Origin of the sequence: Sagittula salina, from assembly GCF_017813235.1 — a bacterium.
Classification (GTDB): Bacteria; Pseudomonadota; Alphaproteobacteria; order Rhodobacterales; family Rhodobacteraceae; genus Sagittula; species Sagittula salina.
In genome coordinates this window covers 226028-282786 of sequence record NZ_JAGISH010000007.1, presented here as the reverse complement: position 1 = coordinate 282786, position 56759 = coordinate 226028, and the positions used below count along the sequence as shown (strand labels likewise).

General features: G+C 64.5%; 54 protein-coding genes, 2 tRNA genes, 3 pseudogenes and 1 riboswitch (2 of these 60 running past the window's edge). Of the genes and pseudogenes, 26 read left to right on the top strand and 33 right to left on the bottom strand.

Translation table 11 applies throughout. The annotated features are described in order from the left end of the window. Positions 1 to 316 (bottom strand): IS3 family transposase gene (locus tag J5474_RS14275; protein WP_209361570.1). Its coding sequence is split into 2 segments (ribosomal slippage): positions 1 to 55 and positions 55 to 316, totalling 1089 coding nucleotides (it extends 772 nt beyond the left edge of the window); the frame shifts between segments, so codons are not numbered across the junction. A 182-nt stretch (positions 317 to 498) separates the two neighbouring features. Then, positions 499 to 1686 (bottom strand): Shedu immune nuclease family protein, encoded by a 1188-nt coding sequence (locus J5474_RS14270; RefSeq protein ID WP_209361569.1) that lies wholly within the window; start codon positions 1684 to 1686, stop codon positions 499 to 501. A 763-nt stretch (positions 1687 to 2449) separates the two neighbouring features. Here J5474_RS14270 and J5474_RS14265 point away from each other — a divergent pair. The 15 genes and pseudogenes from J5474_RS14265 to J5474_RS14190 form a co-directional block, all read left to right on the top strand. Further along, complete coding sequence (locus J5474_RS14265) at positions 2450 to 2785, top strand: polyketide synthase (protein ID WP_245216464.1); 336 nt, start codon at positions 2450 to 2452, stop codon at positions 2783 to 2785. Between the two features lie 187 nt (positions 2786 to 2972). Beyond that, a complete protein-coding gene (locus tag J5474_RS14260; protein WP_209361568.1) occupies positions 2973 to 3470 on the top strand; it encodes a copper chaperone PCu(A)C in 498 nt (165 codons plus the stop codon). Between the two features lies 1 nt (position 3471). Continuing rightward, positions 3472 to 3843 carry a hypothetical protein gene (locus J5474_RS14255; RefSeq protein ID WP_209361567.1) on the top strand — a complete coding sequence of 124 codons (372 nt, stop codon included), beginning with the start codon at positions 3472 to 3474 and terminating at the stop codon, positions 3841 to 3843. A gap of 53 nt (positions 3844 to 3896) precedes the next feature. Then, positions 3897 to 4625, top strand: a complete 729-nt coding sequence (locus J5474_RS14250) for a Crp/Fnr family transcriptional regulator (RefSeq protein WP_245216463.1) — start codon at positions 3897 to 3899, stop codon at positions 4623 to 4625. A gap of 14 nt (positions 4626 to 4639) precedes the next feature. Continuing rightward, positions 4640 to 5731: an ABC transporter substrate-binding protein gene (locus J5474_RS14245; protein WP_209361566.1), complete on the top strand. Its 1092-nt coding sequence runs from the start codon at positions 4640 to 4642 to the stop codon at positions 5729 to 5731. Further along, on the top strand, positions 5728 to 6771 hold the full coding sequence (locus J5474_RS14240) for a FecCD family ABC transporter permease (RefSeq protein WP_245216462.1): 1044 nt from the start codon (positions 5728 to 5730) through the stop codon (positions 6769 to 6771). Before J5474_RS14245 ends, J5474_RS14240 begins: the two co-directional genes overlap by 4 nt. Further along, positions 6768 to 7535: an ABC transporter ATP-binding protein gene (locus J5474_RS14235; RefSeq protein WP_209361565.1), complete on the top strand. Its 768-nt coding sequence runs from the start codon at positions 6768 to 6770 to the stop codon at positions 7533 to 7535. Before J5474_RS14240 ends, J5474_RS14235 begins: the two co-directional genes overlap by 4 nt. A 256-nt stretch (positions 7536 to 7791) precedes the next feature. Continuing rightward, on the top strand, positions 7792 to 8643 hold the full coding sequence (locus J5474_RS14230; protein ID WP_209361564.1) for a hypothetical protein: 852 nt from the start codon (positions 7792 to 7794) through the stop codon (positions 8641 to 8643). A gap of 290 nt (positions 8644 to 8933) precedes the next feature. Beyond that, positions 8934 to 9566: a tyrosine-type recombinase/integrase gene (locus tag J5474_RS14225; protein ID WP_209361563.1), complete on the top strand. Its 633-nt coding sequence runs from the start codon at positions 8934 to 8936 to the stop codon at positions 9564 to 9566. A 656-nt stretch (positions 9567 to 10222) separates the two neighbouring features. Then, positions 10223 to 10360: pseudogene (locus tag J5474_RS14220) on the top strand (IS5/IS1182 family transposase); the annotation flags it as partial. Positions 10361 to 10704: 344 nt separating this feature from the next. Beyond that, positions 10705 to 11694, top strand: coding sequence for an IS1595 family transposase (locus J5474_RS14215; RefSeq protein WP_209361562.1), 990 nt, complete (start codon positions 10705 to 10707; stop codon positions 11692 to 11694). Positions 11695 to 11786: 92 nt separating this feature from the next. After that, complete coding sequence (locus tag J5474_RS14210) at positions 11787 to 12377, top strand: hypothetical protein (RefSeq protein ID WP_209361561.1); 591 nt, start codon at positions 11787 to 11789, stop codon at positions 12375 to 12377. Positions 12378 to 12584: 207 nt separating this feature from the next. Beyond that, positions 12585 to 12896: an H-NS histone family protein gene (locus J5474_RS14205; protein ID WP_209361560.1), complete on the top strand. Its 312-nt coding sequence runs from the start codon at positions 12585 to 12587 to the stop codon at positions 12894 to 12896. 372 nt (positions 12897 to 13268) lie between these two features. Further along, positions 13269 to 14036, top strand: coding sequence for an SDR family oxidoreductase (locus tag J5474_RS14195; protein ID WP_209361559.1), 768 nt, complete (start codon positions 13269 to 13271; stop codon positions 14034 to 14036). Between the two features lie 150 nt (positions 14037 to 14186). Then, positions 14187 to 14968 (top strand): annotated as a pseudogene (locus tag J5474_RS14190) (IS5 family transposase); the annotation flags it as partial. Between the two features lie 167 nt (positions 14969 to 15135). Here J5474_RS14190 and J5474_RS14185 read toward each other — a convergent pair. Then, a complete protein-coding gene (locus J5474_RS14185; RefSeq protein WP_209361557.1) occupies positions 15136 to 15381 on the bottom strand; it encodes a hypothetical protein in 246 nt (81 codons plus the stop codon). 397 nt (positions 15382 to 15778) lie between these two features. Between J5474_RS14185 and J5474_RS14180 the strand changes: the two genes are divergently transcribed. From J5474_RS14180 to J5474_RS14165, 4 genes are all read left to right on the top strand, one after another. Next, entirely contained in the window at positions 15779 to 16414 is a 636-nt protein-coding gene (locus J5474_RS14180) for an acyl-homoserine-lactone synthase (RefSeq protein ID WP_209361556.1), read from the top strand. Positions 16415 to 16517: 103 nt separating this feature from the next. Then, a complete protein-coding gene (locus J5474_RS14175) occupies positions 16518 to 16727 on the top strand; it encodes a hypothetical protein (RefSeq protein ID WP_209361555.1) in 210 nt (69 codons plus the stop codon). Between the two features lie 80 nt (positions 16728 to 16807). Then, positions 16808 to 17362, top strand: a complete 555-nt coding sequence (locus tag J5474_RS14170; protein ID WP_209361554.1) for a HipA N-terminal domain-containing protein — start codon at positions 16808 to 16810, stop codon at positions 17360 to 17362. 17 nt (positions 17363 to 17379) lie between these two features. Further along, on the top strand, positions 17380 to 18105 hold the full coding sequence (locus J5474_RS14165) for a type II toxin-antitoxin system HipA family toxin (RefSeq protein ID WP_245216461.1): 726 nt from the start codon (positions 17380 to 17382) through the stop codon (positions 18103 to 18105). Positions 18106 to 18159: 54 nt separating this feature from the next. On the opposite strand, the pseudogene J5474_RS14160 reads toward J5474_RS14165, so the two are convergent. The 5 genes and pseudogenes from J5474_RS14160 to J5474_RS14140 form a co-directional block, all read right to left on the bottom strand. Beyond that, positions 18160 to 18375, bottom strand: a pseudogene (locus J5474_RS14160) (transposase); the annotation flags it as partial. Between the two features lie 166 nt (positions 18376 to 18541). Next, positions 18542 to 18964 (bottom strand): hypothetical protein, encoded by a 423-nt coding sequence (locus J5474_RS14155; protein WP_209361553.1) that lies wholly within the window; start codon positions 18962 to 18964, stop codon positions 18542 to 18544. Positions 18965 to 19310: 346 nt separating this feature from the next. After that, positions 19311 to 19673, bottom strand: a complete 363-nt coding sequence (locus J5474_RS14150; protein WP_209361552.1) for a hypothetical protein — start codon at positions 19671 to 19673, stop codon at positions 19311 to 19313. Positions 19674 to 19784: 111 nt separating this feature from the next. Next, entirely contained in the window at positions 19785 to 20570 is a 786-nt protein-coding gene (locus J5474_RS14145; RefSeq protein WP_209361551.1) for an ATP-dependent metallopeptidase FtsH/Yme1/Tma family protein, read from the bottom strand. Next, complete coding sequence (locus J5474_RS14140) at positions 20567 to 21454, bottom strand: restriction endonuclease (protein WP_245216460.1); 888 nt, start codon at positions 21452 to 21454, stop codon at positions 20567 to 20569. The genes J5474_RS14145 and J5474_RS14140 overlap by 4 nt, the downstream gene beginning before the upstream one ends. Before the next feature lie 362 nt (positions 21455 to 21816). Between J5474_RS14140 and J5474_RS14135 the strand changes: the two genes are divergently transcribed. Next, positions 21817 to 22362 carry a YaeQ family protein gene (locus J5474_RS14135; RefSeq protein ID WP_209361550.1) on the top strand — a complete coding sequence of 182 codons (546 nt, stop codon included), beginning with the start codon at positions 21817 to 21819 and terminating at the stop codon, positions 22360 to 22362. 223 nt (positions 22363 to 22585) lie between these two features. Beyond that, positions 22586 to 24433 carry a TniQ family protein gene (locus tag J5474_RS14130; protein WP_209361549.1) on the top strand — a complete coding sequence of 616 codons (1848 nt, stop codon included), beginning with the start codon at positions 22586 to 22588 and terminating at the stop codon, positions 24431 to 24433. Positions 24434 to 24558: 125 nt separating this feature from the next. Here the strand turns inward: J5474_RS14130 and J5474_RS14125 are convergent. Next, positions 24559 to 24635, bottom strand: a tRNA-Arg gene (locus tag J5474_RS14125). A gap of 272 nt (positions 24636 to 24907) precedes the next feature. On the opposite strand from J5474_RS14125, the gene J5474_RS14120 reads away from it, so the two are divergent. Beyond that, positions 24908 to 25933: a LacI family DNA-binding transcriptional regulator gene (locus J5474_RS14120; protein WP_209361548.1), complete on the top strand. Its 1026-nt coding sequence runs from the start codon at positions 24908 to 24910 to the stop codon at positions 25931 to 25933. On the opposite strand, the gene J5474_RS14115 is transcribed toward J5474_RS14120, so the two are convergent. The 13 genes from J5474_RS14115 to miaB form a co-directional block, all read right to left on the bottom strand. Then, the gene (locus tag J5474_RS14115) at positions 25930 to 27912 is read right to left on the bottom strand and encodes a phosphatase PAP2 family protein (RefSeq protein WP_209361547.1); all 1983 of its coding nucleotides are present in this window, start codon (positions 27910 to 27912) and stop codon (positions 25930 to 25932) included. The two genes, J5474_RS14120 and J5474_RS14115, sit on opposite strands and share 4 nt — an antisense overlap. A gap of 76 nt (positions 27913 to 27988) precedes the next feature. Continuing rightward, positions 27989 to 28603, bottom strand: coding sequence for a (d)CMP kinase (locus J5474_RS14110; RefSeq protein ID WP_209361546.1), 615 nt, complete (start codon positions 28601 to 28603; stop codon positions 27989 to 27991). A gap of 64 nt (positions 28604 to 28667) precedes the next feature. Then, a complete protein-coding gene (locus J5474_RS14105; protein ID WP_209361545.1) occupies positions 28668 to 29120 on the bottom strand; it encodes a hypothetical protein in 453 nt (150 codons plus the stop codon). A gap of 2 nt (positions 29121 to 29122) precedes the next feature. After that, complete coding sequence (aroA, locus tag J5474_RS14100) at positions 29123 to 30466, bottom strand: 3-phosphoshikimate 1-carboxyvinyltransferase (RefSeq protein WP_209361544.1); 1344 nt, start codon at positions 30464 to 30466, stop codon at positions 29123 to 29125. Between the two features lie 109 nt (positions 30467 to 30575). Continuing rightward, on the bottom strand, positions 30576 to 31280 hold the full coding sequence (trmB, locus tag J5474_RS14095; RefSeq protein WP_209361543.1) for a tRNA (guanine(46)-N(7))-methyltransferase TrmB: 705 nt from the start codon (positions 31278 to 31280) through the stop codon (positions 30576 to 30578). 198 nt (positions 31281 to 31478) lie between these two features. Then, positions 31479 to 32657, bottom strand: coding sequence for a methionine adenosyltransferase (gene metK / locus J5474_RS14090; RefSeq protein ID WP_209361542.1), 1179 nt, complete (start codon positions 32655 to 32657; stop codon positions 31479 to 31481). Positions 32658 to 32661: 4 nt separating this feature from the next. Next, positions 32662 to 32710, bottom strand: a riboswitch (SAM-SAH riboswitch). 48 nt (positions 32711 to 32758) lie between these two features. After that, positions 32759 to 34327 (bottom strand): apolipoprotein N-acyltransferase, encoded by a 1569-nt coding sequence (lnt, locus tag J5474_RS14085; protein WP_209361541.1) that lies wholly within the window; start codon positions 34325 to 34327, stop codon positions 32759 to 32761. Positions 34328 to 34375: 48 nt separating this feature from the next. Beyond that, positions 34376 to 35419 carry a hemolysin family protein gene (locus J5474_RS14080; RefSeq protein WP_209361604.1) on the bottom strand — a complete coding sequence of 348 codons (1044 nt, stop codon included), beginning with the start codon at positions 35417 to 35419 and terminating at the stop codon, positions 34376 to 34378. Between the two features lie 13 nt (positions 35420 to 35432). Beyond that, complete coding sequence (gene ybeY, locus J5474_RS14075) at positions 35433 to 35975, bottom strand: rRNA maturation RNase YbeY (RefSeq protein WP_209361540.1); 543 nt, start codon at positions 35973 to 35975, stop codon at positions 35433 to 35435. A gap of 220 nt (positions 35976 to 36195) precedes the next feature. Next, a complete protein-coding gene (locus tag J5474_RS14070) occupies positions 36196 to 37164 on the bottom strand; it encodes a PhoH family protein (RefSeq protein WP_209361539.1) in 969 nt (322 codons plus the stop codon). 247 nt (positions 37165 to 37411) lie between these two features. Then, complete coding sequence (locus tag J5474_RS14065; protein ID WP_209361538.1) at positions 37412 to 37726, bottom strand: hypothetical protein; 315 nt, start codon at positions 37724 to 37726, stop codon at positions 37412 to 37414. Between the two features lie 14 nt (positions 37727 to 37740). Then, positions 37741 to 38322, bottom strand: a complete 582-nt coding sequence (locus J5474_RS14060) for an OmpA family protein (protein ID WP_209361537.1) — start codon at positions 38320 to 38322, stop codon at positions 37741 to 37743. Between the two features lie 235 nt (positions 38323 to 38557). Continuing rightward, a complete protein-coding gene (miaB, locus tag J5474_RS14055; protein ID WP_209361536.1) occupies positions 38558 to 39880 on the bottom strand; it encodes a tRNA (N6-isopentenyl adenosine(37)-C2)-methylthiotransferase MiaB in 1323 nt (440 codons plus the stop codon). A gap of 153 nt (positions 39881 to 40033) precedes the next feature. On the opposite strand from miaB, the gene J5474_RS14050 reads away from it, so the two are divergent. After that, entirely contained in the window at positions 40034 to 40903 is an 870-nt protein-coding gene (locus J5474_RS14050) for a hypothetical protein (RefSeq protein WP_209361535.1), read from the top strand. A gap of 328 nt (positions 40904 to 41231) precedes the next feature. Here J5474_RS14050 and J5474_RS14045 read toward each other — a convergent pair whose 3' ends face one another. From J5474_RS14045 to fabA, 7 genes are all read right to left on the bottom strand, one after another. After that, the gene (locus J5474_RS14045) at positions 41232 to 41906 is read right to left on the bottom strand and encodes an FAD-binding oxidoreductase (protein ID WP_209361534.1); all 675 of its coding nucleotides are present in this window, start codon (positions 41904 to 41906) and stop codon (positions 41232 to 41234) included. Between the two features lie 87 nt (positions 41907 to 41993). Further along, a complete protein-coding gene (locus tag J5474_RS14040) occupies positions 41994 to 42365 on the bottom strand; it encodes a hypothetical protein (RefSeq protein WP_209361533.1) in 372 nt (123 codons plus the stop codon). A 730-nt stretch (positions 42366 to 43095) separates the two neighbouring features. After that, entirely contained in the window at positions 43096 to 43881 is a 786-nt protein-coding gene (locus tag J5474_RS14035) for an enoyl-ACP reductase FabI (protein ID WP_425342888.1), read from the bottom strand. A gap of 5 nt (positions 43882 to 43886) precedes the next feature. Further along, a complete protein-coding gene (gene fabB / locus J5474_RS14030) occupies positions 43887 to 45116 on the bottom strand; it encodes a beta-ketoacyl-ACP synthase I (protein WP_209361532.1) in 1230 nt (409 codons plus the stop codon). 146 nt (positions 45117 to 45262) lie between these two features. Beyond that, positions 45263 to 47146 (bottom strand): PhoX family protein, encoded by a 1884-nt coding sequence (locus J5474_RS14025; RefSeq protein WP_209361531.1) that lies wholly within the window; start codon positions 47144 to 47146, stop codon positions 45263 to 45265. Between the two features lie 234 nt (positions 47147 to 47380). Next, positions 47381 to 47749, bottom strand: a complete 369-nt coding sequence (locus tag J5474_RS14020; protein WP_209361530.1) for a hypothetical protein — start codon at positions 47747 to 47749, stop codon at positions 47381 to 47383. A 629-nt stretch (positions 47750 to 48378) separates the two neighbouring features. Then, complete coding sequence (fabA, locus tag J5474_RS14015) at positions 48379 to 48888, bottom strand: bifunctional 3-hydroxydecanoyl-ACP dehydratase/trans-2-decenoyl-ACP isomerase (protein WP_209361529.1); 510 nt, start codon at positions 48886 to 48888, stop codon at positions 48379 to 48381. Between the two features lie 173 nt (positions 48889 to 49061). On the opposite strand from fabA, the gene irr reads away from it, so the two are divergent. Continuing rightward, entirely contained in the window at positions 49062 to 49478 is a 417-nt protein-coding gene (gene irr, locus J5474_RS14010; RefSeq protein WP_209361528.1) for a Fur family transcriptional regulator Irr, read from the top strand. A gap of 145 nt (positions 49479 to 49623) precedes the next feature. On the opposite strand, the gene J5474_RS14005 is transcribed toward irr, so the two are convergent. The 4 genes from J5474_RS14005 to J5474_RS13990 form a co-directional block, all read right to left on the bottom strand. Further along, positions 49624 to 49708: transfer RNA gene (locus J5474_RS14005), tRNA-Leu, on the bottom strand. Between the two features lie 83 nt (positions 49709 to 49791). Continuing rightward, complete coding sequence (locus J5474_RS14000) at positions 49792 to 51615, bottom strand: calcium-binding protein (protein ID WP_209361527.1); 1824 nt, start codon at positions 51613 to 51615, stop codon at positions 49792 to 49794. A gap of 114 nt (positions 51616 to 51729) precedes the next feature. Then, a complete protein-coding gene (locus tag J5474_RS13995; protein WP_209361526.1) occupies positions 51730 to 52269 on the bottom strand; it encodes a tetratricopeptide repeat protein in 540 nt (179 codons plus the stop codon). A gap of 54 nt (positions 52270 to 52323) precedes the next feature. Further along, complete coding sequence (locus tag J5474_RS13990) at positions 52324 to 52800, bottom strand: Lrp/AsnC family transcriptional regulator (protein ID WP_209361525.1); 477 nt, start codon at positions 52798 to 52800, stop codon at positions 52324 to 52326. Positions 52801 to 52908: 108 nt separating this feature from the next. Between J5474_RS13990 and putA the strand changes: the two genes are divergently transcribed. Both putA and J5474_RS13980 read left to right on the top strand, forming a co-directional pair. Then, a complete protein-coding gene (putA, locus tag J5474_RS13985) occupies positions 52909 to 56364 on the top strand; it encodes a bifunctional proline dehydrogenase/L-glutamate gamma-semialdehyde dehydrogenase PutA (protein ID WP_209361524.1) in 3456 nt (1151 codons plus the stop codon). Between the two features lie 88 nt (positions 56365 to 56452). Then, positions 56453 to 56759 carry the 5' end (the start) of a rhomboid family intramembrane serine protease gene (locus tag J5474_RS13980; RefSeq protein WP_209361523.1) on the top strand. The gene runs 434 nt beyond the window's last position, so the window shows 307 of its 741 coding nt (coding positions 1–307); the start codon lies at positions 56453 to 56455; the stop codon falls past the right edge of the window.

Genomic DNA, 56759 nt, shown 5'->3' with positions numbered 1-56759 from the left:
CCTTTCATCGCCACCGCTTTCATGGCCAACTCTCGGCGCTGAGCTGGCCGGATCATTTTTTTCCGAGGGCCTCCTTGAGCAGATCATTCTGCATGCTGACGTCCGCAAACATGCGCTTCAGCCGCCGGTTCTCCTCGGCCATCGCCTTCATCTCGCTGATGAGGCTGGCGTCCATGCCGCCATACTTCGCCCGCCACTTGTACAGTGTGGCGCTGCTCATCCCGTGCTCGCGGCACAGCTCGGCGGCAGGCACACCGCCCTCCATCTGCCGCAGCACGCCCATGATCTGGGCCTCGGTGAATCGTGTCTTCTTCATCGGAATCTCCTCGTTCATCCTGCCGAGAAAATTCTACTTCCGCATCCCCTTAAGATCGGGGGGGATTACCTCGTCTACGGTGGAGACATTCCTCGATTCTGATCTGGCGACGCCGCGCAGGCTCGCTCCGGCGGACGTCACGAGTTCAGTAAACTTGCAATGTAGGCTCACGGGCGAGGCACTCAGAACGGAATTTCGTCCTCATCATCGGCACTTTGGATGCTGGACGATGCCGCATGATCGACGATAAATCGAGCACGCTCATAGAGCTCATCAAAGGTGAGGATCTCTGGTTGCCGAAGATTGCGGCGGAAGTCCTCAAAGGCCGTGTAGCGAGCAGAATTCACACCGTATTCCGTTTCGAACTGCCTTAGGCTGCCAATGACGAGAAACGATCTCGGCTGGACTGACATGAGCTCTTCGCCGGTTGGGTTGCCCTGCTTATCGGTAAGACGGTGATGCGTGTCGAGAACTTCGCTCGCGGCACGCAGAGTCTCCTGACATTGCGCCACTGATCCGCCAAGCTCGACCGAGGGGGCCCACGTCCCAGGGCGGTATTCGCTTTTTCTTAGAAGTCCAGTAGAGCTCTTCTTGATCTCGACGAGGCACAACGCGTTGATAGCGGCACGTGTCTTCATTATACCATCTGGGATTTTCCCGGGCGTGACGAGACTCGACCCCCTAATCGTTTGTTGCAACCTCCGGCCGTCAAGGCCGGTCGTGAAAATGTAGCTGAGTCCATAACCGAAAATCCACTGATTCCGTTCAAAGAACGCCTGCCAGTCGTTCTCGGAGATTTCGCCGTCATCGTCGAGCATGTCAGAGAATATGTTCAACTGCTCACGACGGAAGGCGAGCGCTACCACGTCTTCGGTAGTGATCTCGCTGCGTGCAAATTCGGCCACGATATCGGGCCGATCTTCAAGGAGCTTCCTGGCCGCATCATCTGGCATATGAACAAGACGCAGGTCGGCTTCGTCGACGGTAAACTTATCCGGGCCAGGAATTTCGACGCGCCGAATATTATCCAGAAACGTCATTAGTCTCTCGATCTGCTCACCATATAGCACGACTTGATCGCCGATCGGGTTCCCGGTCTTTGTGCTCCATCTCTGAATGTGGAGATGCGTGATGCCCCGCCCGTCCTCGACGAAGCGCGCCTTTACTTGCTGAATACCGGTCTGCGTCTCATGAAGGACGTATTCGTCTCCTTCCTTTACGAGCTCTTTCAAGGGACCCACCTCAAAACGTTTCCAACCGAAGCGGTAGACGGTATCACGCCCTGGGAAACCGAAGCGCTTCGAGATGTAGAACCTATGCGGGCGACGGTTGTGCGCATGCTCGAGTTCCTTAGGGTCGATTTCCTGCATCAGATGTTCCGCAGTCGGGGTATATGCCGATGCTATCCGCCGATACCGTTGGACCGCAACATCGCCGTATAAATGGCGGGCTCAACCCGGCAACTCGTTGACCCGCGCCGACTTTTAAGACGCGCGTATGCAGAGAATGTCGGGTTCGGTGGGCTGCACCGCAGCATAGCAATAGTTCGGGAACGGCCGCTCTGGGCCGGGGAGTAACGTCGCCCGCAGGTCATCAGGGCACCTGCTGCATTTCTACAGATCCGGTCCCAGCCCGTTCTGCCTGCACCTCACTAAGGTTTTTGCGCATCTGCGGTCGGCCCCCTGGCTCTTCGTCCTCGCTTCGACCTGAGCGGGGCGGCACAGATTCGCTACTTTCGCACTCGCCCGGCCGTTCCTGCGAATCCGGGAGGGGCTGTCGACAACCGGTCAATCCCACCAGCGACTTGCACTTTCGGCCCCCGTCTGGATGGCATCCGCGAAGCGACCGTCGTGGTAGCGGCAAGGAAGGCGGGGCTTACCCCGCCGCCACTGTCGGCCTGCTATCAGGGAAATGGCGCGGTCCCGGACGTCATCCTCGGTCTTGCAGGGTTCGTCGCGCGGCGCTAGAGACCGGGGTCCGCCAGGTGAGGCGCATCCTCGAAGCCTTGTCCACAACGCCAGGACGTGCTGGCCGTCACCGGCGCGTGCGGCCCCACATGCGACGCGAGCGCACCTTGCGCATTTCGCGATGCCTGCTATCGCTTCTCCGATGCGAGTCCTGAAGCGGATATCCTTGCTGCGCACGCTGGTCGTGCTTCTGGCCGTTGCCTTGGCAACGTCCGGGTTTGCGCATCGCATTGCCACTCCGTCCGAAACGGCCCTCGCGGCCTATGTTCAGTCCTTTGGCCTGGATGCATCGGATATCTGTGGCGACGCTGAGGGCAAGACGGCAGGCCAGGGCTGCGTGGCCTGTCGCCTGCAGGCCGCCATGGCGCTGCCCGAGCCTGCCGTGGCGACGGTTCTCGCGGAACTCGCGCTTGATCCCGCTGACTGGACACCTGCGCCAGCGGTCCTGCATGCGCTGACGAGCGTGTCCACGCACCCGGCACGGGCACCTCCGGCCGCCTGACAGCACCCCGTCTGACCGGTACGCCGGTTCAGTCCGCCTGTTCCCGCGCAAGCGCGATCCAGCGCCATCACCGATACCTGTTCAGCGCATGTGGCGCATGTCCGTCAGCCCGGCTGTATCCGACACCGGATGCCTGCGTCTGGCAGGTCGCAGGCCCATTCCCTGACTTGTCCAGAAAGGCCCCCCGATGAAACACGCCCTCCTTGCCCTGATGCTGCTGGCATCCCCCGCGCTTGCCCATGACAAGATGGCGGGCGACCTGCAGATCATCCATCCCATGATCCCGCAGCCCGCATCCAGCGCCAAGTCGGCGGCGGGTTATGTCACGATCTCGAACGAGGGTGAGACCCCCGAGGCGCTCATCGGCATACGGACGCCCTTCGCCCAATCCTCGACCCTGCACACCACGATCCACGAGGATGGCATCGCCAAGATGCGCCCGCTGGCCGAACTGGTGATCGAACCCGGTGACACGGTGAACCTCGAACCGAACGGGATGCACCTGATGTTCATGGGGCTGACCGGCGCGGCGCAGGAAGGTGACATGATCTCCGCGACGCTGATCTTCCGCAACGCGGGAGAAGTCGCGGTCGAGTTCATGGTCGACCCGGCGGCGGGTGCCGATCACTCGACCATGGATCACGGGTCGTTGGACCGTTCTACGATGGACCATTCGGGCCACTGACGTGACCCTCGTGGGCCTGATATCACGCGCGCTGCTTCTTGTGGCGCTGCTCGGGACGGCCACCGTCCCGAGTGGTTTCATGCGCGCGTCAGGCCCGGGGGGGATGCGTCTCGTGCTCTGCACGCCCGACGGCCCGCAGGAAGTCTGGCTGACCGAGGCGGGCGAGGTGGTCCCGGTCGATGACCGCCAGGACCACGACCCGCCGCAGTGCATCCAGGTCAGCGTCGCGGGCACCGACATGCCGCCGCGCTTCGGCGCGCTGATCCGCCTGCCGCCCTGGCCCACCGCGCCGCCGCTGGCCTTTGACCAGCGCGCCACGGCGCAAGCCAATCCGAACCATCATCGCGCCCGCGCGCCTCCGTTTCCGGCCTGATCCGCCGGGGCCGATGCGCCCCTTGTCCAATTCCCAGACAAGGACCGTTCACCATGAACGCGATGACCCATATCCGGGCCGGGCTTTCGCCCTGTCCCCTTGCATGTCCGTCCCGCCCTGCACTGTTCCGCGGCCTGACCTCCGCCGATATGCGGCGCGTGGAAGCGACCTTCCTCGAAGACATCTATGGCGACGGCGATGCCGTGCCACGCGACCCCTCGGACGCCCCTTTCGTTGCCCTGCTGCTGGAGGGCACCCTGCGCGAGGACGTGCCCGGGCCGCAGGGCGGCGCGCAGCTGTTTGCCCTGACCTTTGCGGGCGAGACGCTCTCGCCGCTTAGTCCGCGCCGTAGTGGCGGCACGCTGACGGCCATCGACCAGTCGCGCCTGCTGACCTGTGACCGGATCGGGTTCGACCGACTGGCGGGGGCCATCCCGCGCCTGCGCGTGAACCTGCTGGGCCTGCTTCAGGACCAGTTGGCCGAGGCGCACTGCTGGCAGACCCTGCTGGGTCGCAAGACCGCGATGGAACGGGTTGCCTCGATGCTGGCATGGTTCCACGCCCGGCAGGGGCGACCGGAGGAGATGTACCTTCCCGTCGGTCGCGCAGAGCTCGGCCAGATGACCGGCCTGACGCTGGAGACGGTGTCTCGCCAGATGCGGGCGCTGGAGCGGCAGGGCGTGATCGCGCTGTCGCTGCCGACCCGTGTCCGCGTCCTGGACGAGACCGGGCTGAAACACCTGACCGGCGACGCGCCCCTGCGTCGCCCCCTTCATTCATGACCAGAGGAGAGACCATGAAGACCCTGACCCTTGCTGCCCTGAGCTGCAGCCTGATTGTCCTGACCTCCGCCGCTTGGGCCGAGATCACCCTCACCGACCTGAAGGGCCGCACCGTCACGCTTGATGCGCCTGCCCAACGTGTGATGCTGGGCTTCTACTACGAGGATTTCCTCGCCGTGGCCGGTGACGGCGCGGTCGACAAGATCGTCGGCCTGTCGAGCGGTCCCTGGGCCGAGTGGCGGCCCAAGCAGTGGGAAGCCTACACGCAGAAGTTCCCGCAACTGGCCGATCTGCCCGACGTGGGCGACACCGAAAGCAGCACGTTTTCCATCGAGGCGGCGCTGGCCACCGATCCGGATCTCGTGATCCTTGCCGGCTGGCAATACGACGCCTTGGGGGAATCCGCGCAGCAGTTCGACACGGCGGGCGTGCCGGTGCTGGTGCTCGACTACAACGCCCAGACGCTGGAGGCGCACCTCGCCTCGACCCGCGCGCTGGGGCAGGCCATGGGCACCGAAGATCGCGCCGAGGCGCTGGCGACGCTCTACCAGACCATGACCAAGGACACAGCGGCCCGTGTGGCCGACTCGACCGAGGAGCCGAAGGTCTATGTCGAACTCGCCCAGAAGGGCCCCGACGAGGTCGGCAATTCCTACGCGGGCGGCATGTGGGGCGGCGTCATCGACCGGCTGAAGGGGCGCAACATCGCCAATGGCCAGATCGAGAACTGGGGGCCGCTCTCGCCAGAATACGTGCTGGCGGAGGCGCCCGACGTAATCCTGCTGGCAGGCTCGGAATGGCTGAACCGCCCGGCCTCGGTGCCACTGGGGTTCGGCGCGGAACCGAAGCTCGCCAATGAGAGGATGCACGCCTACATGGGCCGAACCGGGTGGGCCGACCTGCCGGCGGTGGCGCAGGGCAAGGTCTATGGCATCTACCACGGCGGCTCGCGCACCCTGTCGGATTTCGCCTACTTCCGCTTCCTCGGCAAGGCACTGCACCCGACGGCCTTTGCCGATGTGGACCCGCAGGCCGAGCTGGCGCAGTTCTACACCGATTGGCTGCCAATCACGCCCGAAGGCACTTTCGTGATGCAGGTCGAATGACCCTCGCGGTGGATCAGGTGCCCGGGCTCGACCGGGCCGACCTGACGCGGATGGGGGCGGTCTGTGCCGCCCTCCTCCTGCTGGCCGCGTTGATGGTGGCGGACCTCGTGACCGGCCCCGCCGGGCTGCCGCTGTCACAGGTGGTGGACGGGCTGCGCGAGGGGCCCTCCGGCGCGGACCGCCGCCTTGCCACGATCCTGTGGTACCTGAGGATGCCGCAGACGCTGATGGCGGCGCTGGTCGGTTTCGCGCTCGGGGTCTGCGGGTTGATGATGCAGACGATCCTGAACAACCCGCTGGCCAGCCCCTTCACGCTGGGGTTTTCCGCCGCCGCAGGTTTCGGTGCGGCGCTGGTGATCCTGTTCGGCACGGCGCTGCCGGTGGCGCTCTGGATCGGCGTGCCGCTGGCCGCCTTCCTGTCCACCCTGACCGCCGCGGCGCTGGTCTATCTCGTGGCGCATTACCGCGGTGCCTCGCACGAGATGCTGGTGCTGGCGGGCATCGCCGTGCTGTTTCTGTTCCAGTCGCTGCAATCTTTGTTGCAATTCATGGCCGCGCCGGAGGTGCTGCAACAGATCGTCTTCTGGCTGTTCGGCAGCCTGCTGAAGGCCACGTGGACCTCGGTCCAAGTGCTGGCGGCGTTGCTGGTCCTGACCCTGCCGCTGATCCTGCGCGAGGTCTGGAACCTGACCGCCTTGCGCCTTGGCGACGGCAATGCTGCGAGCCTCGGCCTGAACGTCGAGGCGATGCGGCGGCGCGTGCTGGTGCTGGTGGCGCTGCTGACCGCCGGGGCCGTCAGTTTCACCGGCACCATCGGTTTCGTAGGGCTGATCGCGCCCCATGTCGCCCGCGCGCTGGTGGGCGAGGATCACCGCTTTGGCCTGCCCATGGCGGGGATCATGGGGGCGGTGGTGCTGGTCGCGGCCTCGGTCACGGGCAAGCTGATCTCGCCCGGCGCGGTCATCCCAGTGGGCATCATCACCGCGCTGGCGGGCATCCCGATGCTGCTGGGAGTCATCCTGATGAAAGGACGGACATGAGTCTTCTCTTGAGCGAGTTCACCGTGAATGCCGGTCGGCTTCGCCTGCTGGACATTCCTTCCTTGTCCTTGCCGTCCACCGGCCTCGTCGGCGTGATCGGCCCCAACGGCGCGGGCAAATCGACCCTGCTGAAGGCGCTGGCCGGGATCATCCCGCACGCAGGGCGCAAGACGCTCGACTGCACCTGGCCCGACCCGACGCGCATCGCCTACCTGCCGCAGGACTTCGCCGTTTCCGCCGCCATGTCCGTCGCCGAATGCGTCCTCCTGGGGCGGCGCGAGCGGCTGGGCTGGCGGATCACCGCCCATGACCGCGCCGAGGTCGGGCGCGTCCTATCCTTGCTCGACCTCACGCACCTGGCCGAAGCCCGTATGGACCGCTTGTCGGGGGGCCAGCAACAGCGCGTCCTTTTGGCGCAACGACTGCTGCGCGACCCGCGCCTGATGATCCTCGACGAACCCACCAGCGCGCTGGACCTGCACCACCAACTCGAAGTCCTGTCCCGTCTGAAGGCGCTTTCAACCGACATCCTCGTCATAGCCGCGCTGCACGACCTGACTCTGGCCGGGCGCTTCGCCGACCACTTGGTGCTGATCGAGCACGGCATGCTCAAAGCCGCGGACAATCCCGAGGCGGTCCTAAACGGCGACATGCTCGACCCGGTCTATGCCATCCGCTGCGAAGTCTTTCGCGACCGCGCCCGCAACCCCGTGGTCGTCGCACATTCACCCTGTGATCCGTGTCCTAAGTCACCAATCCGGTAAGTCAGCGTTTGCGCACTGCCGACCTCGGCCTCTCCAAAATGCTGCGCGATGCCTCGAAGGGCTGGTTCAGGGAAGCCGCGCCGTAGCAAACCGCACGCTCGTCAAAGGCAGCTCAGGGCCGGAGACGTACTGATCGCAAAAGTGGGCTGAGCAACCCAGGATTCCGCTCCGGCGGCGACCAGAGTAGACGCCGGTGATGTTGCGCCGCTACCTCCTCTTGATAGGATCGCCCGGAGGAGCATCGGAGCGCTGAAGTATGGACGTTCAAAACCCAATACCGCGCGCAGATCTTCTGGCGATGATTTCTGACCAGATTCCGGAGGTCTATCCGGAATACAGCATCAAGAAGACCGACGCTCTCGCCGCACGGGTGTTGGAGGATCTCTATATCTTGGCGAGATGTGCGATCAGCAGGTGCCGTGTGACTTACACCGACGCGATCAGCCTTCGGGGCTATGGGAATAGGCAGAACGGCAGATGGCTGGATGACGTCTACGGCTTTGCAATTTCTCCTTTGGGTTTCCCTGATCTCACTATGCTGGTGGTGAACGCAGCCACCGGTCAGCCCAGTGAGGACGCCTTCGAGGCACGCCGAAGCAAGCTCAGTGAGATCCAGATCTCAGAAGTCCCCCGGGAGCAGAACCGGTGTATTTGGTTCGATGCCTATGAGGCAGTGCTCGGACCGCTGGAGCCTATTCCAACGGAATATCACTACGCACGATCCGTGATGCCAGAGCCGCCACTCGAGGCGGAGATACGTCGGGCAGTCTCGAACGCGATCCAACGTGTGAATGGCGTCGGCAAGATGACCGTGAAGGTCGGCAAGGAATACGTAGGCTCTGGGAACTACTCGGAGCTTTGTCTTTTGACGAGCCAGCTTCTGAATAAGCAGAATAGTCGCTGCGCCTTGACCGGCCAGCCTTTCGAAACGCGCTCGGCCGCGGAGGGAGGCATCCAAGATGATCGAATGTCACTCGACCGGATCGACAACTCCCTCGGCTACTACGATGGGAATGTTCAGCTCGTGACGCAGTTCGCAAACCGCGCGCGTGGGCAAATGTCAATCCAGGAAGCCCAGAGTCGACTCGTTCAGTATGTGGAGCCTTGAACGCTCACATTTCTGAACCGTCACCAGCGGCAGGTTTGGAGAAGCTGCAACGCAGCAAAGCCGGTTCCCGCGAATGGCCGGTCTGGGCCGAAATGGACGGTCATGCTGGTGGCGGCACTCCTAGGCGAACCGAAACTACCTGCGCCTTCTGGGCCTTCGCTTCCTGTATGGGGCCGCGTCCGCCGCCCCGAAGCCGCCATCGAGACCCGGACGCAGCATGGCTGTGGTATACTTGACCGCCAGCAGGACGTTGGTGATGTGGCTGGGTGCGGCGGATTGGAGGAACCGCCATGCCTACTGCAAACCTACCCGCCATCCGCGCATGCCGCTCTGCCTGGAACAAGGGGCGCATCGTCGGTCAGAAACGGCCACTGTTGCCGAAACATGTCTGGGCCATCCGGGTCCGGCTCGAACTGGCGGAACGACACCGGGATCTTGCGCTGTTCAACTTGGCCATCGATAGCAAGCTGAGGGGCTGCGACCTGGTCAAGCTGCGGGTCCCGGATGTCTTCGCGGCGAACCAGGTCAAGGAACGCGCCTCGATCATTCAGAGCAAGACGGGTCGACCCGTCCGGTTCGAGATCACCGAGGGTACGCGCAGATCACTGGCTCGGTGGATGGCCGAACCCTTGATGATCGGTTCCGAGTATCTCTGGCCGGGGCGTTTCCATGAACGCCTCCACATCTCGACGCGGCAGTACGCCAGGCTGGTCAGAGATTGGGTTTCGTCCATCGGGCTGGAACCATCTTCATACGGCACGCACTCGATGCGGCGGACCAAGGTGGCGCAGATCTACCGAAAGACAGGAAACCTGCGGGCAGTGCAGCTGCTTCTCGGTCACACGAAGATGGACAGTACCGTTCGATACCTTGGTGTCGACCTGGAAGATGCGCTGGCAATCTCGGAGGGCGTTGATATCTGACAACATGGGTCGGCGGCAGCGCCGACCCGATCCGGACATTCATGGAAACGGCGCCCACGGCCGGTGTCAGCGCAGGTTAACGCATTCTGTACGATGCACGAATTTCAGCGTTCCGGGCGCGGCATGGTGTGTTACGTTTGCTCAACACAGTCTTTCCGGGGTTCTGAATTCCTCTCCTTTCTTTGATGTTCATGTGAAAAGCTCCCCCTTTTGATGCTCGGAACCAAGGAGGAATTATCTCGGTGAAAATTTGGATCAGCATTGCGTCCGCAGCGCTCTGCGCCGGAGGTTCCGCATTCATCTACGAAGCAAACGTCAACCCGGGTGACGGACCAATGAGCCCTTGGCAGATGGCAGGACTCGCTGGCCTCGCCGCGAGCGTTTGGGCAGCATTTGCATTCCCGAGGATGGGTAGGAGTTGGATCAGGGATTTTCTGTGGATTGCGGCTGCATATCCGTCCGTTGGCGCTATGACAGGATGCTTGATCGCGTGCGGGCAACCCATTGGTATCTTTTTCGGCGCCTACGTTGCGATCAATCTCCCTTTGACATTTCCGATGTTGATTTTGCCGATATACATTTCTGGCGCAGCTCTGGCTTTTCATTTGCCCCGCATGCGCCCGGTTGCCTAAGTCGGTTTGCAAGGCATGGGAGCAAGGCGAAACCGATCAGTTGGCGAAAGCTGCCTGAATAGGCTCAAGGACTGGCGGCGCGTCGCGACCCGATACGACCGCTGCCCAAAGGTCCTCCTCTCAGCGATCGCCCTCGAGGCAACCGTGATCTATTGGCTATGAGTCCTTACCCGAAGGCGCAACCGCAGCAGCGCCCCGCCTGGGTAACTGAACAGCCCCTGGCGACCGCCTGAAAACACCAAGGCGCCGCTTTCCCTTTCAATCTAGGGGCGGATGGCAACAACGAACATGAGAAGAAGATAAACTTATTGATCCCATCAAGACTTCAACCTTTCCCGCATGCGCATATCATCCACTCTCTAAAGACAACCATGTCAGCCCCTGAACTCGTTTGAAAACTTTGCCGCCCAATGAATATTGATGGGGGTGTCCGCAAACTGTGTTGGTGCGCTTCGTGATTTCGCAGAAGGGCCTATATCACTCGGCTTTTGACGCGGAGGATACCCATGCTGCACCACGACTTTCGCCGGTTTCTCGATGCCCTCTACCGCCTGAACCCGGCCCAGATCGAGGATGCCCAGTCGAAGATCATGGATCTCCGACGAAAGACCGAGGCGATCTCGGAGATCGAAGCACGGACAATCCAAGATCACAAGTGCCCCTACTGTGGCCACGAGCGCCGACAGAAGTGGGGCCGCACCCGGACCAAGGTCCAGCGCTACCGCTGCACTGGCTGCCAGAAGACCTATTCGGGCAGGACGGGCAGCGCCATCGGCCGGCTCCATCGTCCGGAACTGTTCTTGGTCGCGCTGCGGGATATGCTGGGCGTTGCCGCACCTCAGTCGGTCCGCAAGCTCGCTCGGCAGTTGGGACTCAACAAATACACGGTCTGGCGTTGGCGGATGCTGGTGTTCTCCATCATCGGCAGCAGCTCAATCGTGAGCTTCTCCGGGATCGTGGAGGCGGATGAGACCTTCCAGCGGGAATCGCGCAAAGGTTCTCGCGAATGGGTCCGGCACTTCGCAGATCCGAAGAAGGTTGCACCGCCGCCCCGCCCCAGGTGGGAGGACTTCACGACGCAGGGGCTGAAGATGATGCGAGGCCTCTCGAAGTGGCAGCTCCCCATACTCACCGTCGCTGACCGCGGCGGCGCGCGCCTCTTCCGACGCCTGCCGAACCGCAAGAGTGTGACGCTCGAGCGCGCCATGAAGCCGCTGGTTCCGAGCGATGCCGTGCTCTGTTCCGACGGCGCCAATGGCTACAAGAACGTCGCAGCAGCAGGCGGTCTCGAGCACTTCGTGTTGGGCAGCAAGCCCGGCACGCGAGTGGCCTCAGGCTGCTATCACATCCAGAACGTGAACTCGCTCCACGCCCGCTACAAAAGGTTCATCAAGCCCTTCTGCGGACCGGCCACGAAGAACCTCAGCGGCTACATCCGCTGGCTGGAGGTGCGGCTGGCGGGTATGCGCCCGGCGGAGATTGTCCGTGCATCGTAGACGAGGTGTCGCGCAGAGGTCTGCTTCGAGCCCAACTTGACCGATGCTGGTTTGTAGATGAAGGTCTGCTTTCAAGAATTCGGACTGAAGGTATGAGCAACGACATTCTCGGGCCAAAGCGCTTTGCCGCGTTTTTGATAGCGGTTTTCTGTTGGGGCAGCCCAGGCAACGCACAGAGCTTGTTGCACGACTTCGAAAACCTTCTTGAACGCTGTCGAGTGTCCATCGAAATGAACGAGGCGTTTGACAGCGCGGGTCTGGAACAGAAGAGCGTCGAAGAGCGCCATGCGCGTGATTGGGGAACGCATTCCGACAACGTTGCGTGGATGCGCCCGGGTTCAGAGCTGTATGTTGTGCTGACCGAATGGACGTCTCACGAGGGCACCACCCGGCATTTGTGCAACGTTGGATTGGCCGATGAAGGGCGTGCCTTGGATGCGGTTGAGCAAGCGCTGCTGTTGCGTCACTTTCTGATTGAACAAGTCGAATTGATCGGTGCAGGAACTCATGAAATCGCCGGGAACCTGTCCCCGATCCCGCCTGCTGTGAATGCAGGGTTTCTGCTTTCAGCAAAAAACCCAAATGGGTGCCGAGTAATCAGCGTCCTCACCTTCTCACCCGATGGAACATTCTTTCAAGCTGGGACCGGCGAGCAGGCAATTAGTCCGTGCAAAACCGAATAGGGTCCGGGATGCCGGAAAAATCTGCGCGAAGGATCATAAGCAATCATTCGACCTGATATCTCGAACGTCCGCTTCGTCCCGCATAGCGGACCAACACGGTTTGCGGACACCCCCATATTGATTGCGCCCACCATAAAAGCTAGCTAGTTGTGTCTTTAACTAGCGGACCAGTCGAAGCAAATTTACACAATGGGAAGAGGGCTGATCATGTCGATCGATCTTGCAGGAATGTCCAAGGAAGAACTGGAGCGCCTTATTAGCGACGCTTCAAAAGCGCTGAAGACAGTTGATGCGCGCAAAAAGGCGCAAGCGCGCCGCGCCGCCGAAGAAGTCGCGAAAGAGCATGGGTTTTCGTTGTCGGAGATATTAGATGGTGGCACCGACGGTGGACCAAAGGGAGTGCCGAAGTACGCCAACCCTAGCAACCCCGACCAAACGTGGACCGGCCGTGGAAGAAAGCCGAATTGGCTTATCGAAGCACTGGAGGCAGGCAAGTCCATGGAGGAACTTTCCATATGAGCGCGGTTTCCAAGTGACGGCTTTAGCAGCCTGCTGAAAAATTCCGACCACCGCCATTTCGACGCGAAAATACGTCACTTCTCGGGTTCTCTCGTCGATCTGATAAAAACTCAGAGCATCGGGGCCTGACAAGCGCGGCGAGAGGTGCGTTCTGCCAACCTTTTTCCTTGGCCTGCTAGCGCGCCCGAGACGCCAAGCGCGTTCGCGCACTAACCACTCCTGCGCGCATCACCAGATGTTGTGTCAGGCGCTGCGCGCCCGCGACGGCGACACTGCCGCCCGGGCGATATCGGAAGACATCCGCGTGGCCTCAGAACTCATAACCGCGCATGGCGCGCTGGACACGGATAACACCCGGAGGAGGATCATCACGTGAAACTGGAACTTGAGGGCGCGCGGGTCATCGTGACGGCCGGGGCGCAGGGCATCGGCCGAGCCATCGTCGAGGCCTATCTCTCCGAGGGCGCCCGCGTCGCGACCTGTGACATTGACGAGACGGCGCTGGAAACCCTCCCCGCCGAGGTGTTCCGGCAAAGGGCCGACATGGGCGACGCCAGCCAGATCGCCTCTTTCATGTCTGCGGCCCTGGAACACCTCGGCGGACTGGATATCCTGGTGAACAACGCCGGCATCGCCGGACCGACCGGACCCGTCGAGGAGCTCGACCCGGCGGACTGGGACGCGACGCTGTCCATCTGCCTGACTGCGCAGTTTCATTGCGTGCGCCACGCCGTCCAGGCGCTGCGCCAAAGCGGCAATGCCTCGATCATCAACCTGTCATCCCTGGCCGGGCGGCTGGGCTTTGCCATGCGCACACCCTATGCGGCAGCGAAATGGGGGGTGATCGGCTTCACCAAGTCGCTTTCCATCGAGTTGGGCCCCGACGGTATTCGCTGCAATGCCATCCTGCCGGGGATCGTCGCGGGCGACCGGCAGCGCCGGGTCCTCGAAGCCAAGGCGCAGCGCCGAGGGATCAGCTTTGCCGAGGTGGAGGCCGAGGCGTTTTCCTACACGTCGATCAAGGACTACGTACAGCCCGAGCAGATCGCAGACCAGATCCTGTTCCTGACCAGCCCCCGCGGCAGGACGATATCCGGCCAAGCGGTATCAATCTGCGGCGATGGCCGGATGCTGGCCTGACCTTCCCCGGGTCAGACTTGAGGCGAACGCTGAACTTGGCGCCTGCATGGGTGACCCGAGCATCCGTAACCAGTAGGTCAGGATGGCATCGTTGCAGAAATCTGGCCGTCGGCAGTTCGCATAGTGAACCCACGCGTTTGGACGGGGCACATGAGCAAGCCGATGCCCGCTCGCCACCGTACGACGAACTGGTCCAGCTACACTGCCTCGTTACGCAAGCGTGGTTAGCTGTTGTTCTGGCTGGAGATGGACATGAAATGGTTTGCGCAGCATGACTGTCGCCCCGGTCGCCCTGCGGCCTTCTCGGACGCGGGGATCCAACTCCGCCTGACCTTCAAGGTCTGGTTCAAGCTGCCGTTCAAGCAGACTTCCGGGATGGCCCCCAGCATTTTTGAGCTACCGGGGCAGAACTGGGCCGTTCCGGATCACTCGACCCTGTCTCGCAGGCAGAAGACGCTGAAAGTACAGATCCCCAACCACCGTTCTGGCGGGCCGCTGAAAGCTGCTGGTGCTCAATGGGGACATTTATTTCTTCGAAATGCCCTGCCGGGTGACAGACAGCACCGGCATCAAGTTCCGCGGCGACGGGGCATGGCAGGCGCGCCAGCATGGCGTTCAGGGAAGTCGCTAAGGCGCAAGTTTCATCTTGCCATGGACACCGCTACCTCTGACACCCGCGCCGTGGGGTTTCCCCCAGCGGGGACGGCGACATCTCAGTCTTGCGGGATCTGTTGGAACAGATCCCGCAAGACGAAGACGTGACCGCCGAAATCGCCAACGGCGCCTATGACATCCGCCGCTGGCACAGCGAAACCATCGCCCGAGGCGGCACGGCGTTCATCCCGTTCCGCAAGAGCCGCCGACCGTGGAAAGAGGACAGCCCGGGATCGCGTCCACGCCCCGGAGCTAGCAGGCTCCCGCGTGGGAGGGGCGTGCCCCGCGCAGGCCGGGTGCGTTGATCGGTCGTTAACCAATATTGACCTAGGGTCACCGGCAAACAGGCAATCTCGGCTTAACCCCATGACGTCACGCCATGAAAAGGACGTTCTCGCTGCAGCTCGCGCGCTTGAACTCCTTGGCTGTACGCACACCGCACGCGTCATGCGGCAATTCTCGGGCGACCTCGCTGCGATTGCGTCTCGAGCTGATGATCCCCCTGACGAGCCACCATTTCGTACACGACCCCCGGCAGCGTCAGATTCTCCTGAGTAGGATCGCTCTGTGCGGCAAACATCCTAGCATACATCATGGTCTCCATGATGCAGCTGTGCGCGCAGGTGGCCGGGCACGACTGAAAGCTGACCTTGCTGCAAATCTGCGGACACTCGAATTCTGCGTGGGTCATCGGCCGGTCTCCTCTCCCGTCGACTGCGTTACCGCAAACAAGGTTGATAAGTCATCCTTGTGTATTAATAGAAAACGCTACCAAAAGATGAATGCGAATATGTATGACGCTGCGTCACGCACCTGTCGGTCGGGAACGCTGATACACCGTGAACAGCCGGGTCGCCCGAGGTCAAAGGTGTAGCCTCTGCACCAGGGTGTATCCCTCCTAAGCTGGCGTCGATTTTTCATGCCCAGTCGGGCAGCCCACGTGCCCGAATGCCCCGCGACCCGACCCGAACGCGGGTTAAAGCATTATGAATACGTACATTTTTACTCAAATCGCAGGCACTCCGGAAAGGCGGCGTTAACCGCGTTCGGACGACCCCTTGGGTGTCACAACCACTTGGGGAATAACCATGATCCGTTTTGCACGTGCCAACGAACTTCCGTCCGACAGCCCCCTCCTGCGCTCGATGTACCGCGACAGGGCCACCCAGTTTCGGGACCGCCTGAAGTGGGATGTGACCGTCGACGACCGCGGCGAGGAACACGACCAGTACGACGCGCTCGATCCTCTTTACGTCATCTGGGAACGCGAGGACGGCCTGCATGGCGGGTCCATGCGCTTCCTTCCCACTCTCGGCCGCTGCATGGTGAACGAGCACTTCCTGCATGTCACCGGCGGCCGGACGATCAGGAACCCCGGCATCTGGGAATGCACGCGGTTCTGCCTGGCCCCGGACAGCAAGGGGAACGTCGCCGCAGCCCTGATGCTGGCCGGCGGTGAACTCATGCGCCAGCTCGAGATCGAGAAGTTCGTGGGCGTGTTCGATGCGCGCATGGTGCGCATCTACAGCCGCATCGGCGCCTCCCCGGAGGTCATCGGTTCCGTGGGCGAAGGGCGGGACCAGGTCAGCGTCGGCCTCTGGGCTTTCTCCGAGCCACTCAGGGAACGCGTGGCGCAGACCGCCGGCATATCGCCCGCACAGTCCCAGGCCTGGTCCGAGGCATCACCCCTGGCACAAGGCCTGCGCGCACCGATCGCCGCCTGACATGGCAGTCCGGCTGATCCGGCAAGCCGGATCAGCCCCGCCTACATGATTTGTTAACTGTTTTTTGACACTCCTTCACGAGAACTTGCCCGGAGGAGCGCAGATGCAGAGCCATGACTGGATCATCCGCGTACTCAACGACCTCGAGGATTACTCCGAGATCAACGACCTGCCCCAGACACGCGACGCGGTGCCGCTGCTTCGCATGATCGTCGAGCAGGAGATCAAGACCAGCAGGCTGCCCGCGCAGCCCACCGAACCCATGGTCCATAAATACCCATTCCTTGTCATTCCCGGTCGCGCCGCGGACTAACGAGCGCTATAAACCAGCAGCCTCGCGGCATTTCGTGCGACATGGTTCATCACCACCATTAAAGGGAAGCAGGGTTCATCATGCCTCCTACGGTCTTCGCGCCCGCCACCGCCAACGAAGCTTTCGTCTGGACGTGGCTCCCTGAGGCAACCGAGCCGGTTGTAGCCGGGCGCATCGCATTCGCGGATGGGCTCTACCGCTTCGCCTATGATCGCGATTACCTTGAGCGCCAAGATGCGATCCCGTTCTATACCCGTGATACTCCGCAAAACTTGGTCGCGCACGCTCCGGAAGAGTCTGAGAAGATTTTCGGCTTCCTGCGCGACGGCCTTCCGGACAACTGGGGACGCCGCGTAGTTCTGGCTCAAACCACCGGTCGAGGCGACCGAGGCATGGATACAGAGGACATAGACGAACTCGGTTACATGCTCCTTTCCGGATCCGATCGAACAGGGGCGTTGGATTTCCAGGGTTCGGGCACAATCTATGCACCGCGCATGTCCCCGGACGCGTCGCTCGCCGAGATCATGGAGGCCGCCCGCCTTGTCGAGGAAGGCATAACGCTGCCCGCTGACCTCAAGGCGGCTATTGCCATGGCACTTCGATTGGTGGCGCGCGCCCGAAAGCGCACCTGACCGAAGGTGCTCGCAAGATGATCGCGAAGTTTCCCTCCAGCCGGGACCCGTACAAGATCGTCGGCGCTGAATTCCTGGCCCTGCGACTGGCCAAACGTGTCGGTATCTCGGTCGCTGACGCCGATCTCGCGCAAGTCGGGAACAGGGATGTGCTGTTGGTCGAACGCTTCGACCGCCTCCCCCGAAAAGACGGATGGCAGAGGCGTCATGTGGTATCGGCCCTGACGATCCTCGGCCTCGACGAACACCAAAGCTACTACGGAAGCTATGAAAACCTGGCGCAGGTATTGCAGCGCACCTCGGCCGATCCGGCACAATCTTCGGTGGAAATTTTCAGGCGCATGGTTTTCAACATCCTGATCGGAAACACGGATGATCACGCTCGCAACCATGCCGCTTTCTGGGATGGAAACGAACTGGCCCTGACGCCCGCCTATGACATCGAACCCCGTCCACGTATCGGACGAGAGGCCAATCAAGCCATCCGGATCTGCGGGACATCAAGGCAAAGCCGGATCGCATTGGCTATCGAAGCCGCTCCGACTTTCGGACTCAGCACTGAGGAGGCGGTGGATATCATCGCATTTCAGATCGAGACGATTCACGCTTATTTCCACGCGACAGCCGATGAAGCCCGCCTACCCGAAGCCGACCGAGATATTTTGGCGAACCGCGCCATCCTGAATCCATACATTTATGAAGGCGCCCCGACAGCTATCGCCGATCTCGAACGCAGCCTTTGAGGGCCAAGACAGGCATGGTGGACCTGTTGCGCGGGACACGCGTTACCGCGTGACCTGTCCGAGAGGAAGCTTAAAAAGCACCTTGATCGACAGGCAGAACTGGATTGCCGCCTCCGAGAAGACCGGCGGCCGTCCCGGACGGCCCTCATGCGGCGCATGCCACGACATCTGCTTTTTCAGCCAAACCTTCAGAGACCCGCGCTTGCGGAGCGCAGGATTGCAGGCGGATCAGTTTGTCGTGCAGTAGCGTGCGGGCTTGGTCTTGCCCATGCCATCCGTCTTACCGGATGGATCCGTGGTGTGAATCCGTCACTGCGAAAGTTCTGCAACACCTTTAAGTTATAAAGAGACCCCGCCAAGCGGTAGGGTCCCTTGGAATTTTGCCTTTCGTTTTCACATATGCTCTGCCAAGCCGTCCGAGCTTCAGAGAAAAAGTTTATTCCTTTTTTGAAAAAATTACCCTTCCAGACGAATCTGAAGCCACACACGAGCCTTGTCCCACAGAGATCTTTTCATGTGCGTTCAGAGGGCCTACGCCATTAGCTTTTGCCTTCTGCGCATTCGGACACATCGGCAGCTCAACGCGCTGATACCCCTTCTTTATCATGCAGGCTTCATAGTTCCTGCGGCGAGCATCTGCATTCGCGTCTTGTGTTTGGTAGACACCGGTAAGTATGGCTACCGCAATTTCAGCGCCTGGACTGCGGTTGACTGCAACGTCTTGAGCGGCCTTAGTCTCACACTCGGCCCTGTCCAATTCATACTCGGAATATCTAATATTATTCTTAACGAATGTCTCCTGGTTGACGCACCCTGAAACCGCTCCAATAGTAAGCGCTACAGCTACAAGCTTTCTCATGATTATCCCTGCCTTGAACTTTCGAGCATTACTTGAAAACCTGAAATTGAGAAAGGTGCAACCCTACCTCCACCTCTTTATTCCAAGGTGTGCTTCCTCTACTATACGCCGAAAAAATTTTGCCGGTCAAAAACCGGCAGCCGCCCTCGCAGCCTGTGCGCAATAGGACACCCTCTGAAGGGCATTGCAGCAGAAAGCCGGCTTGAGGCGTGACTTCCCCTTTTCCATTCTGGTTCAGGCCATGCGGACGATTTCGGCAATACGACATCGCGCATCGCCACATCAGCCCTGCATCCCCAGCAGATTGGAGTGATCGCCATCTGCTCCCCCGACACCATGCACCTCGTCACCCGCCTGTATCAGGGGGCTGACGCTGGCAGCGACGGCATCCGGTTGGTGCTTTCTCAGGCCGACAGCCGATCTCGACACTGATCGAGCCGAACAACCGGAATACCAACCTGCGGGAGCCGCGGGTATCTTGACCCCGATCATCCGAAACTTCTCCGGCGCTTTCACCTTGGGGCAATTCGGGCTCACCCCCTCCGACCGGTTTCAGGCGATCCATCGGTGCGCTCTCGATGAAGCGGCGCAGGCGCTCGGGATCCGGCTCCACGCGCCAGTCGGATCGCAGATACCCCCACAGCGAAACCCCGATGGCACAAGCGCTGATTGCGGTCCCCACGACCAAAAATCCCATGTCCGCGTTCATGTGGCCTTTCCTCCCCGGTGATGAATTCCAGATCGCATCCCATGCGGGGTGCATGCCGGCCCGAAGCCGACGGTTTCGGGGCTGCACGCTCAGCACAGCCCCAAGGAGGCATCACTCCGCGGCATCCGGCGTTTGATCCCGAGACAGGAGATCAAGAAGCCGGCCCCCGGTCAGGACACCCGTTTCCAGGACGGCCCGCGCCATCTCCGCCATCTTGAACAACCGCGGCTGCAAGCGGTACCGTGCTTCCGCCTCTGCCGCCGTGAGCAACTCCGTAACTTCCGGCAGGTTGCCGTTCATGATCTCCCGCATGAGAGCTTCCGAATTGCTCGAGCCCAGCCACAGCGCACCGTTCTGACCCAGCCCGTAGGCGCCGACCTCGTTCGCAGCCAACATTACCGCCTTCGCCAGGTCGGAGTCGCTGTCGCCACCCGCGCCACTGGACGGCGCACCCAGCACGAGGATCTCGGCCATCCGCCCCGCCAGCAGGACCGTGCGGTCCCGATGCAGCGTGGCAGAGGTGTGGACCATGGTCTGACCGTTGATCCGGCACTCGCCACCGTCTTCCGCCAGGCGCAGATACTCGACCGCAAGCTCGGGGTACGAATGCCCGACGAGCGCGTGACCACACTCATGGATAGCCATGCGCAAAAGGACGTCGGTCGGCATGGCATGTAATCGCCCGGCGAGTTCATCGAGGATGTCCTGGGTGATCAGCCTGCGCCTCTTGCGCCGCGCCGTCGCGCGCCCTTTCCGGATTATCGCCGCGCAGTCGGCCCCTGTCCGCCCCATGGCCCGGACGGCACACGCTTCGACATCGATCTCGCTCTCGCCCGGTTGCAGATGCTGCCTGAATATCACGGCAAGGTCGGTACGGCTGGGCAGCGGGATGGTCACGATCGTGTCGAAACGACCCGATCTCCGAACCGCCGGAGGGATCTTGCCGAGTTCGTTCGCTGCGCCGACGACAATGACGCCCTCGCGCCCGCGGATAGGGGCGTGTCGGTGTCGTTTGTCCATTCCCGGACGGTCTGGGACATCAGCGCCAGAGACGGCACCATGAAGAGGACACGGCCGCCCTTGCCGATGAGATCCTCGGCAATCTTTAGGGAGGTGAATGTCTTGCCGGTTCCGCAGGCCATGATAAGCTTGCCGCGGTCGGCTTCCGCCAGGCCAGCGCGGACGGCGTCAAGCGCCTCGATCTGGTGGGGACGAAGAGTCTTCTTGGCCGTCAGGACCGCCTCACCCTTGATCCCGAAGAGCGTCCAGTCGATCGGGCTTTCTCGCAGATGGGTCAGTGAGAGCCGAACCACCGGGATGCTTTGCCCCGCAATGGTTGCTTCCGCGTTGTCGCCCCAGTCGACCTCGGTGGTGTCGATAACCACCCGGCGTACGAAGGGATTCTTTCCTGATGCGGCCAGGAAACTGTTGATGTCCGCCTTCTGTATCCGGTGCTTCGCGGCGTAGAACTTGCACTGGATGGCCGCGAAGCCCTCCTCGTTCCGCAGCTTGGCCACCAGGTCGATGCCGATGTCCTTGGCGTTTCGCCCGGTCTCGGTGGACCAGTCAGACCAGGTCCAGACCTGGGAATACTCCTCCACCTGAACAGGATCGGCGGTCAGAAAGGCGCAGGCGAGGCGTTCGAGGTAGGTACCTTTTTCACGTTCGGTGACCGCAGCGTTTCGGTAGGACTGGAGGAGGTCGTCAAGTGCGGTCATGGTCGGTAACTCTGCGAAAAAATGGATAAACTCGGCTTGCTTGAGGCGCCGATGTCTGGGCAATCTACACGTCAAAATTCCAGCGGCTCAACCGCAAACTGTGTCTGCGCCTTTCATGAAACGGCAACCGTGAGGTCCAGAATGACCTTCGTGCGTAGAGGCAGGCCGGATACCGACCGTCGCGAGGGCCATGGAGGAATTCATGGACGCCGCCTTGCGGTCGTATCTTTCCAGCATGTCACTAAAAAAGCCAACGGCGCCGGCGCCGTACATGGCGCATTGACCAAGACGCGTGCAGTTCAGGACCCGGAAGACGAGGCCCATTGGAAAGGGTTGGCGCATCAGTTCACCAAGGCCCGATGGCTTTCCATTCTGTCCTCCGCGGGGTAGGCATCGCCATCGTCCGCGGACCAAAGGCAATGATCATGGCGCTGAATGCCACCATCTACAAAGTCGAACTCTCTGTCTCGGACATGGATCGCCACTACTACGAGACGCACAAGCTGACCATCGCCAAGCACCCGTCGGAGACGGATGAACGCTTGATGGTCCGCCTCGTGGCCTTTGCGCTGAACGCCCACGAGCAACTCGAAATGACCAAGGGTCTGTCGACAGACGATGAACCTGACATCTGGCAGAAAAGCCTGAGTGGCGAGATCGACCTGTGGGTGGCGCTGGGTCTACCCAGCGAAAAGGTCGTCCGCCAGTCCTGCAGCAAGTCCGGCAAGGTGATCGTCTACCCCTACGGCGGTCGGGTCGCGGAAATCTGGTGGGACAAGATCAAGGGCGCCACCACGCGTTTCGACAACCTCGAGGTCACTGCGTTCTCCGATGCCGACACCAGCGCCTTGGCGAAGCTGGCCAGCCGCGCGATGAAGATCCAGGTCAACATCCAGGATGGCGACATGATGGTCAGCGTCGACGAAAATATCGTTTACATCACGCCCGTACAGTGGAAAGGCGCGGCGTAGGGGGGGGGGACGGAACCTGAGTGCGGGACACATTAACGACAGGAGCTGCTGGCACGACTGGTCTCCGAGCGGCTGCCGCATCTGAATGTACGGCTCCCGTAACTGGACGTCCTAAAGCTGCGCGTCTCTACCTCCGTGCAGATCCGCACCCCGCGATCCGGTTGCAGAGGGCTCCTTAGACAGGCAGAGGGGCCGCAAACCAGAACTGCCCATCCGCCGGGACATGCCACAGAGACTTCCACTAACCGTCACGCCTCGCTCCCGCGAGACACTGCCTTCTTTCTTCGCGCGCCTGGCCGCCGTGAACGGGACGGAGCCGATGAGCTTCGCCATGGATATGGGGTTCAGCCTGAAGCGGGTGATTGTGCAGGATGCAGATTCCTTGGCGCATGTTCGAGAGCTGTCCGGGATGTCTTTGGCGGATCTGGCAGAGTTGCTGTCCTGGACAGGGGAACGCCTCGGCGACGTCCGTATGAAGTTCAGGGGTGATACATTCGTGTCTCGTGCGCTCCGGAGCCCGACGATGCGCGGCTGCCCAGCGTGCCTGGCCAAAGACGCGGAAGCTCCGGGTGAGCCGCTCGGCAACATCGTCATGCGTGGAGACTGGCTCTGCCGGGGTGTCGACGTTTGCGTCAATCATCGTCTTGAACTCGTGCCGCTGTGGACGGAGGCCAATCCGACCAAGCGTGAGAACCTGGGCGCGCGCCTGTCTGCGCTGCTGCCAAGGCTTTCGGCGCTGCGCTCGACCGCCAAAGAGGTCGAAGTGTCAGGTTACGACCGTTGGTTGGACGGACGGCTGGCGGGGCATGAGGACGATAGCTGGTTGCGAGACCATTCCGTCTTTGCCGCCATGACTTTGTGCGATGCACTTGGGGAAGACCTTCGGCGCCATCAAGGTTTGGAGCCCGACAAACGCGCGGCGCGGGCTGCGGGCTTCGAGGTCGCAAGCCGTGGACCCGAATCTATTCGATCCGCGCTTGATGCCCTTCATCGGGAGAAAGACGGGGGGCTGGTCATCACGAAGAGCCGGTTGAAGTCCATTTTCGACGCGCTCGACATCAAGTACGGTGACGACCCGGAGTTCGACAGGCTCCGCGCGGTGGTCAGGACGTATCTCCTGGAATTTTGGCCGACCGCTGCGAACGAGATTGTTCTTGGCAGTGAAACCGGCGCTCGGTTGCGGCACACCATCGCAAGCGCCGCCGAAGAGACTGGCATCTGGACCGAAGTCCTCGACGACATTTTCACGGCTGAAGGCGCGTTCGATAGCGAGACCGAGCAGCAGACGCACCCGAAGACGATCGCGCTCGAGCGTTGGGGTGCTTTGCTGAGTGAACTGCCGCAGCTCGTTCGGACGCATGATTTCCGCACCGCGTTAGGTGCGACGGACACCGAGTTCGCGATCCTGCAAGAAGAGGGCGTGATCGCGCCGCATATCAAAGCGACCAAGGTCCGGCGTCGGTGGCGACTTGCAGACGCGCTTGACCTGCGTGACCGGCTCCTCGATGGCGCAGCGCCGCAGCTTGGACCCCTGGAGAACTGGGAAACGCCGCTGGCGGCGAAGAACCTCTACGGTCTGTCGCTCCGCACCTTGATCGATGCGATCAGTGACGGGCTACTGCCGCGGTCACTCCACCCGGACCGATCTGGCGTCCATGCACTGCTCCTGCATCGCGCGGACATCAAGGCATTTCTCGCCTCAATGCCGCAAGAGATGCAGCCACGGCCCCCGCAAGACGAGACGGTCAGCGCAAGTGTGTACGGCAAGGAAATCGGCCTCAGGCGCCCGACATTTCTGGTCAAGCTGGTGGAAGCCGGACTGACCCCCGGCACCGAAATCGTGAACTCAGTGACGCGGCGCAAGCAGTGGTGCCTGAAACCCGAAGATATCACGGCTTTTCATGAGCGTTACACCACACCACAGCTGCTCGGCCGCGACGCAGGTGTCCACAAGCGGGCCGTACTCAGCAGACTGCGGGAGGCGGGTGTCGAGCCATTCGCCGTGAAGAACTTGGTGTTCGAGGACATCTATCTCCGCGATGATGCCGAGAATATCCTGAAATCTGTTTGACCACAGAGGGTTAGTAGCAGGCGCTCGCGAATGAAAGCGGATGTCGCATAACCCCTTGACAGGCTTTGCGCACGCTTTCGATGTCGTTTGCGCAAACTAATGCTTTTTTTGACTTCATGAGTGTTTGGCGACCCTGGCAGGATTCGAACCTGCAACCTGTCCCTTAGGAGGGGACTGCTCTATCCAGTTGAGCCACAGGGCCGGACAACACTGTTCGCATGAACAGTTCGCGTTCACTCGTAGTCGGCGTGACCCCAATAAATCAAGGCCGGATTAAGCATTGACTTCCTCAATAGGAGGGGGCTGCTCTATCCAGTTGAGCCACGGGACCACTCGGGCCCGGTCCTAGCGCATGATTTAGCGGTTGTCACCCACCTGCGACAGCAGCGCGCGGTGGCCCACACGGGCGCGCTTGCGCAATCGGTCCCCTGCAGCCTATCGTGGCGCTATCATGAACAGAAGGACGCCGCTCACGTGACCTCAGACGATACCCGCCCGCTGACCCTGCGCGACGTTTCCGAAGCTTCGGGCGTGTCCGAGATGACCGTCAGCAGGGTACTGCGCAACCGCGGCGATGTGAGCCAGGCCACGCGGGAGAAGGTGCTCGAGGCCGCCAAGGCACTGGGATACGTGCCCAACAAGATCGCCGGCGCGCTGGCCTCGCAGCGGGTGAACCTCGTCGCCGTCATCATCCCCAGCCTGCGCAACATGGTCTTTCCGGAGGTCATGTCCGGCATCTCCAAGGTGCTGGAGGATACCGAACTGCAGCCCGTCGTCGGCGTCACCGACTACATGCCGGAAAAAGAGGAGCGCGTGCTCTACGAGATGCTGTCGTGGCGCCCCTCCGGGCTGATCGTTGCGGGTCTGGAACACACCGATGCCGCGCGCGCCATGATGAAGGCCTCCGGCATCCCGGTGGTCGAGATCATGGACACCGATGGCACGCCCATCGACTGCGCCGTGGGTATTTCGCACCGCCGCGCGGGCCGCGAGATGGCGAAGGCGATCCTGAAGCAGGGCTACCAAAAGATCGGCTTCATGGGTACGAAGATGCCGCTGGATCACCGCGCACGGAAGCGGTTCGAAGGCTTCACCGAGGCGCTCGCCAAGGAGGGCGTGGAAATCGCGGAGCATGAATTCTACTCCGGCGGGTCCGCGCTGGCCAAGGGCCGCGAAATGACCAAAGCCATGCTGGAGCGTGAGCCGGAACTGGATTTCCTGTACTACTCCAACGACATGATCGCGGCGGGCGGGTTGCTGCACTGCCTTGATGCGGGCATCGACGTGCCCGGGCGGGTCGGGCTTGCGGGCTTCAACGGGGTCGAATTGCTGGACGGGCTGCCGCGCCAGTTGGCAACGATGGACGCCTGCCGCACGGAGATCGGCACCAAGGCGGCCGAGATCATCGCCGCGCGGGTGGAAAACCCGGAGGCGGAGATCGACTGCATCATCGAACTGACGCCCACGATTTCCTACGGCGACACGCTGAAACGCCGCTAGACGCCGCCGCCGACCTCCAGCCGCAGGATCTGCCCGTCGAAGGACCAGCGCCGCCCCTTCGCGGCCGGGCCGGGGATGGTCTGAGCCGTGCCGCCAATGGCCGACATGACGGCGCGACGCGCCTCTGTCAGGGACCAGCCGCGCGCGCCGTCCTCCGACGCAATCGCCAGCGCCATCATCGGCTGGCCGATGTCGTCCACGCCCGCAGGCCAGACCCGCAGCACGCCTTCGGGCGCGCGCAGGGCCACAGCCGCAGGCACCGCCGCGCGGAAGGCGGGCGGGACGGCAGCACCGGGCTGCGCGGTCTGGGTCAGTTCCGCGCGCAGGGCGGCGGCCACGGACCAGAAGTCCGGCCGGGGCACCCGGACCCAGCCCACCGCCTCAAGCCGTTTGACCAGCGCCTCCTGCCGGAGGCCCACCGTGACCAGCGATACCGGCGGCAGCGCTTCGCCGTCGAGCCGCACGACTTCCACCGGGAACTGCCCGCTCGCGACCCTGGCCCGCAGGTCGCGGATCACCGTCTCGGCCACCGCACCGCGGGCCACCGGGTCCTTGACGTCGCGCAAGGCGAAGCCGCCAGCGGCGATCAGGCAGGCCGCCATCGCCGCCAGCCCCGCCCGCCGCCAGAGCGGACCATGCAGCGCCCAGCGATGCCGGAACCCCTCGGCCAGCGCGAAGCCGATCACCATCCAGATCGCCCCCACCACCCAGCCGTTCAGCACGTCCGACAGGAAATGTTCCACCAGATAGACGCGGGTGAAGCCCAACCCCGACGCCATGCCCACGCCTGCGACGACCGCGGTGGTCGGGCCGATCACGCGTTCGCGCCAAAGCATCAGCGCCAGCGTGCCATACAGCGCGACAGAGATCGCCGCATGGCCCGAGGGGAAGCTGTGCGAGGTTTCGAGGAAGTAGGACAGTTCGGGCCTTGCGCGGCCAAAGACCAGCTTCAGCAGGGTGACGGTGACAGCGTTGCCCACCACCGCCACGGCCATGCCCGCTGCTGCCGCGCGGCGCCCGGCAGCGGCAAAGCCCAGTACGCAGGCCAGAGCCACCAGCGTCGCCACCGGTACGTGGCCCGCCTGCGTGAACCACCCCGCAAATCCCAGCGCGCCGGGTGACCAGTAGGCATGTGCCAGCTGCGCCACCCGCTGGTCCAGCGCCACCGTGTCCGGCACCATGGCAAGGTCAAAGGCCCCGTCGATGAAAAGCGCCACGAGGTAGACCACGAGGACGGTGATCGCCGTGGCAAGCAAACCGCGCCCGCGTGCAGGGTCGAGCCGCGCCACGAGGAAACGCGCCACGCGGGGATGCCGCTCGCCCAGCCGCGCGACCCAGTGCCAGCCCGCCGCCTTGTGCAGCGCGGCGCCCACTCCCCGCCGGATCACCGGCACGCCGCGCCGCAGGCTGCGGGTCGCGATCCACGTCAACGCTACCAACGCCGCCAGCAGCGCCAGTGGCAACACGGGGCGCGGCAGATAGGGGCCGATGCGTGCCAGCACATCGCCTGCCAGATAGCCCAGCGACACATGCGTCAGCGCAAAGAGCACACCGCCAAGGACGTTCCACAGCACAAAGCGCCGCCGCTCCATCCCCGCCAGCGCCGCTGCCAGCGGCACGAATCCCGCCACGGGCCCGAGGAACCGCCCCAGAACCAGCGCCACCCCACCGTAGCGCGTGAACAACGTCTGCGCGCGCGCCAGCCCCCGCCCCGGTGGCACGCCGCGCCGACCCAGCCATTTCCCGCTGGCCCAGCCGATCTCGCCGCCAAGGATGGCACCAAGCGTCACGAACCAGATGAGGTCGATGAAATCGAGATGCCCCAGCCGCACCAGTGCGCCGCCCGCATCCACCGCGAGCGTGCCGGGCACCAGCGGTCCGGTCAGCCACCAGCCCTCCAGCAGGCTCGCCAGCCCGATGATCCAGTAGGACCAGATGCCAAGGGCGTCGAGGGCGGGCAGAATGTCAGAGACTGTCACGGCGGGCCTTTCCGGGTGGATTCTGCCTACAGTTAGGGCCGCGCCGCCGCCGCGTCACCCCCGGATGATCAGAGCCTCACGCCTTTGCGCGAAGCCGGTCGATCAGGTTGATGGCCTGCGCCACCGCGTCCTCGATGCTCATGTCGGTGGTGTCCAGCGTGACCGCGTCCCGCGCCGCCTTCAGCGGTGCGTCGGGGCGGGTCATGTCGCGTTCGTCGCGGACCCGCAGATCCTCCAGCACCTCCGCCTCGGACACCTCGGCGCCCTTGCCGCGCAGTTCCGCGCAGCGCCGCTGGGCGCGGATTTCGGGCGCCGCGATGACGAACAGCTTGGCCTCCGCATCGGGGCAGATCACCGTGCCGATGTCGCGCCCGTCCAGCACCGCGCCGCCCTCGCGGCGGGCAAAGGCGCGCTGGAAATCCACCAGCGCCGCGCGCACCGCCGGGATCGCCGCGGCCTTCGATGCGGCCTGCGCCACCTCGGCGCTGCGCAGGGATGGATCGTTCAGCCGGTCGGGCGTCAGCGCCTCGGCGGCCTCCAACGCGGGCACGCCGTCCAGCATCTGCCGCCCCACCGCGCGGTACAGCAACCCGGTATCAAGGTGGAGAAAGCCGAAATGCGCCGCCACGGCGCGCGCGATGGTGCCCTTGCCGCTGGCTGCCGGTCCGTCGATGGCCACTGCAAAGCTCATGTCGCCCTCCGCTCCACACCTCTGGGGCCTCCCGCATAGCAACGCAGGCAGCGAAGGGGAAGCCTCAGCCGCGTCTCTGGTGGAGATAGGCCCGCACGCCTGTCCCGGCCAGCACCAGCCCCGCCACCGCGTAGAACGCGAACTTGGCCGTGGACACCATCGGGTCAGGGGCCAACCCGCCATCCAGGAACGCCAACAGCCCGAGGTTTTCCCACGCATCCACCGCCACCACGAACGCCGCCAGACCCCAGCCCCAAAGCCGTCCCAGCGCCAGCCCCACGCCCAGCCCGAAAAACGCCATGAAGGCGAAATCCAGCCGCAGCATCAACCGGTAGTGTCCGGTCAACCCGGTCTCGGTCAGCGCCTCGCGAAAGGCTGCCATCTGCGCCCCTGTCCGCCCCGGCGCCGACTGCGGCAGCAACCCCGCCGCCTCGCCCACGCCCCGGAGTTGTAGGACCATCACGGCAAACAGCACTCCCGCCACGATCAGCGTGCCAAGTGCAAGTTTGCCGCGCACGCTCACGCCCGTTCGATCCGGGCGCCGAGGTCGGCCATCAACCGCTCGAAGATCGGAAAGGAGGTGGCGATGGGCTGGCCGTCATCCACCGACATCGGCGCATTGGTCGCCAGACCCATCACGAGGAACGACATGGCGATGCGGTGGTCCAGATGCGTTTCCGCCGTCACCCCGCCCGGCACGTCGCCAAAGCCGCGCCCGTGCACCGTCCACCAGTCCTCGCCCTCGTCCACCGTGATACCCGCCGCGCGCAGGCCCTTCGCCATGGCGTCGATGCGATCGCTTTCCTTCACGCGCAACTCCTTCACGCCGGGCATATGCGTGTTGCCCGCCGCAAAGGCAGCCACAACAGACAGCACGGGATACTCGTCGATCATGCTCGCGGCCCGCTCGGCGGGGACCTCGATCCCCTTCATGTCAGGCGAGAACTTCGCCCGCAGGTCCGCAACCGGCTCGCCGCCCTCCTCGCGCAGATTTTCGAACGTCAGGTCAGCGCCCATTTCCTGCAGGGTAAAGAACAGGCCCGCCCGCGTCGGATTCAGGCCGATGTTCGGCACCAGCACGTCCGACCCCTCGGACAGCAGCGCGGCACAGACCGGAAAGGCGGCGGAGGACGGATCGCGCGGTACCACGATGGTCTGCGGCACGAACTCCGGGCGGCCCTTCAGGGTGATGACGCGGCCCTCCGGCGAGTCCTCGGTGGTGATCGTGGCGCCGAACCCCGCCAGCATGCGTTCGGAATGGTCGCGCGTGGCCTCACGTTCGATCACCACGGTGTCCCCCGGGGCGTTCAGCCCGGCCAGCAGCACGGCGGATTTCACCTGCGCCGAGGGCACCGGCGTAGCGTAGCGCACGGGCATCGGATCGCGTGCGCCCACGATGGTCATCGGCAGCCGTCCGCCCGAACGCCCGTAGGCCCGCGCGCCGAACAACGCCAGCGGATCGGTCACCCGCGCCATGGGCCTCTTGTTCAGCGACGCATCACCGGTGAAGGTCGCGGTGATCGGACAGGTCGCCATCGCGCCCATGATCAGCCGCACGCCGGTTCCGGAATTGCCGCAGTCGATGACGGTCTCCGGTTCGAGAAAGCCGCCGACCCCCACGCCGTGCACATGCCAGGTGTCGCCGGTCTTCTCCACCTGCGCGCCAAAGGCCATCATCGCCTTCGCCGTGTCCAGCACGTCCTGCCCTTCCAGAAGGCCGGTCACCTTCGTCTCGCCCACCGTCATCGCACCGAGGATCAGCGAGCGGTGAGAGATCGACTTGTCGCCGGGCACATGCGCCTCTCCGGTCAGCGGACCGGCGCGGTGGGAGGTCATCGGAATGGGCGTGCCGTGGCCGGACATCGGGCGTCTCCTGTCAATGGTCGCCGCGTGATAGCGCGCGCCCCTGCCGCCGTCCACTCCCGCCGTGTCGCCTCCCGTCGTTAGCGCCACCAATCGGCAACAGCTCGGGTCAGATCCGGCGGAAGGTCAGGTAATGCGGCGTGCGCCCCTCGCGCAGGGCCTTCTGCTCGTAGCGCGTGGAATACCAGTCCGCCCAGGGGGTGGCGAAATCCTCGCTGACCAGATCGAACCCGGCCTGTGGCACCTCCTCCAGCGTCTGGCGCACGTAATCGGGGATGTCGGTCGCCACGCGGAACTCCGCGCCCGGTTTCAGCACGCGGTGCAGCGGGGCGAGGTGCTCCTGCGTGACAAAACGCCGCCGGTGATGCCGCTTCTTCGGCCAGGGATCGGGATACAGCAGGAACGCCTTCTCCAAAGTCTCCGGTGGCAGAACGTCAAAGAGGTTGCGCACGTCGCCCGGATGGACCGAAACGTTCTCGACCCCGGTCTCGCGCAGCTTTGTCAGCAGCATGGCCACTGCGTTCAGGAAGGGCTCGCAGCCGATGATGGAGACCTCCGGATAGGTCCGCGCCTGATGCACCAGATGCTCGCCGCCGCCAAAGCCCACTTCCAGCCAGACCGGCCGCCCGCCGAAACGTGCCTCCAGATCCAGCGGGACGCGTTCGGGGTTCTCCTCCCAGCCGACCGGGCCGGGCGACAGCCGCCCGAGGTCCTGCTCCAGGTACTCCACCTGGTTCGGCCGCATGGTCTTGCCGCGCACACGGCCATAAAAATTGCGCCAGGGCGCTTCGGGATGCTTGTTCGACGTCGTCATGGCCGGGTCGTTTAGCCCCCCACCCCGGGCGACGCAAGGCCCGCAAACCCTTTGTCGCGACGAAACAGGGGCGCCGCAAACGCGCCGCCCCCTCGCTTCTTCGATTCCGAAATACTCCGGGGGAGTCCCGCAGGGACGGGGGCAGAGCCCCCCGCCTGTCATGACCTCATGCCCCTGATGCAGAGGGAGCCGAGCCCCTCAGACCGCCTTTTTCAGGGCATCGGCCAGATCGGTGCGTTCCCACGAGAACCCGCCGTCCGCCTCCGGCGCGCGGCCGAAGTGTCCGTAGGCCGCAGTGCGCGCGTAAATCGGACGGTTGAGGTCCAGATGCGTGCGGATGCCGCGCGGGGTCAGGTCGATGACCTTCGGGATCGCGCGTTCGATCTCTGCCCCGTCCAGTTCGCCGGTGCCGTGGGTGTCGACGTAGATCGACAGCGGCTTGGCCACGCCGATGGCATAGGACAGCTGAACCGTGGCGCGTTCGGCCATCCCGGCGGCGACGATGTTCTTTGCCAGATAGCGCGAGACATAGGCCGCCGAGCGGTCCACCTTGGTCGGGTCCTTGCCGGAAAAGGCACCGCCGCCGTGGGGCGCGGCCCCGCCGTAGGTGTCGACGATGATCTTGCGCCCGGTCAGACCCGCGTCCCCGTCAGGGCCGCCGATCACGAAGGTCCCCGTGGGGTTGACCCACCATTCGGTGTCCGGTGTGATCCAACCCTCGGGCAGGACCTCGCGGATGTAGGGTTCCACGATGGCGCGGATGTCCGCGCTGGACTGGCTCTCGTCCGCGTGCTGGGTCGACAGCACGATCGAGGTCACGCCCACCGGCTTGCCATCCTCGTAGCGCACCGACAGTTGCGACTTCGCGTCCGGGCGCAGCGTGGGCTCGGAGCCGTCCTTGCGCACATCCGCCAGCCGCTTCAGGATCGCGTGGGCGTACTGGATCGGCGCCGGCATCAGGGCGTCGGTCTCATTGGTGGCATAGCCGAACATGATGCCCTGATCGCCCGCCCCCTCATCGCCGCGCGCACCGGTCACGCCCTGCGCGATATGCGCCGACTGTTCGTGCAGCAGGTTGGTGATCTCCACCGTGTCATGGTGGAACTTGTCCTGCTCGTATCCGATATCCTTGATGCAGGCGCGCGCGATATCCGGGATGCGCGTCATGTACTCCGCCAGCCGGGCCTGGTCGGTCAGCCCGACCTCACCGCCGATGACTACGCGGTTCGTGGTGGCAAAGGTTTCGCAGGCAACGCGCGCCAGCGGGTCCTCGGCCAGCAAGGCATCGAGGATCGCATCGGAGATGCGGTCACAGACCTTGTCGGGATGCCCTTCCGAGACGGACTCGGAGGTGAAGACGTAGTTCTGTCGGGACATGAGATGCTCCATTATGTCTCTGCCATCACGCCAGGAAGCCGTTGTGACGGGTGTATCGGTCGCTTGACCTCCGCTCGCCCTACGCGGGCACGGGGCGTCGGTCAATCTGTTTCTCTCTCCGCTTCCCTGCGCGCAGGCCGCCAAAGCAGGCCTGCCAGGACGAACAACATCAGCAGTACCGGCAAATCTCCTGATTTTGAGTAAACAGTCAGACGCATCGGCGGCGGCAACGGCGTATCCAGGTATCCCTCCCGGTTCAGCGGGATTTCAGCCAGCACCCGCCCCGCCCCGTCGATCACCGCCGACACGCCGGTGTTGGCGGCGCGTACCATGGGCAGCCCCTGCTCGATGGCGCGGATGCGCGCCTGGGCAAGATGCTGGTAAGGGCCCGAGAAGCTGCCGAACCACGCATCATTGGTGATCTGCAACAGCATGTCGGGCCGGGCCGGGGCCGCATGCACGTCCTGCGGAAACACCGCCTCGTAGCAGATCAGCGGCAGCGCGGTGCCAAGCGTGCCGCCCAGCCCCAGCAACATCGGCCCGCTGCCCGGCGTATAGCCCCCCTCGGCCCGCGACGCGAGGCCAAGGATGTTGAACTTCGCGAACAGCGCGGCGGCGGGCATGTATTCCCCGAAGGGCACGAGGTGGTATTTGTCATAGACCTGCCGGAGGGTACCGTTCGGCCCCATCAGCGCCAGCATGTTGTACCACGCGCCGTCCTCCTCGCGCTGAAGGCCCACGACCACCTGCGCCTTCCCTGCCAGAAGGCTGATCTGGCTCAGCGCGTCGGAGGCGTCGTGCAACAGCATCGGCAGCGCGGTTTCCGGCCAGACGATCAGCGCCGGTTCACGGCCCTCCTCCGCCGGAGCGCCGGTGTAGTCCATCTGCCGCTGGTAGTAGACCGGGACCATGTCGCGCCGCCATTTCAGATGCTGCGGCGCGTTGGGCTGCACCAGCCGCACCACGGGCCGTCCGTCCAGGTCCTGCACCGGCGGCACCAGCGCCCGGCCCCCGCCAAACAGCGCCGCCAGCAGCGCGAGTCCCAGGACGATCCCCGGTGCAAATCCCATTCTGGCGGGCCACGGACGCGGCGCCTGCCTGAAAGCCCCGGGACGCGGCAGCGCCTCTGCCAGCAGGCCCGCGGCGGCCAGCGTCAGGAAGGTCAGCCCATAGGGTCCCACCAAGGACACCCACTGGATCGGCGGCACCGGCAGCCAGAGATAGCCGATCAGCCCCCAGGGCAACCCCGTCAGCACGTAGCCCCGCGCCAGTTCCGCCGCCGTCCAGGCGATCACCAGCGCGGGCATATGCCAGCGCCGCAGGTGGCCAGCCGCCCAGAACGCCAGCGCCCAGAACAGCGCCAGCCCGCCGCCAAGGCCCAACAGGCCAAAAGGCGCCATCCATCCCGTCTCTGCCGGGTCGACCATGAAGGGCTCTACGATCCAGCCCATGGAAAACCCGAAATAGCCAAGCCCGACCATCCAGCCGGTGCCGGCGGACCTGACCCCCTTCGGCGCGACCCCGGCCAGCCAGAAAGCTCCGACGAGTCCCGCAAAACCCAGATACCACAGGTTCCACGGCGCGGCGGCAAGGCCCATGGCGAGGCCACAAACCAGCGCAAGCGGCAATCGCGCCCAGCGCGGCAGGGACGCGGTCTGTGTCGCGGTCATGATATCAGGCTCGCTACAGGCACGGCGCAAAGGCATCTCAGGCAGGTGTCACGCGCGATCCGCCTTCCCCGGCGCGCGCGCGGTCGGCGCGGGGGCGGGTTGGCTCACGGTCTGACCAGCGGCGGCGCCGGGGGCCGAGGCCGGCATGGTAACCTCCAGCGGAACAGGGGCCTGCGTCGCCTCCAGCCGGGCCTGCGCCCGTGCGGTGCCGGGCAGGCGCACGCGCAGCCGTTTGATCCGCCGCGGGTCGGCGTCCACGACCTCCAGATCGACGCCAGCCGGATGGCGGATCACCTCGCCGCGCGCGGGCACCCGGCCCGCCAGCATGAAGACCAGACCGCCCAGCGTGTCGATTTCTTCCTCGTCGATGTCGTCGTGCTGGGTGAGGGCAAAGCCCAGTTCTTCCTCGAATTCATCCAGCGGCGTCTTGGCCAGCGCCAGCCAGCAGCCGGCCCGTTCCTTTACCCAGGTCTGGTCGTCGTCGGTGTCGTGTTCGTCGGCGATCTCGCCCACCACCTGTTCGATCAGGTCCTCGATGGTGACCAGGCCGTCGACGCCGCCGTATTCGTCGATCACCAGCGCCATGTGCCGCCGCTCCGTCTGCATCTTCGTCAGCAGAACGCCCAGCGGCATCGACGGCGGGACGTACAGCAGTGGCCGCAGCATCCGGCGCAGATTGAACCGCGCACCCGCACCGTTGAACCCGTAGGCCAGAGCGAAATCCTTCAGGTGGGCCATGCCCACGGGCGTGTCGAGCGTGCCCTCGTAGACCGGCAGCCGGGTCAGGCCGCTTTCGCGGAAGACCTTGACCAGATCGTCCTTGGTGATCGTATCGGGGACGGCGATGATCTCCGCCTTGGGGATGGCCACGTCCTCCACGCGCATGCGGCGCAGATTGACCATACCATGGGCCGGGGATGCCGAATGCTCCGCCCCGCTCCGGGCGACTTCCTCGCCCTCGTCATCCTCTTTCGAGGACCAGCCGAAGAGCCGCCGCAAGAAGCCGCCCTCCTGATCGCCAGCGCTGTTGCCCTGGTCGTTTTCCGTCTGCGCGCCCTGCGCCGCGTTAGACGAGTCGTCGTTGTCGCCCATCAATCCATACCAGTCACGAGCCATGTGGCCCATCGATCTCCCTATATGGGTCGTTCAGACCGAGATTGCCAAGTATCTCGACCTCCAACCGTTCCATCAGCGTGGCATCTCCATCACGGATATGGTCGTAGCCCAGCAAATGTAAAACCCCGTGAACGATAAGGTGCGTCACGTGGTCGCCGAAAGGCTTGCCCTGTTCGGCGGCTTCCCGCGTACAGGTTTCCCAGGCCAGAGCCAGATCGCCGAGGTGGTGCGGCTCGTCCTCCTCCTCCTCCTCCTCCTCCTCCGGGTCGGGGTCGGGAGAAAGGGGCGCGCCCCCCTCGATGTCCGGGGCAAGATCCTCCGACGGCCAGGACAGCACGTTGGTCGGTCGGGGCTTGCCGCGGAAATCGGCGTTCAGCGTGGCGATGCGGGCATCGTCGCAGCCCATCACGGCGATCTCGTAGTCGCCGGTCAGCCTGAGGTGCGCCAGCGCCGCCTGTGCCGCGCGTTCCGCCATCGCGGCCAGCCCCGCCGCATCCCAGCGGTCGTCCTCGATGATCGTGTCCGTCAGCATTCGCGCTCTCCGTGGCTCATGGCTGCCGCTGCCGTTAGCCGCTTCGGCCGCGCCCGTCCACCTCCCGCCGGCCGTGCCCGGCCCGCCGTCGGCGGCCCGGCGTTGTCAGCGACACCCGTTGCCACCGGCCCAAGCGCCCAGAACGCTCCGCCAGCGGCAGCGCCGGAAACGGTCCGCAGATAACGCCCCGAACCGTTTCGGGTTTCCGCGAGACCCGGCGTCAGGAACCGTCCTGTTCATAGGCCTCGATGATCGCCGCCACCAGCGGGTGGCGCACCACGTCCTTGCCGGTGAAGTAGTTGAACGAGATCCCCGGCACCGTGTCCAGCAGCCGCTCCGCGTCTGCCAGCCCCGAAGGCACCCCGCGCGGCAGGTCGCATTGCGTCCGGTCGCCGGTGATGACCATGCGCGACCCCTCGCCCAGGCGGGTCAGGAACATCTTCATCTGCATGGTCGTGGCGTTCTGCGCCTCGTCCAGCACCACGAAGGCGTTCGACAGCGTGCGCCCGCGCATGAAGGCCAGCGGCGCGATCTCCACCTGCTTCTCCTCGCGCATCTTGGCCAGCTGCTTTCCGGGGAGGAAGTCGTTCAGCGCGTCCATCAGCGGCTGCATGTAGGGGTCGACCTTTTCCTCCTGCGTGCCGGGCAGGAAACCCAGCCGCTCCCCGGCTTCCACCGCCGGGCGGCAGAGGATAATCTTGTCCACCGCGCCGGTGATCAGCATGTTCACCCCCACAGCCACGGCGAGGTATGTCTTGCCCGTGCCCGCGGGCCCGATGCCAAAGCCCAGCTCGTTTTCATACAGCGACCGCACATAGGCCTTCTGCGCGTCGGTGCGTGGCTCCACCAGCTTCTTGCGGGTCTTGATCTCGACCTTGCCGCCGACGAACATCTCCAGCTGCTGGTCCGGTGCCTCCGTGTCCTGCACGCGGAATTCGCGGTCGATGTCGGACCGGCCGACCTCCCGGCCCTGCTCCAGCCGCGCGTAAAGCGCGTTCAGGACCTCCCGGGCCGCTGCCACCGCTTCCTCCGTGCCGTGCACCGCAAGCTGATTGCCGCGTCGCAGGATCTGCGATCCGGTGCGGGCCTCGATGTCGGTCAGGTTGCGATCGAACTCGCCGCAAAGATCGATCAGAAGCCGGTTGTCAGGGAATTCGAGAATGGCATTGGTCAGCACGCCTGTATTCAATACGCTCTCCTGCGCGATATGGCGAAGGCGATGCGCCTTCGCGCCTGTCTGTTCCAGATATGGTGCATCCCGTTTCGTTCCAGCGCAAGTGTCGTACCGTAATTGTCATGAAAGCGAGAGATTTCACGCCAGCCGTCCTGCCCGCATTTCGGGCAGACCCACCGGCACCCTGCGGGCCAAGTCCCCCCAGATACGACTAGGCCGCCCCGGAAGGGACGGCCCTTTGATGTCGCGCGTGGCGGGAACGTTACAGCGGGTCGCCGATGATGCTGGTCGAACCTTGCTTGAAATTCCCCGTGGCGATGGTCGGCGGGGCGGTGCCCGAGCAGACCGGCTTGCCGTACTTGTCCAGACGCAGCGAAAGGTAGCCCTCCACGCCATCGTCGATGATCCAGTGATCGCACCCGTTCGGATCGACCCAGATGCCCGCGTGCATCTGCGTCAGGTCGTCCCGGTCAAAGAAGTTGCGGTCCTTGCTCTTGTCCGGCCCGATGGGAATATCGGTGCAGGCCGACAGCGCGGCGGCAACAGGCAGGGCGAGCAGCAGTTTGGTGGCTTTCATGACTGGTCCCCCGGTTACTGGAAGCAGATGACTTCGACGCGGCGATTCTTCGCCATGCCTTCGGTCGTTGCATTCGACGCCACCGGCATCCGCTCGCCAAAGCCGCGAACGTCGGTGATGTTGGCACCCACCGAACGGGCGATCCGGGCCACGGCCAGCGCGCGGTTGTACGACAGCTTGATGTTGTAATCATCGCTGGCGCGGCTGTCGGTGTGACCGGCGATGACATAGCCGATGGCACTGGACGAGCGGAAGAAATCCGCGATCCGCTGCTGCCCCGCGCGCGAGATCTTGTAGCTGTCGGTGGCAAAGAACTGGTCGGTGTTCATCACGCCGCAGGTGTTGGACCGGCGGCAGACCGGCATGCCCTTCCGGTCAAGGTGCGGGTCCATGTACCCTTCGACACCGTCGTCCATGACCCAGTGTTCGCAGCCATCTGGGTCGACCCAGATGCCCGGAATATATTGTTCGCCCCGAATTGTGCGGGTGTTCTGTGTGGAAATGAATGCGTCTTTATTTTCGGCCCCGGCCGCGGCTGCCGGCACGGCGGCCGACAGACATGCGAGAGCAGTCAGCGCAAGCGCGCTGAGGGCCATGGTGATACGTGTCGCCACAGGCTCTGTCCCTTGATTGATGTTTCCCCCATGCGCGGCACCCGATGGCAGCGGACCGCGCAAATTAACTGTAATCAACAGTTTAAGGATTCCTATTAACAAGGGAAGAAGAAATCCACAGCGCCCGTACCGATTCCGGAAACAGTTCCCACTATATCTTGTGTTTTATGTGGACAACTGGAGGTTTTCTTTGCCTCCAAGGACTTCCCCGCCGCATTTAAGACGGGAGAAGCACGCCTTTCAGGCTGTTGGGGCCGCTGGACTCGATTCGCACCCGCGCAAGGTCGCCGGGTCCGATTCCCGGTGCCTCCACATGCACGGCATGCAGATATTCCGATTTGCCCACCATCTGCCCCGGCTGGCGGCCGGGCTTTTCGAACAACACCTGAACCTCGCGACCGACCATGGCATCCTGCAGCGCGCGCTGCTGCTGTGTCAGCAGGGCTTGCAGGCGTTGCAGCCGGTCGTCCTTCTCCGCCTCCGGCACCTGTGCGCGCTCGGCGGCAGGCGTGCCGGGGCGCTCCGAGTATTTGAATGAAAACGCAGAGCCGTAGCGCACCGCGCGCACCAGCTCCATGGTCGCCTGAAAATCCTCTTCGGTCTCTTCCGGGAAGCCGACGATGAAATCCCCCGACAGGTGCAGGTCGGGCCGCGCCGCGCGCAGCCGCTCGATCAGGCCGAGGTATTGCTCGGCGGTGTGCTGGCGGTTCATCCGCTTTAGGATCCTGTCCGAACCCGCCTGCACCGGCAGGTGCAGATAGGGCATCAGCTTCTCGCAGTCGCCATGCGCCGCGATCAGCGCCTCGTCCATGTCGTTGGGATGCGAGGTTGTGAAACGGATGCGTTCCAGCCCGTCGATCGCCGCCAGCTCCCGGATCAGCCCGGCCAGCCCGCCATCATGGCCGTGGTAGGCGTTGACGTTCTGACCCAGCAGGGTGATTTCCCGCACGCCGCGCTCCACCAGGTCGCGCGCCTCGCGCATGACGCGCTCCGCCGGGCGGCTGACCTCCGCGCCGCGCGTGTAGGGCACCACGCAAAAGGCGCAAAACTTATCGCAGCCCTCCTGCACCGTCAGGAAGGCCGTCGGCCCCCGCTTCGCCTTCGGCCGCGCCTTCAGGTGCTCGAACTTGTCTTCCTCGGGGAAATCGGTGTCCAGCGCCTTCTGTCCCAGCCCCGCCTTCGCAGTCAGCTGCGGCAGCTTGTGATAGGACTGCGGCCCCACCACGAGGTCGACCATCGGCTGGCGACGTATGATCTCCTCCCCCTCGGCCTGCGCGACGCAGCCCGCCACGCCGATCTTCAGGTCGGGTTTTGCCGCCTTCAGGCCCTTGTAGCGGCCCAGCTCGGAATAGACCTTTTCCGCGGCTTTCTCGCGGATGTGGCAGGTGTTGAGCAGGATCATGTCGGCGTCGTCTGGGGTTTCGGTGACGACATAGCCCTCGCCACCCCCAAGATCCGCCAGAGATTCCGCCATGCGTTCACTGTCGTAGACGTTCATCTGGCAGCCGTAGGTCTTGATGAACAGCTTCTTGACGGTCATGGGGCGACTCCGTTCCGGACAACAGGGGCGGGAAATAGCCCGAAACACCCCTGCCTTGCAATGGGCACGATCTTCGGCAAATCTGACGCGCGCCCGGCGATGCGCCGACAGTCCCCCGGAGCCGACAGCCCCCAGAAAGGCCGAAAGACCGCGATGACCTACGATTCCCTCGACGATTTCGCGCGGCGCGGCAAACCCACGCTCGCCAATGGGCCGATCGCCATGGTCTTTGCGGAGGACGACACCGAACTCGCCTCCACCCTGCGTCACCACCGCCGCTGCGGGTTCCGCTCGGTGCTGTGCTTCGTCTCACCCCTCTGGGACACGCCGCCCGACCTCGAAGGCAAGATCCACCGCATCACCTGCGACCCTGCTGCGGATGGCGCTGTCGTGCAGGCCGTCAACCGGATCAACGACCTCGCCGCGGGCCAATGGCTCTACTACTGCTACAACGCGGAATACCTCTTCTACCCCTTTTGCGAGACCCGTACCGTCGGCGAAATGCTGGCCTTTCACAGCGAAGAACGCCGCGACGCCATGCTCAGCTATGTGATCGATCTCTACGCCGCCGACCTGGCCCGCACTCCCAGTGCGGTCAGCCTGGAGGACGCGCATCTCGACCGCTCCGGCTACTACGCGCTGGCCCGCCCCGATCCGAAGAATCACAACCACCCCAGAGACCGCCAGCTGGACTTCTTTGGCGGGCTGCGCTGGCGCTACGAGGAACACATCCCCCCCGAACGTCGCAAGATCGACCGCATCGCACTTTTCCGCGCCCGCCCCGGCCAGCGCCTGCGAGAGGACCACACCTTCGATGTCGAGGAAAACAACACCTACGCCTGCCCGTGGCACAACAACCTGACGGCGGCCATCGCCTCCTTCCGCACCGCGAAGGCACTGAAGCGCAATCCCGGCTCCACCTCCGACATCCGCAGCTTTCACTGGCGCAATTCGATGCCCTTCGAATGGCACTCGCGTCAACTGCTTGATCTCGGCCTGATGGAACCCGGCCAGTGGTTTTGACGGTTGCCTGAAACGGATTCCGGGCGAACGTCTTTCTGTCGGGAGTCCGGCTGAAAGCCCGCCCCACCCCTCACTGCCAACATAGCGGTTTCGAACCGACGGCCACGCCCTGCGGGCGCTCCCTCGATCCGACCGGCGCGGGCTACGCCCGCGCAAACGCGCCTGCGGCGCGGCGAGGGCACTGCCCTCGCGCTCCCGCGGTATTTCTGAACCAAAGAAGAAAAGTCAAAGCGCCCAGCTTCTTTGGTTCAGAAATACCGCGGGGGGTGAATGCCGAAGGCAGAGGGGGGCAGAGCCCCCCTTCTTTGGGCGGGCAAGGAGAAACTCCTCAGTCAAATTTTTCCGTTATAATACGCTTCTGCGGTACGCCCAAAGCTACCAGCTCCCGTGGCAACGTCTCGACCATGCCGTCGGGGCCGCAGACGTAGACCACATCTTCGGCTACATCGAGCAGATCCCTCAGGAAGGACGCATCCACCTGCCCCCGCGCATAATCGCTGTCGGGTTCGTCGGTGACGGTATAGACCACAGACAACCCCGGCATCGCGTCGAACTCGTCCTTGAGGATGATTTCCGCCTCGGTCCTGTTCGAAAACACCAGTGTATTGCCGTCCAGGGCCCCGTTCTCCTGCAGCTTCTTGCGCAGGATGGCGATAAAGGGTGTCACCCCCGCGCCCCCGGCGACAAAGATGCCATCCCCCTTGTCGGAGATCGCGCCCCAGGGGTCTTCCGCCAGCACGGTGTCGCCGGGTGTCAGTTTTCCGATCCGTTCCGTCACCCCGTCATGTTCCGGGTAGGACTTGATGACGAACTGCAGCGTCTCCTCCTCCGGCAGGCTGACGAAAGTAAAAGGCCGCGTCTCCTGCCGCCAGCCGTCGCGGTCAAGCGCAAGGTCCACCGCCTGCCCCGCCGCAAAGGAAAATCCCTCCGGCCGGTCAAAGACCAGGTGATGGCAGTCATGGGTCACAGGAGAAATGGACTGCAGCGTCAGGGTATGGGTCATCGAATGATCCTCCGTTTTCCTGACAACCCGCGCGCGGCGGGACCGGTTCCGGTCGGCCCGGACCCTGCCCCACGCCTCAGCCCTCGATCAGCGACCCGTAGGTGCACAGCGCCGGGTGCCCATCGCTCGCCCTGACCAGCCGCCCCCCGCGCGAAAGACCGCGTGGACGTAGAGCGGCGGTACGCCTCCGTAGGCGTAGCTGACGCAGGATTCGTCGAAGTCCTTCGGGTTGCGTTCAAAGCCCGCATCGGGGCCGAGCGCCACGTCTGCCTCCGCGCGAGTGACGCCGGGGCGGAGCTTTGCCGCGACGCCATCGGTGCCGCCGCGCACGGCGGGCGCGAGCGACACAATGGCGCAGGCAGAGAGCGCGGCGAAGGCAAGACAGGCGGGCAGGAAAGCCGGCTGACATGGCAGCCGGCGGGCGGGCCAGCGGACGGGAAGCAGCGCGGGTAGCGGCACGAGAGGACTCCCTGATCGTTCCCCGTTGACTACCACGGCGCGGGCATAGTGTCAGCGGTACCGCCTCTGGTCTCCCTTTTCAGCCGCTTCAGCCGCCGGGGCAGACGCAGCGGTTCGCGACGCGGCTTTCTGACATCTGGCTGCCCCTCGCGCCCGCGCCCGGCAAGGGCCGAGCGACAGGGCGGTCACTGGGCGGTCACTGGGCGGTCACTGGGCGGTCACTGGGCGGTCACTGGGCGGTCACTGGGCGGCGGCCCCTTGTGCGGGGGTCATTGGCCCGTCCGTTATCAGGGCACCCGGACCGGCCTCTGGCACGCCAGTATCCCCGGATTTTTGCCGGACCATAGACCCTGACTCTGGCCCGGCATTGACCCTGTCTCCGGTCCGGCCCTCTCGGCACCGCACAGCCATCTCCGTGGCGATGGTTTCCAGCAACGCGGCCCGAAACTCCGCCCGCAACCGGCGCCCGTCCTCCGAAAACAGCGTCAGAGCCGAAAGGCTCGCCCCGATCGCCGTAACCCCACCGCGCCCGACCATGCGTCGGGCAGGGCCGGCCGCCCCGGTCGGTTGCGCCTTCCCCCGTTGTGCAGCCCGCTTTGCCGGGCGCGCATCACCGGCCAGAATTGCCCGCATGGGGTCCTGCTCGTGAAACACGGTGTCAAATGGGAAACGGGCCTGCGTCGAAACGACAGCAGGCCCGTGACAGTTTCCCGGCAAACGGTCGGTCCGCTCAGAGATTCTCGTATTGCGGCATTCCCAGCACGTGGTAGCCGCCGTCGACCCGAACGATTTCCCCGGTCGTGCAGGCGCCCGCGTCGGATGCGAGGTAGACCGCCGTGCCGCCCACCGCCTCCAGCGTCGCGTTCGAGCCCAGCGGCGCGTTCACGTCGGTGTGCTTGTAGGTCTTGCGCGCGCCGCCGATGGCCGCGCCGGCCAGCGTCTTCATCGGCCCCGGCGAGATCGCGTTCACCCGGATGCCGTCCGGTCCGAGGTCGTTTGCCAGGTAGCGCACCGTCGATTCCAGCGCCGCCTTCGCCACGCCCATCACATTGTAGTTCGGCGTCACCCGGGTGGAGCCCATGTAGGTCAACGTCAGCATGGTGCCGCCCTCCGTCATCAACGGATGTGCGCGCCGCGCCACGTCGATGAAGGAGTAGACCGAGATATCCATGGAGTTCTTGAAGTTCGCACGGCTGGTGTTCAGGATTCGCCCCGTCAGCTCGCTCTTGTCGGAGTAGGCGATGGCGTGCACCAGGAAATCCAGCCGGTCCCAGCGCGCCGAGAGCGCCTCGAAGGCCGCCTCCAACGAGGCCTCGTCCGTCACGTCCACGTCGACCATGAAATCCGACCCGACGCTCGCCGCCAGCGGCTCGAGCCGCTTGCCGAAAGCCTCGCCCTGGTAGGTGAAGGCCAGCTCCGCCCCCGCCTCGGCGCAGGCCTTGGCGATGCCCCAGGCGATCGAACGCTCGTTCGCCACGCCCATGACAAGCCCGCGCTTGCCCTGCAAACTCATCATGCCGCTCACTCCACGAACCTCGACAGGACCATCGACCCGTTCGTGCCGCCGAAGCCGAACGAGTTGGTCATCACCGAGTCGAGCCCGGCGTTCTCCACCAGTTGCGTGGCGATTTCTTCGGGTTTCAGCGCGGGGTCCAGCGTTTCCACGTTGATCGACGGAATGATGAAGTCGTCGCGGAGCGCCAGCAGGCAGTAGATCGCCTCCTGCGCGCCGGTGGCACCCTGGCTGTGGCCGGTCATCGATTTGGTGGAGGATACCGGCGGGGTCGCCCCCTCGCCAAAGACCCGGCGCACCGCTTCGATCTCGCCCACGTCGCCCACCGGCGTCGAGGTGCCGTGCGCGTTGATGTAGCTGACCTTGCGGCCCTCCGGCAGCGTCGACAGCGCCAGCCGCATGGCCCGCTCGCCGCCCTCGCCCGAGGGCGCCACCATGTCGGCCCCGTCGGAGGTCGCGCCCAGGCCCGTCACCTCGGCGTAGATCTTCGCGCCGCGCGCGCGGGCGTGCTCCAGTTCCTCCAGCACGACGATGCCGCCACCGCCGGAGATCACGAAACCGTCCCGCCCGGCGTCGAACGCGCGCGAGGCCTTCTCCGGCGTGTCGTTGTACTTCGAGGACATGGCGCCCATGGCGTCGAACAGGCAGCTCAGCGTCCAGTCCAGCTCCTCGCCGCCGCCGGCGAACATCACGTCCTGCTTGCCCAGCATGATCTGCTCCGCCGCGTTGCCGATGCAATGCAGCGAAGTCGAGCAGGCCGAGGTGATCGAGTAGTTGATGCCCTTGATGCGGAACGCCGTCGACAGGTTCGCGCTGATCGTCGAGCACATCGCCTTCGGCACGGCGAAGGGGCCGATCCGCTTGGTCGCGCCGGACTTCAACACCACCTGATGCGCCGTCAGCAGCGCCGAGGTCGACGGCCCGCCGGACCCCGCCACCAGCCCGGTGCGCGGGTTGACGATATCGGCCTCTTCCAGCCCCGCGTCCGCGATGGCTTGGCTCATGGCGATATGGGCATAGGCTGCTCCCGGCCCCATGAAGCGCAGCGTGCGCTTGTCGACGTGTTCGGTCACGTCGATCTTCAGCTGGCCCGAGACCTGGCTACGGAACCCGTGTTCCTTCATCTCTTCCGAGGCGGAGATCCCCGACTTCCCGGCCTTCAGCGAGGCCAGCACTTCCTCGGCATTGTTCCCGATGCTCGAGACTACCCCCAAGCCTGTAACGACGACGCGGCGCATAGAGCCTCCCTTGCGTTTGTTGCGGGTTATGTAGGCCGGATGAGGGGGATGGCGCAAGGTGTGGCTGCCCCGTCCGCGCGTACCGCCCGCGACGAAAGACGGCCCCGGATCGCTCCGGGGCCGCCCTGATCCTTCCGCAAACGCCCTCAGCCGATCACGGCACCGTCTTCGCGCCAGACAGCGACGATGGACGACCGCGGCTTGCCCGCGCCATCCGGCCAGGACCCGCCGGGATGCTGCACCCCGACAAAGGCGGTCTTGCCATCGAGTGACCAGCACAGCCCGGTGACCTCGGCGCCGTTCGGCACCGTCATGAACCGCGCGATCTCGCCGGTTTGCGGGTTGCCCACCAGCATCTGGTTGTTGCCCTGCCCGGCGAATTCGCCCTCGTTCGAATCGTCGCCGTCGGTCTGGATCCACAGCATCCCGTCGGAGGAAAACGCCATCCCGTCGGGCGAATTGAACATATTGCCCTCGGTCACGTTCTCCGACCCGCCATAGGCGTTGTCGTAGACCGTCGGGTTGCCCGCCATGACGAACAGATCCCATTCAAAGTTGTCCGCCGCGTGGTTGCCGCCTTCCGGAACCCAGCGCGCGATCTGGCCAAAGTTGTTGGTCTCGCGCGGGTTCGGCCCGTTGACCGACGTATCGTCGCCACCGGCGTTCGGCTTCACGCCACGGTTCTTGTTGTTGGTCAGCGCGACATAGGCCTCGGGCTTTGTCGGGTTCGCCGCGACCCACTCCGGCCGGTCCATGGTGGTGCCCCCCGCGGCGGAGGCCGCCAAGCGGGTAAAGGCGAGGATCTCCGCCGCGTCCATCCCGGTGGTCTCCGGGGTCAGCGGCAGCCACGCGCCGGTCTGATCGTCGTTGAACTTCGCCACGTACAGCGTGCCATCGTCCAGCAACGCGCCACCGTCCTGACCCTCTTCCCAGGTGTCGGTCGACACGTAGCGGTACAGGAACTCGCCGCGCTCGTCGTCGCCCAGATAGACCACCACGCGCCCGTCCGAGGCATGCACCATTTCGGCGTTTTCATGCTTGAACCTGCCCAGCGCGGTGCGCTTCACCGGGGTCGACGTGGGGTCCGCCGGATCGATCTCGGTGACGAACCCGTGGCGGTGCGGCTCGTTCGGCTCGTGGCTCAGATCGTAGCGCGTGTCGAACTTCTCGTAGGCGTAACGGCCTTCGCCGCCGATGCCATAGCGGGCATAGCCCTCGCCCTCCGGCATCTCGCCGGTGGCGCCGAAGTAGCCGTTGAAGTTTTCTTCGCAGGTCAGATAGGTGCCCCAGAGCGTCCGGCCCGACCCGCAGTTGTTCATCGTGCCCCGGACGGTGCGGCCCTCGGGATCGGCACTCGTCTTCACAAGGTCGTGCCCGGCCAGCGGCCCGGCCAGCGTCATCTCGGTTTCATGGGTGATGCGACGGTTCAGCGGGCTGTCCTTGACCACTTCGTAACCGTTCGCACCCTTCGCAACCTCCATGACGGTGACCCCCTGGAAATTCTTCAGCAGCGTCACCTGATCGGCGTCGGCGGGCACCCCTTCGGAAGCTTCGGGCAGGTTGATCTTCGGGTTCACATACTCGGAGTTGACCGCGATCACCTCCTTGCCGTCGACATCGAACAGTTCCATGCCGTCGGTGTTCTCGCCGAACACCTTGTCGGACATCGCTACCGGAACCAGCCCGTCGTCACCGTAGGCGCCATCCGCCTCGGACCACAGCGCGTCGCCCCAGCGCACCAGCACCTTGTGGCGGTAGCCCTCGGGGACGTGGATCTCGTGATCGGTGGCGATCCCGATCGGCTTGAAGGCGAAACCGCCATGCGCCCCGGCCCGCGCCGCGGTGGTCGAGGACATCAGGCCCGCGCCAAACACAGACGCGGCAGAGCCGAAGGCCAGCGCCCCGCCAAGGAACCCGCGACGCGAAATCGCACGCTCGACAACCGCATCAAAGTCGCTGCTGTCCGGGCGCGGGTCGCGGTGTTCGTCGAAATCGTCCCAGGAAAGGTCAATAAGGGATTTGTCGGTCATGTCGGCACTCCATCGCTCGCGTTGTCTGGCTTGGATCGTGATCCAGTGGCGCCGCGATAAGGCCCCTGCGTATCATCACCCTGACGATTGGATGACGGTTTTGTAACGCGCACCTTCGCGCCGCGCCTGTCCAGCGCATCGCGCGGCGGGTCATTGCCCCCAGCCTACTGCGCAGGGCGGCCCCCTTCGTGCCCCTGCTGCCCGACGTGAGGCGCGCACCGCGCCGCCACGGCCCTACTCGTAGCTGATCTCGTTATCCCCGAGATAGACAACCGAGGCGTCGCAGATGTCGATTTCCGTCACATCGTCCTCGACCTCGGATATGCCGTCGTCCGCGGCCCACCCCACCACGAAATACTGGGTGCAGGCGCCGGAGTCTGCGTGGAACGTGGCGCCGGCAGCCTCGCCGGGGCCGAGCGGCGCGGCCAGCCAGTTGTCCGAGAACGTCTCGCCGTCCTCGCTGGTGTAAAAGCCGGTGATCAGGTTGTCATCCGTGTCGTTGACCACGGTGAACTCGCCTGCCGCACCGGTCTGCGCCAGCGCCGGCAGCGCGGCGAAACCCACGATTGTCATGAATAGTGCGGTGCAAGGGAACTTCTGCATCTCGGATCCTCCTCCGGCAAGCCCCTTGATCGAAGCCGATGCCCCGCCACAATTCAATGAAAATCCGGTCACCAAAGGTCCAGACACCGGAAATCGTGTCCCGGAAAATCCTGTTGCCGGAAAACCGGCGCGGGACACCCCGTATAGCCGCCCCCCCCCCCCTCGCTATACGCCCCGCCCCGCCGGGCAGGACTTGATCCCGCACTGGCTCGCCACTGCCTGCAGCGCATGCGGAAACATTGCACACGCCCCGAGTTTTTCCGCTTTTCAAATACTCCGGGCAGCATCCGGGCGCGAGGCGAAACAAACGGGATGAGCGCGCCTCCATCCCCCGCTCCGCCCCGGAAAATGTCCCGCCCCAGCTTCTCCTTGGTTCGAATACTCCCGGCCCACCCGCGCAGCCCACCCCCGGCGCGACAAAGCCGCACCGCCAAAGATCCACACCCGCCCGGCCCCGGCGCGCCGCTGCCCCAGCCCAGCCCCCGGTGCCTCAAACGAGGAAAGGGGCCGCCGGCCCCTTCCAAAGTCTTAATTCTTCCTGAATCCGTCCGGCTTAAACCATTGAAATTCCCAGGTCTCCCAAACGTCCCACCGTGGGACACCCGATCCGGGGCCCCTTCAGGTCTGGCTCAGGTCTCGCTGAGCGCCACCTTCATGTCCTTGACCTGGTAGATGACCTCGCCATCGGCTTCGACGATACCATCGGCCACGCCCATGGTCAGGCGGCGCGTCTGGACGGCCTTGGTGAAATCGACCCGATAGGTCAACATCTTCCGGTCGGGCCGCACCATGCCGGTGAGCTTCACTTCGCCCACACCCAGCGCGTAGCCCCGCCCCTTCCAGCCGCGCCAGCCCAGGTTGAACCCTGTCAGCTGCCACAGCCCGTCGAGACCCAGACAACCCGGCATGATCGGGTTGCCCGGAAAGTGGCACTCGAAGAACCACAGGTCGGGCGTGATGTCGAACTCCGCCACGACGTGGCCCTTGCCATGCTGGCCGCCTTCGCCCGAAATCTCCGTGATCCGGTCCATCATCAACATCGGCGGCGCCGGAAGCTGCGCATTGCCCGGGCCGAACAATTCGCCGCGCGCGCATTTCAGCAGGTCTTCCTTGTCGAAGCTGGTGGGATAATCGGACATGCCTGCGGGCCCCTCTCGTGGTGCGTTCCTCGAAGTCCGGCCCCCTCTATCATCCGCCGCCCGCCCCATGCAAGCGCCCCGACACGGGCGCGCTCACAGCGAAAGGGTTTGAAATCATGCCCGGATCGCACCTATATTGCATATCGATGGCGGATAAGGGGTTTACCGGCACGATGACCGAGGCGATGGAACGCGGCAAAAGCTGGCTCGCGCGCAGCGAATTGCGCCCGACGCGGCAGCGCGTGGCACTGGCGGCCCTTCTGGTCGGCGACGGCAGGAACCGTCACGTCACCGCCGAAAGCCTCTTTGCCGCCGCCATGGAGCAGGGCGAACAGGTCAGCCTCGCAACCGTCTACAACACGCTGAAGGCTTTCTGCGACGCGGGCCTCATGCAGGAAGTCACTGTCGACGGCTCGCGCAGTTACTTCGACACCAACACCCACGACCACCCGCATTTCTACTGGGAAGGCGAAGGCCATTTGACCGACGCTCCGTCAGAGGAGTTGGTCTTTGCCCAGTTGCCCAAGGCCCCCGAAGGGTCGGAAATCGCCTCTGTCGAGGTGGTCATCCGGCTGCGCAAGAAGGGTTGAGTGCCGGGCAAGGCCCGTCGTCCACTTACCTTCCACAACATTGATCCAGCCCGTCGCCACGTTTTGCGGTATCGGTTTTCTGAAGAAGCACGCTCGCCACCAGCGCCTATCCTGACCTGTCCTGCCCCAGCGGACCGGCATTCGATGGTACCCGCGGCCGGACTCGAACCGGCACGGCACAAGGCCTGGAGATTTTAAGTCTCCTGTGTCTACCATTCCACCACGCGGGCCCCGAAGCGCGCGCCGCGCGCCGGGTGGCGCGACAATAGTCAGCCACGCGGCAGTGTAAACAGGTTGCGCGAATTGGCCGCCGTCAGAGCACGAGGTCGGACGCCTCGATCCCGCCCGGCACGTTGAAAACGATCAGCTCCGCATCCGAAACCCCACTCCCCGTCGCGTCGAAATAGAGGTAGGCCGCGCCGAAGGCATTGAGAATATAACGCACCTCCATCCCGCCGGAGGCCGAGAACGCGCTGGTTCCGATGAAGTCGAAACTCGAATCCTCACCGATGGCGGAAACGTCGATGACATCCGCCCCGCGTTCAAAATCCTTGATCCGGTCGGGCCTGCCCTCGTCGATCTCCGCCAGACTGTAAAACATGAAAGTGTCGAAACCAGACTTCCCCATTAGGATGTCAAACCCGGTACCGCCGGTCAGCATGTCGTTGCCCGAATCGCCCGACAGGATGTCGTCGCCCGCACCGCCCACCAGCGTGTCGTCGCCGTCGCCGCCCAGCAGCCGGTCCAATCCGTCGCCGCCATCCAGGAAATCGTTGTCCTGAAATCCGACCATGTAATCGTTTCCGGCCCCGCCAGAGAGCGAGTCCCAGCCCAGCCCGCCGTTCAGCGTGTCATTTCCCGCGCCACCGTCGAGCACGTCGTTCCCCTCTTCGCCCGCGAGCACGTCGTTGCCCGCCCCGCCGCGCAGCGTGTCGGCCCCCGCCCCGCCAGAGGCGGTATCGTTGCCGTCGCCGCCCTCGATCTCGTCCCAGCCGGAGCCGCCGTAAATCAGGTCGCTGCCCTCCCCGCTCTGGATCACGTCATCGCCCGCGGCGCCGATCAGCGTGTCATTCCCGCCAAGGCCCTGCAGCAGATTTGCCCCCACGTTGCCGGTAATTGCCTCGGCCCCGTCGGAGCCCGCCACCGCGAAGTTCCCCGCGCCAAGCAGTTGGATGGTTTCGACCTCCGACACTGCGAGCACGTCGGAACGCGCAAGCAGCGTGTCGGAGCCTGCCCCGCCAATCACCATGATGGAGTCGCTCTGGATCAGGATGCGGTCATCACCGGGACCGCCATCGATACTGCCGTCGAACGTCCCGCCGAACCCCCAGACCGTGTCGTTGCCGTACCCGAGCCGCAGGTCGCCGACCCACGTGCCGGAATTATGCACCGCGTCGTCGCCCGACGACGCGTCCAGATCGCCCCGGATCGTGCCCATGTTACGGATCAGATCCGCTGTCTCGGACGCTTGGATCCAGACCTCTCCGGGGGCGGCGTCGAGATGGGTGGAGAATTCCCACCCCTCCAGCACACCGCTGTTCACCATGGTGAAACCCTGTGCCGAGGCGCCGTCGATCTGCGTCACCTCCATGCGGCCGGTGTTGTCCAGCCAGCCGCGCCCGGTGCCGGACATACCCATTTCGCCGCCGCGCAGGGTGCCGGTGTTCTTCACCGTCACGTTTTGCACCCAGTCGCCGTCGCGCAGAACGTCATGTCCGAAAAGCGCTTGCATCAGCCCGTGGTTCTGCAGAACCACCGACACCGCGTTCACCGCGCCGTTGATGTCGACCACGCGCCCGGCGCTGGTAATCTCTGCGTTGTTGACGATTCGGTGTACACCCGAAGTCGCGACCAGAACCGCCCCGCGCATATTCGACGAGTCGTCGTTGTTGCGGATCAGGCCGTGGTTCTCCAGCACGTTCGATGCGGCCCCCATGTAGACCACCGCATTTGCATGACCGATGATCTGACCATAGTTCACCAGCAGGCTGCGCAACGGCCCGCCCGCATAACGCAGGGTATAGGTTTCATCGTTTGCGATGATCGCGCCGTCGGTGACGAAAACTGTATCGCCATTGGCGATGATGTAGCTCGACCCGGCATAGATCTGGTCGCTGCTCTGAAAGATGAAGGCCATGTTCTGCCCCGCAACGGGCGACCGATGCGCCCATGACTGCCCCAACCCGCCGTCGTGCGGGCGCGGCCACCATGCGCATTTGCCGTAAACATGAGGTTTATAGCGGCTCCGCGGTCAAAGCTCGTCCTTGCGGAACGGTGCGAGAAAGCGCCGTTCCGGCAGCCAGGGATGCACCTCCAGCGCCGCGCGCAGGGCCCGCTGGCCCTCGTCCTCGCGCCCCAGCGCCATGAGCGTCAGCGCGTAGCCCGACAGCGACCCGATGTGGCGCGGGTTCAGCGCCAGAGCGCGCTCCAGGTCCGGCAGCGCGGCGGCATAATCACCCCCCAGAACAAAGACGAAAGCGCGCTGGTTATAGCCTTCGGCATACTCCGGGCAATACAGGATCAGCGTATCAAAGCGTTCCTTCGCCACCAGCAGGTCAAAGGCGGCCCGCGCCTGCATCCCCTCGTTCAGGATCTCCTGCGCGGGGGCGTCGGGGGCATCGTCGTACAGCCGCCACATCTTGTTGGTGATCAACTGCGCCGTGTCCGCATCGGGCGCGATTTTCAGCGCCTCGTAGAGCGGGTCGAGCTTCGCCGTCAGATCGGGAGCGGCGGGACAGCCATCCGCCACGGCCGGCCCCGACAACAGCAAGAATGCAAGAAGGCAACGCATCCCGCCAGCCTGCCACATACGCGCCACGGGTCAAGCCCGCGCTGGTGACGCGGGTCAGTCCGGCTCCGTCACCGCCTCGTCCTTGATCGCCTCCATGGCCACGAAAGTGGAGGTCGAGGACACCCCCGGCAGGGTGGACACCTTCTCGGCAAGCACCTGCCGGTAAGAGGGCATATCCGCCGTGCGCACCTTCAGCAGGTAGTCGAAGTTGCCTGCGATCAGATGCGCCTGCTCGATCTCGGGAATACGTGCCACGGCGGCGTTGAACTTTGCCAGCGTTGCTTCGCGCGTGTCCACCATGCGCACCTCGACAAAGGCCACATGCGCCAGGCCCAGCCGGATCGGGTCGAGCAGCGCACGATAGCCCTTGATGGTGCCAGCGTCTTCCAGCTTTTTCAGACGCGCCTGCACCGGGCTTTTTGACAGGCCGACGCGGCGGGCCAGTTCAGTGACGGAGATGCGCGCCTCGCCAGCCAGTTCGCGCAGAATCGCGCGGTCAAAGCGATCCATCTCTGCCAGATTGTCCTGCATCGCCGAATACCCCCTCTAAAGTCGAAATACCCGTGAATTGGCGATGAAACGGTCAAATCACCCGGCCCATCCCGGATATCTTACCTCAAACAGCTCCCGAGGACAGCCATGAATACGCCATCCGACCTGCGTTCCCGTATCGATGCCCTCGCCTACGCACCCGAGGCGCAGACGATTGCCCGCCTGCGTGAAGAAGCGACCCTGCCGCCCGGGGACCGCGCGCAGATCAGCGTGTCCGCCGCGCGCCTCGTGTCGGATATCCGCGCCAGCACCCGGCCCGGCCTGATGGAGGTCTTTCTGGCCGAATACGGACTGTCGACCGACGAGGGCGTTGCGCTGATGTGCCTCGCGGAGGCGCTGCTGCGCGTGCCCGACGCCCATACCATCGACGCGCTGATCGAGGACAAGATCGCGCCGTCCGACTGGTCGCGGCACCTTGGCCATTCGACCTCTCCGCTGGTCAATGCCTCGACATGGGCTCTGGTGCTGACAGGCCGCGTACTCGACGACGACGCCCGCCCCGGTCCCGTGGGCCACCTCAAGAACGCCATCCGGCGACTGGGCGAGCCGGTGATCCGTACCGCCACCGCCCGCGCCATGAAGGAGATGGGCGCACAATTCGTGCTGGGCGAAACCATCGAGGCCGCCATGAAACGCGGCGCGGCGCAGGAAGCCAAGGGCTACACATACTCCTACGACATGCTGGGGGAGGCCGCCCGGACGGAAAAGGACGCCGCGCGCTACCACCTCGCCTATTCGCGGGCGATCACCGCCATCGCCTCTGCTGCCAGCCATGACGATATCCGCCGCAACCCCGGCATCTCCGTGAAGCTCTCCGCCCTGCACCCGCGTTATGACGACCTCTTGCGCGAAGAGGCCATCGCCGCGCTGGTGCCACGGCTCAGCGCGCTCTGCGGGCTGGCCAAATCGGCCGGCATCGGGTTGAACATCGACGCCGAGGAAGCCGACCGCCTGTCGCTCTCGCTTGATGTCATCGAACGCACGCTGTCGGATCCGGCCTTGCGCGGATGGGACGGCTTCGGCGTGGTGGTGCAGGCCTATGGCCAGCGCGCGGGCGCGGTCATCGACTGGCTGCACGCGCTGGCGGACTGCCTTGACCGCCGCATCATGGTCCGCCTCGTCAAAGGGGCCTATTGGGATTCGGAGATCAAGAAGGCGCAGGTCATGGGACTCGACGGCTTCCCCGTCTTCACGTCCAAACCGGCCACCGACGTCAGCTATATCGCGAACGCCCGCAAGCTGCTGACGATGACCGACCGCATCTACCCGCAGTTCGCCACGCATAACGCCCATACTGCCACCGCCATCCTGCACATGGCGCGCGACCTGCCCAAAGACGCCTTCGAGTTCCAGCGCCTGCACGGCATGGGCGAGACGCTGCACGCCCTGCTGAGGGAGCAGAGCGGCACCGCCTGCCGCATATACGCCCCCGTGGGCGCGCACCGCGACCTGTTGGCCTACCTCGTACGGCGGTTGCTGGAGAACGGCGCCAACTCCTCCTTCGTGCACCAGATCGTCAACGAGGCCGTGCCGCCCGCCGAAGTGGCCGCCGATCCCTTCGAGGTCGCCGCCCCCGGCAGCCTGCGCACCGGCACGCGGCTCTTCGAGCCGGAGCGCACCAACTCCAACGGCTACGACCTGCGCCACCGCCCGACGCTGGCGGCGATTGACGCCAAACGCGACGCTTTCCGCACGCATCGCTGGCGGGGCGGGCCGCTCATGGCCTGCAACCCATCCGAGGGCCCTGTCGGGACGGTCACGAACCCCGCCGACCTCACCGACACCGTGGGCGAAATCCGCCTCGCCACGCCCGAGGACGTCGCCCGCGCCGCGCAAGCCGCGCAGCCGTGGCAGGCCGACGCCAAAGATCGCGCGCGACTGCTCGGCGCCGCCGCCGACCTTTTGGAAGCCAACCATGGCGAGATCTTCGCCCTCCTGCACCGGGAGGCGGGCAAGACCCTGCCCGATGCCGTCGCCGAACTGCGCGAGGCGGTGGACTTCCTGCGCTACTACGGCCAGCGCGCCACCGAAGGGCTGGGCGGAGAGCCGCTCGGTACCGTCGCCTGCATTTCGCCGTGGAACTTTCCGCTGGCGATCTTCATCGGACAGATAGCCGCAGCCCTCGCGGCGGGCAACGCCGTGCTGGCGAAACCGGCCGAGCAGACGCCGCTGATCGCCCACCGCGCCGTGGAACTGCTGCACGCGGCGGGCATCCCTCACACCGCGCTGCAACTTCTGACAGGCGGCGGTGATATCGGCGCCGCGCTTGGCGCGACACCGCAGGTGGCGGGCGTGGCTTTCACCGGCTCGACCCAGACCGCGCAGGCGATTCATCGGAACATGGCCCGGCACCTCGCCCCGGGCGCGCCGCTGGTCGCCGAAACCGGCGGGCTGAACGCCATGATCGTGGATAGCACCGCGCTGCCGGAACAGGCGGTGCAGGCCATCGTCGAAAGCGCCTTCCAGTCCGCCGGCCAGCGCTGCTCTGCCCTGCGCTGCCTCTATGTGCAGGAGGATATCGCACGCGAGTTCCTGACCATGCTCACCGGCGCCATGGACACGCTGACTCTGGGCGATCCGTGGCTGACCCAGACCGACGCAGGCCCGGTGATCGACACGGAGGCGGCGCAGGCCATCCTCGATCACGTCGAACGCGCCCGTTCCGACGGGCGCCTGATCCACAGCCTCCCCGCCCCAACGCGCGGGCATTTCGTGCCGCCCAGCCTGATCCGGGTCGCTGGCATCGCCGACCTCGAACGTGAGATTTTTGGCCCCGTCCTGCATGTGGCCACCTTTCGGGCCCGCGACCTCGATGCCGTGATCGACGCGGTAAACGCCACGGGCTACGGGCTGACATTTGGCCTGATGACCCGTATCGACGACCGCGTGCAGCACGTCACCGAACGCGTGGAGGCGGGAAACCTTTACGTCAACCGAAACCAGATCGGCGCCATCGTGGGCAGCCAGCCCTTCGGCGGCGAAGGACTTTCCGGCACCGGGCCAAAGGCGGGCGGGCCGCATTACCTCGACCGTTTCCGCGCGCGCCCGACGGCCCCCGTCGCCGCCCCCGTCTCCGCCCCCGACGACGCCAGCGCTGTCACCGCAGGGGCTCTCGCGGCTTGGCTGAGCGAAGCGGCCCGGGCCAAGGTCATCCCCCGTCGTCAGACCCTGCCCGGCCCCACGGGAGAGGCCAACCGGCTGACCACCCTGCCCCGTGCCCCGCTCCTGTGTCTCGGCCCCGGCAAACGCGCGGCAGAGGCGCAGGCAGAGGCCATCCGCGCCCGCGGCGGCCTTGCTGTCGCGGCAGAGGGCACGGTGCCGCCGGAGGTGCTCGAAACGCTGGACGGCTTTTCCGGCGCGCTCTGGTGGGGGGACGGCGCCACGGCCCGCGTGCTCAGGCAGGCGCTTGCCGCGCGCAGGGGGCCGATCCTGCCTCTGATTACCGGCTTGCCGGACGCGGGCCACGCTGTTCTGGAACGCCACACCTGCGTCGACACCACTGCGGCGGGCGGCAACACGGCGCTGCTGGCCGGACACGCCTGAGATCCCTTCCCGGGTCGGGCCTGCGCCCGCCCCCACCCCGGCAAAGCAGGTACTGGACGCCGTGGCGCGCTGCACCTACCTGTAGCCCATGTTCCCGATCCGCGATCACAATCCCTCGGGGCGGACGCCCTTCGTGACCTACGCGCTGATCGCGATCAACGTGGGCGTATTCCTGTACACACTCGACTCCGCCATGAACGACCGCGCTCTGGACGCGCTTTATGCTCAATACGCGCTTGTCCCCCGCTTCCTGACCGAGGGCTTCGGCTACGGCGGCCTCGTGACCTCCATGTTCCTGCACGGCGGCCTGCTGCACCTCGCGGGCAACATGCTTTACCTCTACATCTTCGGCGACAACCTCGAAGACGCGATGGGCCACCTGCGCTTCGGGTTGT

Excerpts from the sequence above, each read along its gene's own strand:
- J5474_RS14270 (WP_209361569.1), bottom strand. The coding sequence starts at position 1,686 with ATGCAGGAAATCGACCCTAAGGAACTCGAGCATGCGCACAACCGTCGC.
- J5474_RS14260 (WP_209361568.1), top strand. The coding sequence starts at position 2,973 with ATGAAACACGCCCTCCTTGCCCTGATGCTGCTGGCATCCCCCGCGCTT.
- J5474_RS14250 (WP_245216463.1), top strand. The coding sequence starts at position 3,897 with ATGAACGCGATGACCCATATCCGGGCCGGGCTTTCGCCCTGTCCCCTT.
- J5474_RS14245 (WP_209361566.1), top strand. The coding sequence starts at position 4,640 with ATGAAGACCCTGACCCTTGCTGCCCTGAGCTGCAGCCTGATTGTCCTG.
- J5474_RS14240 (WP_245216462.1), top strand. The coding sequence starts at position 5,728 with ATGACCCTCGCGGTGGATCAGGTGCCCGGGCTCGACCGGGCCGACCTG.
- J5474_RS14235 (WP_209361565.1), top strand. The coding sequence starts at position 6,768 with ATGAGTCTTCTCTTGAGCGAGTTCACCGTGAATGCCGGTCGGCTTCGC.
- J5474_RS14230 (WP_209361564.1), top strand. The coding sequence starts at position 7,792 with ATGGACGTTCAAAACCCAATACCGCGCGCAGATCTTCTGGCGATGATT.
- J5474_RS14225 (WP_209361563.1), top strand. The coding sequence starts at position 8,934 with ATGCCTACTGCAAACCTACCCGCCATCCGCGCATGCCGCTCTGCCTGG.
- J5474_RS14215 (WP_209361562.1), top strand. The coding sequence starts at position 10,705 with ATGCTGCACCACGACTTTCGCCGGTTTCTCGATGCCCTCTACCGCCTG.
- J5474_RS14210 (WP_209361561.1), top strand. The coding sequence starts at position 11,787 with ATGAGCAACGACATTCTCGGGCCAAAGCGCTTTGCCGCGTTTTTGATA.
- J5474_RS14205 (WP_209361560.1), top strand. The coding sequence starts at position 12,585 with ATGTCGATCGATCTTGCAGGAATGTCCAAGGAAGAACTGGAGCGCCTT.
- J5474_RS14185 (WP_209361557.1), bottom strand. The coding sequence starts at position 15,381 with ATGACCCACGCAGAATTCGAGTGTCCGCAGATTTGCAGCAAGGTCAGC.
- J5474_RS14180 (WP_209361556.1), top strand. The coding sequence starts at position 15,779 with ATGATCCGTTTTGCACGTGCCAACGAACTTCCGTCCGACAGCCCCCTC.
- J5474_RS14175 (WP_209361555.1), top strand. The coding sequence starts at position 16,518 with ATGCAGAGCCATGACTGGATCATCCGCGTACTCAACGACCTCGAGGAT.
- J5474_RS14170 (WP_209361554.1), top strand. The coding sequence starts at position 16,808 with ATGCCTCCTACGGTCTTCGCGCCCGCCACCGCCAACGAAGCTTTCGTC.
- J5474_RS14165 (WP_245216461.1), top strand. The coding sequence starts at position 17,380 with ATGATCGCGAAGTTTCCCTCCAGCCGGGACCCGTACAAGATCGTCGGC.
- J5474_RS14155 (WP_209361553.1), bottom strand. The coding sequence starts at position 18,964 with ATGAGAAAGCTTGTAGCTGTAGCGCTTACTATTGGAGCGGTTTCAGGG.
- J5474_RS14150 (WP_209361552.1), bottom strand. The coding sequence starts at position 19,673 with ATGAACGCGGACATGGGATTTTTGGTCGTGGGGACCGCAATCAGCGCT.
- J5474_RS14135 (WP_209361550.1), top strand. The coding sequence starts at position 21,817 with ATGGCGCTGAATGCCACCATCTACAAAGTCGAACTCTCTGTCTCGGAC.
- J5474_RS14130 (WP_209361549.1), top strand. The coding sequence starts at position 22,586 with ATGCCACAGAGACTTCCACTAACCGTCACGCCTCGCTCCCGCGAGACA.
- J5474_RS14110 (WP_209361546.1), bottom strand. The coding sequence starts at position 28,603 with ATGAGCTTTGCAGTGGCCATCGACGGACCGGCAGCCAGCGGCAAGGGC.
- aroA (WP_209361544.1), bottom strand. The coding sequence starts at position 30,466 with ATGTCCGGCCACGGCACGCCCATTCCGATGACCTCCCACCGCGCCGGT.
- trmB (WP_209361543.1), bottom strand. The coding sequence starts at position 31,280 with ATGACGACGTCGAACAAGCATCCCGAAGCGCCCTGGCGCAATTTTTAT.
- metK (WP_209361542.1), bottom strand. The coding sequence starts at position 32,657 with ATGTCCCGACAGAACTACGTCTTCACCTCCGAGTCCGTCTCGGAAGGG.
- lnt (WP_209361541.1), bottom strand. The coding sequence starts at position 34,327 with ATGACCGCGACACAGACCGCGTCCCTGCCGCGCTGGGCGCGATTGCCG.
- J5474_RS14080 (WP_209361604.1), bottom strand. The coding sequence starts at position 35,419 with ATGGGCGACAACGACGACTCGTCTAACGCGGCGCAGGGCGCGCAGACG.
- ybeY (WP_209361540.1), bottom strand. The coding sequence starts at position 35,975 with ATGCTGACGGACACGATCATCGAGGACGACCGCTGGGATGCGGCGGGG.
- J5474_RS14065 (WP_209361538.1), bottom strand. The coding sequence starts at position 37,726 with ATGAAAGCCACCAAACTGCTGCTCGCCCTGCCTGTTGCCGCCGCGCTG.
- J5474_RS14060 (WP_209361537.1), bottom strand. The coding sequence starts at position 38,322 with ATGGCCCTCAGCGCGCTTGCGCTGACTGCTCTCGCATGTCTGTCGGCC.
- miaB (WP_209361536.1), bottom strand. The coding sequence starts at position 39,880 with ATGACCGTCAAGAAGCTGTTCATCAAGACCTACGGCTGCCAGATGAAC.
- J5474_RS14050 (WP_209361535.1), top strand. The coding sequence starts at position 40,034 with ATGACCTACGATTCCCTCGACGATTTCGCGCGGCGCGGCAAACCCACG.
- J5474_RS14045 (WP_209361534.1), bottom strand. The coding sequence starts at position 41,906 with ATGACCCATACCCTGACGCTGCAGTCCATTTCTCCTGTGACCCATGAC.
- J5474_RS14035 (WP_425342888.1), bottom strand. The coding sequence starts at position 43,881 with ATGATGAGTTTGCAGGGCAAGCGCGGGCTTGTCATGGGCGTGGCGAAC.
- fabB (WP_209361532.1), bottom strand. The coding sequence starts at position 45,116 with ATGCGCCGCGTCGTCGTTACAGGCTTGGGGGTAGTCTCGAGCATCGGG.
- J5474_RS14025 (WP_209361531.1), bottom strand. The coding sequence starts at position 47,146 with ATGACCGACAAATCCCTTATTGACCTTTCCTGGGACGATTTCGACGAA.
- J5474_RS14020 (WP_209361530.1), bottom strand. The coding sequence starts at position 47,749 with ATGCAGAAGTTCCCTTGCACCGCACTATTCATGACAATCGTGGGTTTC.
- fabA (WP_209361529.1), bottom strand. The coding sequence starts at position 48,888 with ATGTCCGATTATCCCACCAGCTTCGACAAGGAAGACCTGCTGAAATGC.
- irr (WP_209361528.1), top strand. The coding sequence starts at position 49,062 with ATGACCGAGGCGATGGAACGCGGCAAAAGCTGGCTCGCGCGCAGCGAA.
- J5474_RS14000 (WP_209361527.1), bottom strand. The coding sequence starts at position 51,615 with ATGGCCTTCATCTTTCAGAGCAGCGACCAGATCTATGCCGGGTCGAGC.
- J5474_RS13995 (WP_209361526.1), bottom strand. The coding sequence starts at position 52,269 with ATGCGTTGCCTTCTTGCATTCTTGCTGTTGTCGGGGCCGGCCGTGGCG.
- J5474_RS13990 (WP_209361525.1), bottom strand. The coding sequence starts at position 52,800 with ATGCAGGACAATCTGGCAGAGATGGATCGCTTTGACCGCGCGATTCTG.
- putA (WP_209361524.1), top strand. The coding sequence starts at position 52,909 with ATGAATACGCCATCCGACCTGCGTTCCCGTATCGATGCCCTCGCCTAC.